General features: G+C 40.2%; 53 protein-coding genes and 1 riboswitch (2 of these 54 running past the window's edge). Of the genes, 15 read left to right on the forward strand and 38 right to left on the reverse strand.

What is annotated here, in order from left to right; all coding sequences use genetic code 11:
* From acbD to ybaK, 5 genes are all read right to left on the reverse strand, one after another.
* On the reverse strand, window positions 1-493 hold the 5' portion of the coding sequence (acbD, locus tag NDN11_RS09730) for an acinetoferrin biosynthesis acetyltransferase AcbD (protein ID WP_167247383.1). It extends 146 nt beyond the left edge of the window; only the first 493 of its 639 coding nucleotides appear in the window; it begins with the start codon at window positions 491-493; its stop codon lies beyond the left edge, outside the window.
* A gap of 29 nt (window positions 494-522) precedes the next feature.
* Window positions 523-2,340 carry an IucA/IucC family protein gene (locus NDN11_RS09735; RefSeq protein ID WP_251109491.1) on the reverse strand — a complete coding sequence of 606 codons (1,818 nt, stop codon included), beginning with the start codon at window positions 2,338-2,340 and terminating at the stop codon, window positions 523-525.
* Window positions 2,337-3,818 (reverse strand): lysine N(6)-hydroxylase/L-ornithine N(5)-oxygenase family protein, encoded by a 1,482-nt coding sequence (locus tag NDN11_RS09740; RefSeq protein ID WP_251109492.1) that lies wholly within the window; start codon window positions 3,816-3,818, stop codon window positions 2,337-2,339. The genes NDN11_RS09735 and NDN11_RS09740 overlap by 4 nt, the downstream gene beginning before the upstream one ends.
* On the reverse strand, window positions 3,811-5,595 hold the full coding sequence (locus NDN11_RS09745; RefSeq protein ID WP_251109493.1) for an IucA/IucC family protein: 1,785 nt from the start codon (window positions 5,593-5,595) through the stop codon (window positions 3,811-3,813). The genes NDN11_RS09740 and NDN11_RS09745 overlap by 8 nt, the downstream gene beginning before the upstream one ends.
* Window positions 5,596-5,932: 337 nt before the next feature.
* Complete coding sequence (ybaK, locus tag NDN11_RS09750; RefSeq protein WP_167247391.1) at window positions 5,933-6,397, reverse strand: Cys-tRNA(Pro) deacylase; 465 nt, start codon at window positions 6,395-6,397, stop codon at window positions 5,933-5,935.
* A 164-nt stretch (window positions 6,398-6,561) separates the two neighbouring features.
* Here ybaK and NDN11_RS09755 point away from each other — a divergent pair, with 164 nt between their 5' ends.
* Both NDN11_RS09755 and NDN11_RS09760 read left to right on the forward strand, forming a co-directional pair.
* Window positions 6,562-6,867: a hypothetical protein gene (locus tag NDN11_RS09755; RefSeq protein ID WP_167247393.1), complete on the forward strand. Its 306-nt coding sequence runs from the start codon at window positions 6,562-6,564 to the stop codon at window positions 6,865-6,867.
* Window positions 6,868-7,051: 184 nt separating this feature from the next.
* On the forward strand, window positions 7,052-8,428 hold the full coding sequence (locus NDN11_RS09760) for an ABC1 kinase family protein (protein WP_251109494.1): 1,377 nt from the start codon (window positions 7,052-7,054) through the stop codon (window positions 8,426-8,428).
* A gap of 71 nt (window positions 8,429-8,499) precedes the next feature.
* Here the strand turns inward: NDN11_RS09760 and pobA are convergent, their stop codons facing one another.
* A complete protein-coding gene (pobA, locus tag NDN11_RS09765; protein ID WP_251111529.1) occupies window positions 8,500-9,711 on the reverse strand; it encodes a 4-hydroxybenzoate 3-monooxygenase in 1,212 nt (403 codons plus the stop codon).
* A gap of 139 nt (window positions 9,712-9,850) precedes the next feature.
* On the opposite strand from pobA, the gene pobR reads away from it, so the two are divergent.
* Complete coding sequence (pobR, locus tag NDN11_RS09770) at window positions 9,851-10,666, forward strand: IclR family transcriptional regulator PobR (protein ID WP_251109495.1); 816 nt, start codon at window positions 9,851-9,853, stop codon at window positions 10,664-10,666.
* Between the two features lie 54 nt (window positions 10,667-10,720).
* On the opposite strand, the gene NDN11_RS09775 is transcribed toward pobR, so the two are convergent.
* The 13 genes from NDN11_RS09775 to paaA all read right to left on the reverse strand — a co-directional run bounded on the left by NDN11_RS09775 (window position 10,721) and on the right by paaA (window position 23,299).
* The gene (locus NDN11_RS09775; protein ID WP_251109496.1) at window positions 10,721-12,175 is read right to left on the reverse strand and encodes a benzaldehyde dehydrogenase; all 1,455 of its coding nucleotides are present in this window, start codon (window positions 12,173-12,175) and stop codon (window positions 10,721-10,723) included.
* Window positions 12,176-12,388: 213 nt separating this feature from the next.
* A complete protein-coding gene (locus NDN11_RS09780; RefSeq protein WP_251109497.1) occupies window positions 12,389-12,991 on the reverse strand; it encodes a gamma carbonic anhydrase family protein in 603 nt (200 codons plus the stop codon).
* Window positions 12,978-13,937, reverse strand: coding sequence for a PaaX family transcriptional regulator (locus NDN11_RS09785; RefSeq protein ID WP_167247401.1), 960 nt, complete (start codon window positions 13,935-13,937; stop codon window positions 12,978-12,980). Before NDN11_RS09785 ends, NDN11_RS09780 begins: the two co-directional genes overlap by 14 nt.
* Window positions 13,938-13,999: 62 nt before the next feature.
* Entirely contained in the window at window positions 14,000-15,289 is a 1,290-nt protein-coding gene (gene paaK, locus NDN11_RS09790) for a phenylacetate--CoA ligase PaaK (RefSeq protein ID WP_251109498.1), read from the reverse strand.
* 42 nt (window positions 15,290-15,331) lie between these two features.
* Window positions 15,332-16,543 carry a 3-oxoadipyl-CoA thiolase gene (pcaF, locus tag NDN11_RS09795; protein WP_251109499.1) on the reverse strand — a complete coding sequence of 404 codons (1,212 nt, stop codon included), beginning with the start codon at window positions 16,541-16,543 and terminating at the stop codon, window positions 15,332-15,334.
* 12 nt (window positions 16,544-16,555) lie between these two features.
* Entirely contained in the window at window positions 16,556-18,094 is a 1,539-nt protein-coding gene (locus tag NDN11_RS09800; RefSeq protein WP_251109500.1) for a 3-hydroxyacyl-CoA dehydrogenase, read from the reverse strand.
* A 2-nt stretch (window positions 18,095-18,096) separates the two neighbouring features.
* Window positions 18,097-18,888 (reverse strand): 2-(1,2-epoxy-1,2-dihydrophenyl)acetyl-CoA isomerase PaaG, encoded by a 792-nt coding sequence (gene paaG, locus NDN11_RS09805; RefSeq protein WP_251109501.1) that lies wholly within the window; start codon window positions 18,886-18,888, stop codon window positions 18,097-18,099.
* Window positions 18,888-19,661 carry an enoyl-CoA hydratase-related protein gene (locus NDN11_RS09810; protein WP_251109502.1) on the reverse strand — a complete coding sequence of 258 codons (774 nt, stop codon included), beginning with the start codon at window positions 19,659-19,661 and terminating at the stop codon, window positions 18,888-18,890. The genes paaG and NDN11_RS09810 overlap by 1 nt, the downstream gene beginning before the upstream one ends.
* Window positions 19,662-19,669: 8 nt before the next feature.
* Window positions 19,670-20,731, reverse strand: a complete 1,062-nt coding sequence (locus tag NDN11_RS09815) for a 2Fe-2S iron-sulfur cluster-binding protein (RefSeq protein WP_251109503.1) — start codon at window positions 20,729-20,731, stop codon at window positions 19,670-19,672.
* A 23-nt stretch (window positions 20,732-20,754) separates the two neighbouring features.
* Window positions 20,755-21,255 carry a 1,2-phenylacetyl-CoA epoxidase subunit PaaD gene (gene paaD / locus NDN11_RS09820; protein ID WP_167247414.1) on the reverse strand — a complete coding sequence of 167 codons (501 nt, stop codon included), beginning with the start codon at window positions 21,253-21,255 and terminating at the stop codon, window positions 20,755-20,757.
* A gap of 16 nt (window positions 21,256-21,271) precedes the next feature.
* Window positions 21,272-22,027 carry a 1,2-phenylacetyl-CoA epoxidase subunit PaaC gene (gene paaC / locus NDN11_RS09825; protein ID WP_251109504.1) on the reverse strand — a complete coding sequence of 252 codons (756 nt, stop codon included), beginning with the start codon at window positions 22,025-22,027 and terminating at the stop codon, window positions 21,272-21,274.
* 12 nt (window positions 22,028-22,039) lie between these two features.
* Window positions 22,040-22,330 (reverse strand): 1,2-phenylacetyl-CoA epoxidase subunit PaaB, encoded by a 291-nt coding sequence (gene paaB, locus NDN11_RS09830; RefSeq protein ID WP_005188892.1) that lies wholly within the window; start codon window positions 22,328-22,330, stop codon window positions 22,040-22,042.
* Between the two features lie 33 nt (window positions 22,331-22,363).
* On the reverse strand, window positions 22,364-23,299 hold the full coding sequence (paaA, locus tag NDN11_RS09835) for a 1,2-phenylacetyl-CoA epoxidase subunit PaaA (protein ID WP_251109505.1): 936 nt from the start codon (window positions 23,297-23,299) through the stop codon (window positions 22,364-22,366).
* Between the two features lie 265 nt (window positions 23,300-23,564).
* Here paaA and paaZ point away from each other — a divergent pair, with 265 nt between their 5' ends.
* The 4 genes from paaZ to NDN11_RS09855 all read left to right on the forward strand — a co-directional run bounded on the left by paaZ (window position 23,565) and on the right by NDN11_RS09855 (window position 28,812).
* Window positions 23,565-25,667, forward strand: a complete 2,103-nt coding sequence (gene paaZ, locus NDN11_RS09840) for a phenylacetic acid degradation bifunctional protein PaaZ (RefSeq protein WP_251109506.1) — start codon at window positions 23,565-23,567, stop codon at window positions 25,665-25,667.
* 75 nt (window positions 25,668-25,742) lie between these two features.
* Window positions 25,743-26,033 (forward strand): DUF1330 domain-containing protein, encoded by a 291-nt coding sequence (locus tag NDN11_RS09845; protein WP_167247423.1) that lies wholly within the window; start codon window positions 25,743-25,745, stop codon window positions 26,031-26,033.
* Window positions 26,034-26,303: 270 nt separating this feature from the next.
* Window positions 26,304-27,590 carry an acyl-CoA dehydrogenase family protein gene (locus tag NDN11_RS09850; RefSeq protein ID WP_251111530.1) on the forward strand — a complete coding sequence of 429 codons (1,287 nt, stop codon included), beginning with the start codon at window positions 26,304-26,306 and terminating at the stop codon, window positions 27,588-27,590.
* A 22-nt stretch (window positions 27,591-27,612) separates the two neighbouring features.
* Window positions 27,613-28,812 (forward strand): acyl-CoA dehydrogenase family protein, encoded by a 1,200-nt coding sequence (locus NDN11_RS09855; RefSeq protein ID WP_005212154.1) that lies wholly within the window; start codon window positions 27,613-27,615, stop codon window positions 28,810-28,812.
* Between the two features lie 63 nt (window positions 28,813-28,875).
* Here NDN11_RS09855 and gorA read toward each other — a convergent pair whose 3' ends face one another.
* Window positions 28,876-30,228 (reverse strand): glutathione-disulfide reductase, encoded by a 1,353-nt coding sequence (gene gorA, locus NDN11_RS09860; RefSeq protein ID WP_251109507.1) that lies wholly within the window; start codon window positions 30,226-30,228, stop codon window positions 28,876-28,878.
* Window positions 30,229-30,386: 158 nt separating this feature from the next.
* Window positions 30,387-31,631, reverse strand: a complete 1,245-nt coding sequence (locus NDN11_RS09865; RefSeq protein ID WP_251109508.1) for an alkane 1-monooxygenase — start codon at window positions 31,629-31,631, stop codon at window positions 30,387-30,389.
* 189 nt (window positions 31,632-31,820) lie between these two features.
* Between NDN11_RS09865 and NDN11_RS09870 the strand changes: the two genes are divergently transcribed.
* Window positions 31,821-32,753, forward strand: a complete 933-nt coding sequence (locus NDN11_RS09870; RefSeq protein WP_167247855.1) for an AraC family transcriptional regulator — start codon at window positions 31,821-31,823, stop codon at window positions 32,751-32,753.
* 45 nt (window positions 32,754-32,798) lie between these two features.
* On the opposite strand, the gene lpxA is transcribed toward NDN11_RS09870, so the two are convergent.
* The 12 genes from lpxA to rimO form a co-directional block, all read right to left on the reverse strand.
* The gene (gene lpxA, locus NDN11_RS09875) at window positions 32,799-33,587 is read right to left on the reverse strand and encodes an acyl-ACP--UDP-N-acetylglucosamine O-acyltransferase (protein WP_167247445.1); all 789 of its coding nucleotides are present in this window, start codon (window positions 33,585-33,587) and stop codon (window positions 32,799-32,801) included.
* Window positions 33,584-34,069, reverse strand: coding sequence for a 3-hydroxyacyl-ACP dehydratase FabZ (fabZ, locus tag NDN11_RS09880; RefSeq protein ID WP_004807401.1), 486 nt, complete (start codon window positions 34,067-34,069; stop codon window positions 33,584-33,586). The genes lpxA and fabZ overlap by 4 nt, the downstream gene beginning before the upstream one ends.
* A 6-nt stretch (window positions 34,070-34,075) precedes the next feature.
* Window positions 34,076-35,146, reverse strand: a complete 1,071-nt coding sequence (gene lpxD / locus NDN11_RS09885; protein ID WP_251109509.1) for a UDP-3-O-(3-hydroxymyristoyl)glucosamine N-acyltransferase — start codon at window positions 35,144-35,146, stop codon at window positions 34,076-34,078.
* A gap of 3 nt (window positions 35,147-35,149) precedes the next feature.
* Complete coding sequence (locus NDN11_RS09890; RefSeq protein WP_167247449.1) at window positions 35,150-35,650, reverse strand: OmpH/Skp family outer membrane protein; 501 nt, start codon at window positions 35,648-35,650, stop codon at window positions 35,150-35,152.
* A gap of 44 nt (window positions 35,651-35,694) precedes the next feature.
* Window positions 35,695-38,226 (reverse strand): outer membrane protein assembly factor BamA, encoded by a 2,532-nt coding sequence (gene bamA, locus NDN11_RS09895; protein ID WP_216076261.1) that lies wholly within the window; start codon window positions 38,224-38,226, stop codon window positions 35,695-35,697.
* Between the two features lie 34 nt (window positions 38,227-38,260).
* Window positions 38,261-39,616 carry an RIP metalloprotease RseP gene (gene rseP, locus NDN11_RS09900; protein WP_251109510.1) on the reverse strand — a complete coding sequence of 452 codons (1,356 nt, stop codon included), beginning with the start codon at window positions 39,614-39,616 and terminating at the stop codon, window positions 38,261-38,263.
* A gap of 5 nt (window positions 39,617-39,621) precedes the next feature.
* Entirely contained in the window at window positions 39,622-40,818 is a 1,197-nt protein-coding gene (ispC, locus tag NDN11_RS09905) for a 1-deoxy-D-xylulose-5-phosphate reductoisomerase (protein WP_251109511.1), read from the reverse strand.
* On the reverse strand, window positions 40,819-41,643 hold the full coding sequence (locus NDN11_RS09910; RefSeq protein ID WP_167247455.1) for a phosphatidate cytidylyltransferase: 825 nt from the start codon (window positions 41,641-41,643) through the stop codon (window positions 40,819-40,821).
* Between the two features lie 2 nt (window positions 41,644-41,645).
* Window positions 41,646-42,395, reverse strand: coding sequence for a polyprenyl diphosphate synthase (gene uppS, locus NDN11_RS09915; protein ID WP_251109512.1), 750 nt, complete (start codon window positions 42,393-42,395; stop codon window positions 41,646-41,648).
* A 7-nt stretch (window positions 42,396-42,402) separates the two neighbouring features.
* Window positions 42,403-42,957, reverse strand: a complete 555-nt coding sequence (gene frr, locus NDN11_RS09920; protein ID WP_167247459.1) for a ribosome recycling factor — start codon at window positions 42,955-42,957, stop codon at window positions 42,403-42,405.
* Window positions 42,958-43,297: 340 nt separating this feature from the next.
* A complete protein-coding gene (pyrH, locus tag NDN11_RS09925) occupies window positions 43,298-44,026 on the reverse strand; it encodes a UMP kinase (RefSeq protein WP_251109513.1) in 729 nt (242 codons plus the stop codon).
* A 52-nt stretch (window positions 44,027-44,078) separates the two neighbouring features.
* Entirely contained in the window at window positions 44,079-45,422 is a 1,344-nt protein-coding gene (rimO, locus tag NDN11_RS09930; RefSeq protein ID WP_167247462.1) for a 30S ribosomal protein S12 methylthiotransferase RimO, read from the reverse strand.
* 328 nt (window positions 45,423-45,750) lie between these two features.
* Here rimO and glnL point away from each other — a divergent pair, with 328 nt between their 5' ends.
* From glnL to NDN11_RS09955, 5 genes are all read left to right on the forward strand, one after another.
* A complete protein-coding gene (gene glnL, locus NDN11_RS09935; protein WP_167247464.1) occupies window positions 45,751-46,860 on the forward strand; it encodes a nitrogen regulation protein NR(II) in 1,110 nt (369 codons plus the stop codon).
* Window positions 46,847-48,340, forward strand: coding sequence for a nitrogen regulation protein NR(I) (gene glnG, locus NDN11_RS09940; RefSeq protein WP_167247466.1), 1,494 nt, complete (start codon window positions 46,847-46,849; stop codon window positions 48,338-48,340). Before glnL ends, glnG begins: the two co-directional genes overlap by 14 nt.
* Before the next feature lie 144 nt (window positions 48,341-48,484).
* Window positions 48,485-49,126: a TetR/AcrR family transcriptional regulator gene (locus NDN11_RS09945; RefSeq protein ID WP_167247468.1), complete on the forward strand. Its 642-nt coding sequence runs from the start codon at window positions 48,485-48,487 to the stop codon at window positions 49,124-49,126.
* Window positions 49,127-49,238: 112 nt separating this feature from the next.
* Entirely contained in the window at window positions 49,239-50,159 is a 921-nt protein-coding gene (argF, locus tag NDN11_RS09950) for an ornithine carbamoyltransferase (RefSeq protein ID WP_167247470.1), read from the forward strand.
* A gap of 144 nt (window positions 50,160-50,303) precedes the next feature.
* The gene (locus tag NDN11_RS09955) at window positions 50,304-50,828 is read left to right on the forward strand and encodes a protein tyrosine phosphatase family protein (protein ID WP_167247472.1); all 525 of its coding nucleotides are present in this window, start codon (window positions 50,304-50,306) and stop codon (window positions 50,826-50,828) included.
* On the opposite strand, the gene ispF is transcribed toward NDN11_RS09955, so the two are convergent.
* The gene (gene ispF / locus NDN11_RS09960) at window positions 50,816-51,307 is read right to left on the reverse strand and encodes a 2-C-methyl-D-erythritol 2,4-cyclodiphosphate synthase (protein ID WP_251109514.1); all 492 of its coding nucleotides are present in this window, start codon (window positions 51,305-51,307) and stop codon (window positions 50,816-50,818) included. The two genes, NDN11_RS09955 and ispF, sit on opposite strands and share 13 nt — an antisense overlap.
* Window positions 51,308-51,405: 98 nt before the next feature.
* On the opposite strand from ispF, the gene NDN11_RS09965 reads away from it, so the two are divergent.
* Entirely contained in the window at window positions 51,406-52,053 is a 648-nt protein-coding gene (locus NDN11_RS09965) for an A1S_1983 family putative colistin resistance protein (protein WP_251109515.1), read from the forward strand.
* A gap of 47 nt (window positions 52,054-52,100) precedes the next feature.
* Here NDN11_RS09965 and NDN11_RS09970 read toward each other — a convergent pair whose 3' ends face one another.
* Window positions 52,101-53,345: a D-amino acid dehydrogenase gene (locus tag NDN11_RS09970; protein WP_167247477.1), complete on the reverse strand. Its 1,245-nt coding sequence runs from the start codon at window positions 53,343-53,345 to the stop codon at window positions 52,101-52,103.
* A gap of 179 nt (window positions 53,346-53,524) precedes the next feature.
* Window positions 53,525-53,614: riboswitch (glycine riboswitch) on the reverse strand.
* 135 nt (window positions 53,615-53,749) lie between these two features.
* Window positions 53,750-54,241 (reverse strand): hypothetical protein, encoded by a 492-nt coding sequence (locus NDN11_RS09975; protein WP_251109516.1) that lies wholly within the window; start codon window positions 54,239-54,241, stop codon window positions 53,750-53,752.
* A 513-nt stretch (window positions 54,242-54,754) separates the two neighbouring features.
* Between NDN11_RS09975 and NDN11_RS09980 the strand changes: the two genes are divergently transcribed.
* Window positions 54,755-55,408, forward strand: a complete 654-nt coding sequence (locus NDN11_RS09980) for a hypothetical protein (protein ID WP_251109517.1) — start codon at window positions 54,755-54,757, stop codon at window positions 55,406-55,408.
* A gap of 78 nt (window positions 55,409-55,486) precedes the next feature.
* Here NDN11_RS09980 and fumC read toward each other — a convergent pair whose 3' ends face one another.
* Both fumC and NDN11_RS09990 read right to left on the reverse strand, forming a co-directional pair.
* Window positions 55,487-56,881, reverse strand: a complete 1,395-nt coding sequence (gene fumC / locus NDN11_RS09985; RefSeq protein ID WP_167247479.1) for a class II fumarate hydratase — start codon at window positions 56,879-56,881, stop codon at window positions 55,487-55,489.
* A gap of 115 nt (window positions 56,882-56,996) precedes the next feature.
* On the reverse strand, window positions 56,997-57,671 hold the 3' portion of the coding sequence (locus tag NDN11_RS09990) for an NAD-dependent epimerase/dehydratase family protein (protein WP_251109518.1). It continues 333 nt past the right edge of the window; the window shows 675 of its 1,008 coding nt (coding positions 334-1,008); its start codon lies beyond the right edge, outside the window — the gene reads right to left on this strand; the stop codon is at window positions 56,997-56,999.

A 57,671-nucleotide genomic window follows, 5' to 3' on the forward strand; every position in this document is an offset into this window, starting at 1 on the left:
TCTCATAGCAAAGTTCTGCGACCACAGCGGCATAAGGTTTAACAGTATGGTCAGGCTCACCCACAATTTTTTTCGCTTGTGAATGTTCAAAAATATAGAAGCTGAGCAAACGAATGGTTGGGCGTAAAAAGCCTTTACCAAACACCGACTTATCACCAAACAATAAATGCCAACCTAGATCATTGTCATCACCATCGTAATAACGACCTAAACGATCACGTTTACCTTCATAGATCTCGGTATAGCCCACATCTTTACCATCTACCCCCACAATCAATAGACGTTGATGGTCATCTGCTAGCATCTTGTCGAAATAAACCTGCAGATCCAGCTCAGATTTATTCAGCTGCCATTGCGGAATCACGTGCGGCTCATGCATCCACTGATGTAGCAAAGGAATATCTTGTGGATATTGCACTTGGCGTAAGTAGTATTGTGTGCCATCTTCGTGGTATTCAAAGTAATCTGGTAATTGCTGAGAGATTGTTTTCATATCGAACCTTTATAAATTTAGTAAAAGACTTAACCCGCTTTAGATTCAGCTTGCTGAGCTGACCATATCGCCAATGTTTCGGGACTGACTGGATTTGCAATTGGATCAAGGAAAACAGGAACTGGACGCTCTGCTTCATCGTTATAACTGGTGGTAAATAAACGAACACGGTTCAAACAAATTTTGGTGTACGTTGGGCGTAACATGGCAAATTTTTCAGCACGTTCAGCCAGCTCTGGATGTTGTTGATTAAATGCAACAATGGTGTTGGAAATGGTCTGCCAGAAATCAAGTTCTGAATATTCAGGATAGTCTTGTAAAAATACATTACAGATATAACGGTAATGCACCATGAACAGTCCTGTAAAAATGAAATGACTTAAATCAGTAGCATCATGGCGTAATAACAAATCACCTTCAGACGGCAATTGAGCTAACTCTGGGAAATCCTCATCAACCAAATTGATGTCATCAATGAAGTCTTTTAATACCAATGCTTTTGGCACACCATTTTCATGCACTAACATGGTGTTTTCGCCATGTGGTGAAAAAGCTAAACCATAGCGATACAGACAAAGCAATAACGGACTCAAACAGACTTGTGCAAATTGTGCTAACCAAGCCAAAGGACTTAAACCAGATGCTTGAATCAGTACACTTAGGATCGATTGACCTGAAATGTCTCGATGCAAAAGTGCTGCCTGAGAAAGCACTTGTTGAGATTGATCAACATAGCGATCAACACTTTCACGCCATAAGCAGCCAAACAATTCTTTAAATTGGTAAGGTGCGCCTTCGATTTGGTCAAAACATGGTTGATGAATCGTCAATGTCGCAATTTCACCTAAGAAAATCACACCGGTATTCTGTAAGTCTTGATCTTGCTGATGAATTTGCTTTAACCATGCAGTCACTGCTGGAGCTGCAAGATTACGCTTAGACGGCAATCCACGATAGACAGCGGTATTAAAGATACTTACTGGCAGTTTAATGTAATGACGTTGTAGGTTGGATGTATTGCATAATGTCCGGATAGATTGCATTGGCACATAGCTATCTTGGCTAATGTTTAACTCAATAATTTTTTGGTCTACAATTTCATTGGCATACGTTGGAACCAACCACTGATGCCATTGCCAAGCATGAACAGGAATTAAAAAGTAATTTTGCGGATCTAGGTTTTTTTCTTTCAAAATATTGATGAATTGTTGCAGCTCATTTGCATCAAACTCATGTTGGTATAAACCACATGCATCCCACTGCTGTGTGCTGCGGAACTCAGCCAAATCACGATGTACTGCCAACCATAAGACTTTAACTTCAGGTGATAATTCTGGTGCAGCGCTTAAATAGTCATCATAACCAAAGCCCATGCGCCCTTTACTCATGATCAACCAAGGATGACCACGTAACATACCTTCAACTTTATAATGTGGTTCAGTCAAAACTGCGCGGCTTGGTAAGCGTGCTTCATTAAACAAATGTGCCTCTGCCAACCAAGTATTATTCATTTCCTTGATCAAATACGCTTTGGTAAATGGCTTTACATCTGAGCTATCAGACATTGCAACAATAAACTCATGCAAATTCCAAGCAGGCTGATCACTCTGCTGGCCATTGCTTACATCACGTACTGAGCCTTCCTGAATATTCCAGTGACCAAGTAAATATTGGTGTCCTTGGAATTCATAATGACGATTGCCTAGATCTAACTGATAACGTCCTGCTGATAAGGCTTTAACTTCAATAATTTCTTCATATAGAAACTCTGCAATCGCCATCTCTATGAGACGCTGCCCAGCGGCACGCCATTGCTGCTGATTAATTTTTAAAGTTGCAAAGTTCATATCAATTTCTCATAAGTTGAATGTACAGACACAGTTTGTGTACGTGTATTTGCACAACGACTACCTGTATGTGCTGTAATCGTGCTTTGTTCTGTTTTCTTTAAAATAGAGTGGTTTTGGCTTACAGCTTTTTCGGAAGTACCATCTGCTGAAAGTACTTGTTCATCTGCCATTTGAATTTTGGGATTTTGGGTAAGTCCAAAATGCTGGAAAGTCTGTGCTTGTTGACCAAGTTCATAAAGCGACTCGCCAAGCAACTGGTTAATAATCGTGGCTGCACGATAAGCACCAAGCCCTAGGTCTGGTGTGCCTACGCCATGGCTATGCATTTCCTGATTTTGAACAAAAATATGGCCATTCAGATGATGCACAACTCGATAATCCTCAGTGATTTGCCAACGTTGTTTATGGTCAAATTCAATATAAGGTTTAATTAACTGCATAAAACCAAAGTCAGGTGTAAAGTAACCTGTTGCGGCAACGATGAAATCACAATCTAAGTGGAAAGCCTGTGTCGTAGCACGATGTTGGAAATGTAGTCGAATTTTTTGTGTGTCTAATACTTCTGCATCTTTCAAATCACATTGGCTATGTAAATGTGTCTGCAAACTTTGACCCGCAATGCTACGGTGATAAAGTTTCTGATAGATTTCACGAATAGTTTTTGCACTAATTCCCTTATACAACAATGCCTGCTGCTGCAATTGCTGTTCTTTCTTCTCGACCGGTAAATCATAAAAGTGCTGTGCATAGTCTGGGCTAAAATGCTCCAGTCCTAATGGTGCATACTCCATTGGGAAAAAACCTTGAGAACGCGTAAACCAGTGCAGGTCGAACTGATGGTTAACCACATCCTGCTGCTCATCAAACAGATCAATAAAGACTTCAGCAGCGGATTGTCCTGAGCCAAGTACGACCACGTCGCCGTGTAAATCTGTATCGACATGTGTCATATACTGCGCAGAATGCAGACATTTTTGTGGTTGCAATTGCTGAACTTTGCTCAAACATTCAGGCAGGTAAGGTACATTCCCACTACCGATGACCAGATGACGGCATAAATAACTTTGCTGAACACCCTCCGATTCCACAAGAACTTTGAAACCGACTGTTTGAGGCTCAATCTTCAAGACACGAGATTGGTATTCGATACAATCAAGCTGTTCTGCAACCCATTGGCAGTAATGGTTATACTCGCAACGTGGAATATGCGGTTGTTCTAAAAAATAAAACTTATATAAACGTTGCTGATGTCGCAGATAATTCAAGAAACTAAATGGGCTGGTTGGGTCAACCATCGAGACCAGATCTGCCATAAATGGAACTTGCAATACCGTATTGGGTAACTGCATTCCCGCATGCCAGTCAAACTGAGCCTTTTGCTCAAAGAATGCATAGTTAAGTGAGCTTTTGTTCTGTAAAAGACTCGCCAGACTTAAGTTAAAAGGTCCTAAACCAATACCAATGAAATCAAGCATAACTGACATCCTTCTGTGAAATACGCAGTGGATTTGGCAGTTCTACATAGACAGATTGGTTTTCGACAGGTGCGATGAGCTCATCTAATTCATGTAAACGTGTTAGCAAGTTACCTTTATAAGGTAATGTTGCATTAAACAATAATCCTTGTAATAAGGTACTTTCAGGATATTGCTGCAACTGCTCTTGTAAGAAAGTTGTTAGGTGCTCCAGTAATTCATCTTCAGTGATATAACCTGTTGCGCCAATCGCATTGATAACGCCAAACAAGGTATTGCCAAAGAAATAATAACTAAAACGTTCATCCACAAAATCTTTAGGGCCTACAGCAAATGCCTTTTCTTTCAGCTCAGGCAGTGCTTTTAGAATTTCAGTCGCAAACTCTTCAATATAATAGAAACCTTGATTGTCACGTAGCCATAAGGTTTTTGGGAAATGGTTCTCTAGTTCCAACAACACATTCTGCTGATGTGATTCGAAAGCCATACCGTAACGATGATATACATACATCAAAGGTTGCAAACTAACTTCAAGGAAGCGATTAAACCAATCTAAAGCGATTTCTGAGAAATCGGTTTCGTGATGTGTTTTTGCAATTTTTGCGAATAAAGCATTGAAACGATTGAGTGGTTTACTCGGATGATCCTGACATAAAGATGCAATACAGGTTACTTGTTGTTGAGGAAGGAATGGCTGATCTCGGAAAATACAAATACTTTCGTTCACCACCTCATCATCAATTTTTAAAGCAATCCATGCTGGATCATTCACCGCTTTTAAACTTGGGCATTGCTTTAAAATATTCTGACCAAATTCGCTATGCCATAAACGATGGGTTAATTCACCACGATGGCATTCTTTGGCTAAATTGACACGAATTGAATTGGTAATCATCACCGAAAGCGACGGCTTAACCATCCACGGTGCATTAAAACTTGCAAGTGTTCGAATCGAAGTCGTCGGAGAAAATTGCCAGCCACGCAAACCTAAATCAACCAATTGACCTGTTTGCTTTAAACGCTCAAACCAAGGTTTGCTTTGTAAATAGCGTGCCTGCCATGGATGCAAAGGCAGTAGTTTATATTCCGCATGCGTTTTTAATAAATTAAGATCGCTTTCTGACAAATACCATTGCAACGCAGTTTTGAGCTGACTTGAAATAGCTTCATCTGTTGCACTGCCCTCGGAAATATAATCTTGATGCACTAACCAATAATGAAGTTGCGTCTTACCTTTATGCTCAGGTGAAAACTTTAACCAATCTTCATGTACAAAACCTGTTCTACTTTTCGGTGCTGGATGCATACTGTGACCGAGGATTAGTGCTTGCTCTGTTTCAATAAAGTTTTGCCCAGCTTTGACCAAGTCATCAAAATCATCTTCACGTTGTACTAAAAACTGTTGCAGTGCATCACGACTCTGAATCCATTTTTCTAACAAAGATGCTGCATCTAAGGAAATAGGAGACTCAAAAACCAGTTCTTCAAGCAAGAGCCCGACGATTGCAACAGGACTGAATGTCTTGATTTGACCCTGAATAATGATTTGTGGAAGATTTTCTAAACGATGTCGCCCAACTCGACTGACATAAGATAAAGGAAAATTACATTGTGCTTGAATAGAATGGATAGGGATTGATAACAGCGTCAAACCTTGGCTAAACGCTTGTTGTTGTGGACTTTGCTGACTTTTATCTAGCAAGTGACCTTTGCCAGTTTCTTGCGTATATGCATTGACGAAATGTTGCATCGCCAACCGATTGGCAAGTGATTGCATCTGACGGTATCCTCTTTCAAGAGAGTTAATTTGTTTTTCGAAATGTTTTAGGCCTGAAACACATCTTAAGCATAAGGGAGGCTATGATTAAGATGCGATTAATGATAATTATTATCATTTATAATTTCAATTCCATTACGAAACTTGAAAAATAGTATTTAAACACTTGAATTAAATAATGTTAACTAGAAGAAAAGAATGAAAAAGATACAAAAAGATAATAATAATTCTCATTAAATAAAATGATAATTTTTCAATTGCTAATTGTTTTTGTAGATTTTAAAAAATCAAAAATAACAATAATTTATAAAAAACATTGTCTTTAAAATATATTTAATTAGTCTAAAACATCAAAGAAACCCGCTCCAAGCAATTTTGCAAGTTCCTGTGGATTAAGTCCAATATCTAACCCCCTTTTTCCACCACTCACATAAATTTTGTCAAATGTTGTCGCCGTTGAATCGATCACTGTCTTCAAACGTTTCTTCTGCCCCAATGGACTAATTCCCCCAACCAAATATCCAGTTAAGCGTTCGGCATCTTTCGGATTCGCCATTTGTAGTTTTTTACATCCAACAGCCATTGCCACTTTTTTTAGATTAAGTTGATGGTTTACAGGTAAAATTGCGATGAAATAATTTTTTTCGTCAGTCACCATCAAAGTTTTAAACACCTCTTCGACGTTTAAGTTCAATTTTTCTGCAGCTTCGAGTCCAAAGCTTTTTGCATTAACATCATGTTCATATTCATGAATAGAGAATGGTATTTTATTTTTTTCCAATAGTTTACAAGCAGGCGTCATAACAATTCAGTATTTTTGTTGAATGGTGGTCGTGTGATAAGTGTAGCATTTTTAGATAAAAGTTTAAATTTACTTAGGCTATTTTAGATATAAATCTATTCTTGATAAATGCTATCTCAACCTCATATATTTGCTAAAGGTTAGATCACAGGCTCAATTTCATTATGAGTTATAAGCATAATAATTTAATGGCAATGCGCCAAAATTATTGGGATGATGAATCATCTTCAACTGTACTGGCTGAAAAGCAATTACTCAGGATGTTGCTCGTTCAAGAAGGTATCTTTAAGGATGCGACTTTAGACGATACCAAGTATTTTTTCTTTACACTCCCCAGTATTATTATTGTTAAGGCATATGCTGTTGGTTTTCATCATAGCCAAGTAAAACAGATGTTAATGAAACATATACATAGCAATCGAGCCGCACTGATGCGGAAATCTTCGCTTAAGATTCAATTTAAAATTTAGGACAAATGTATAGTAAGTATTAAAATTTTACTTAGGCTATTTTTATGAAGATCCCCCTATTGCATAAATTTAGACTGATAATTCAAGAGATTGAACTATTTTAATACGTTCAAAAGCTGTAATATCCGCTACAATCCAAGTTTCGGCTTTTAACCCTCCGATTTCAGCATAGGACTTTTCTTTCATGTCAGATCAGAACGATAAGCTTAAGAATCTAAAAACCTCATCGGTGGATCGTCGCTTATCTATTGCAAAAGCTTCTTTACTTGCTGGAACACGTTGGGCGACTGCAAGTGCTACTTCGCTATTCTCTAGCGAAGAAGAAAAAGAGAAAAAACGTAAAAAAGCCATGGCTGAACAGGCACACTATTTAGTTTCTGAAATTGGTAAGTTAAAAGGGTCAATTGTTAAGATTGGGCAAATGATGGCTTTATACGGTGAACATTTTTTACCTGAAGAAATCACACAAGCCTTAAACACCTTAAATAATCAAACGGTTGCATTGGCTTGGCCAGCAATCAAAACACATTTGCAAGAGCAACTGGGTGCCAAATTAAATGACCTCACGATTGATCATGAGCCAATTGGAACAGCCTCACTTGCCCAAGTACATCGTGCAACACGCAAATCAGATGGTTTAGAGTTAGTACTTAAAATCCAATATCCAGGTGTTGCAGAAGCAATTGATTCAGACATGAATCTTTTCAAGAATATGTTAAAACTGACTCGCATGGTGCCACAAACCCGCGAATTTGATCAGTGGTTTGATGAAGTTCGTGAAATGATGCACCGTGAAGTCGATTATGGCATTGAAGCCGCGACGACGCGCCGTTTTGCCGAACGTTTGAAAGATGACCCTCGTTATGTTGTACCGCAAATTGTTGATGAGTTCTGTGCTGACAAAGTACTTTGCATGACTTTTGAGCGTGGCGTACCTGTCAATAGTCCAGTGATGCTGTCTCTGCCGCAAGAACGTCGAAACCAACTCGGTGAAGCATCTTTAGAAATTGCTGTGCGAGAATTGTTTGAATGGGGCGAAATGCAGACCGATCCGAACTTTGGTAATTACCTCGTTCGATTAGGTAATGGTGACGATGTTCAAGATAAAATTGTGCTACTCGACTTTGGTGCGATTCGCCAATTCGATAACAATTTGCTAACTGTCGCTCGTAATTTGATTCATGCAGGTTATGACCATGACAAAAATGCAATGGTTAAAGCCATGACTGGCTATGAATTTTTTGATGGTATGCCTGAAAGCATTAAACCTGGTATGGCTGATGTATTCCTGATTGCGACGGAAGCATTTAGCTGTCCGAGCAACAATCCAGATATGCCAGTTGGGATTATGGATGATCAAGATCGTTATGATTGGAAAAAAAGCCAATTACATAGCCGTGTAATGCAACAAGCAGGACAATCTATGGCTTCCCGCTATTTCTCGGTTCCACCCAAAGAGTTTATGTTTATCAGCCGTAAATTCATTGGCGCATATACCTTTATGACTGTGATTGAAGCGAAAACCAATGTACGGAAAATGATTCCACAGTTTGCTGAATAAGCTAGCAATACCATAAAAAGGCTTGCCTAAGAAATTAGACAGGCCTTTTTCATTTGCCTTACACAACCAATTTAGACATGCACCTCTTCAGACATGTTTTTAATTTCATAAGGTAAACCTACATAATTCTCTGCCAAGGTCGTCTGACCTGCATGCGAGCCAAGAATATAACTCAGCTCAGCCTGCTTAATTTTATGGTCAAACTCACTTTCTGTTTCAAAGCGATGCAATAAGTGTGTCATCCACCAAGAAAAACGTTCAGCCTTCCAGACCCGTTGTAAACATTTTTCTGAATATTCCTGAATGCCCTGATCTGAGCCTTCAACATAATATTCAATCAATGCACTGGATAAATATGCAATATCAGAAGCTGCAAGATTCAAACCCTTTGCCCCTGTAGGCGGAACAATATGCGCTGCATCCCCCGCTAAGAATAGCTTTCCAAATCGCATGGGTTCTGTCACAAAACTGCGTAGCGGAGCAATGCTTTTTTCGATTGAAGAACCTGTTACCAACTTTTCTCGGCTTTCGGTGTCTAAGCGCAATTTGAGCTCTTCCCAAAACTTTTCATCAGACCAGTCTTCAACTCGGTCTGTCACAGGAACTTGTAAATAATATCGACTACGTGTTTCTGAACGCATACTGCATAGGGCAAAACCGCGTTCTGACTGAACGTAAATCAACTCATCGGCAACAGGTGGTACATCAGCTAAAACACCCAACCAACCAAATGGATAGACTTTTTCAAAGGTTTTAATCTTATCTTCTGGGATACTTGCACGACAAATACCATGATAGCCGTCACAACCTGCAATAAAGTCACATTCGATCTGGATGGTTTTACCTTGATGTTCAAATTGCACTTTAGGTGTTTGATAAAAATCACTGACCTGTACATTTCGTGCTTCATAAAATGATTTAAGTTGCGCGGCCTCCCGTGCCATCATCAAATCTTTAGTTACTTCTGTTTGACCATAGACCGTTACCTGCTTTCCACCAGTCAATGCAGATAAATCGACGCGATGCTTGTGACCATTGCTGAGTATCTCAATGCCTGAATGCGGCAATCCTTTCTCGTTTAGATGTTGATCTACACCAGCCTGTTTAAGTAAATCAACCGAGACTTGTTCCAAGATGCCAGCTCGTATCCTCGAAGCGACATAATCTCCACTACGTTGTTCAATAATAATATGCTCAACACCTGCTTTGTATAAAAGTTGCCCAAGTAGTAATCCAGCTGGACCTGCACCAATAATTGCGACCTGTGTTGTTAAAATTTCCATCACTTCATCCTTGTTATCTCCTGTCATTTAACTTACTGCTTTTAAGTTTTGTACACGATATAGCCAAGTTAAAAACAACCGTTTATCATCTCATTTGTCCGAATAGCGGACAAAACATCACAATAACAGGAATGGAAGCATGGTTAAGGTTGAAGCTGTGTTAGATCATCCCAATTCGCAAGAACAGATTCGTCAGGAAGACTATATTGCGGGTTTGGCAAAGGGCCTCGCTTTACTGGAGGCTTTTGGTGTTGATCGACAACGTTTAAATGTCACTCAAGTGGCTGAACGGACTGGGATCAGCCGAACAGCAGCACGGCGCTATCTTAAAACTCTAAAATACTTAGGCTATTTAGACACAGACGAACATTATTATTGGTTAACCTATCGTGTGTTACGTTTCTCGAGTTCTTATTTAAGTTCAGCACATCTGCCTAAAGTTGCCCAATCCTTCCTTAATCTTTTGTCTGCACAAACGTCATTAACCTTTTCATTGGTGGTCTTAGATGATAACGAGGTCGTGCCAATCGCTCGTAGTTATCTGCCTCAACAAGATAATCTAAGGGTGAGCCCTTATGGCATGCATTTAGGCAATCGCCTACCTGCACACGCAACGTCAACAGGTAAAGTCTTATTGGCTGCCCAATCTGAAGCTGCTCAACACGACTGGGTAAAAACCTTCGGTTTAAGACGTTTAACCCCTTTTACCATAACGGATGAAAGCAATTTTTTTGAAGTGCTAAAAGGTATTTCACAAGCAGATTATTGCCTCTCCAAAGAAGAACATGAACTCGGTGTCATCGCAATTGCCGTGCCTGTGATCAATGCTCAAGGAAAAGCGATTGCCGCTCTAAACTGCATGTCACAGACCAATCGTGTACAAGAGGATTATTTAGTGCAACAGATTTTACCGCTACTACGCAACACCGCCAACGAACTGCGTAATGTGATTTAGAAGTATATGTCCCTAAAGTTTTAGGGACATATCGGAAAGAATTTTCAACCTTGCTTAGAATGGATAATGTGGTGCTTGCGCCTGAATGGTCATCCATTGCCATTGGGTAAACTCATCCGCATTTGCAGGACCACCAATCCGTGTAGCATTACCTGATGCACCAAAGCCACCAAAAGGATTCACTGTTTCATCATTCACAGTTTGATCATTGATATGTAATAAACCAACGTTTAATTGTTGTCCAAGTTGCATACCACGACCAACATTAGCAGTAATAATACCCGCTGAAAGCCCATAATCGCCTTCATTTGCAAGTTCAATTGCCTGTTCATCCGTGCTAAAAGGAATCAGGACTGCCACTGGACCAAAGATTTCTTCTGTAAAAATCGGATTGTCTTGCTTTACATCAGCTAAGACCGTTGGTTCAAAGAAAACACCGTTGGCTTGTCCACCAACTTCAAGTTTTGCACCGTGCGCAATTGCATCCTTAACCAGTTGTTCAACCCGTTGCGATTGCTTGGCATTAATCAGTGGGCCAATCGTGACATCATTTTGCAAAGGATTACCCACCACAAAATTTTTGACCTTCTCAAGCACACGTTGTTTGACTTGAGGATAAATCTTCTCCTGAATCAGGATTTTTCCAGAAGTCATACAAATTTGACCCGAATGCAAAAAAGCCCCCCACGCGATATTCTCTGCTGCAAGCTCAATATCAGCATCGTCCAGAATAATCAGCGAATTTTTACCACCAAGCTCCAAAGAAACCTTTTTCAGTGTCTTGGCTGCATTGGCACCGACAATACGACCTACTTGGGTTGAACCGGTAAATTGAATACTCGCAATATTCTTATCCAAGGTCAGGGCTTCACCCACTTCAGCACCACCTGGCAGTACATGTAGCAGTCCTTGTGGTAAACCAGCCAATTCAAAAATACGGGCGATTGCATAACCGCTACAGACTGCAGTGCGTTCATCAGGTTTTAGTACCACTGCATTTCCAAGGGCTAAGGCAGGTGCAACCGCACGCAACGCAAGATACAATGGAAAATTAAACGGTGAAATCACACCAACTACACCTAAAGGCACTCGCTTGGCTAAACTCAGTTTACCTGCCGTAGTTGGCAATAATGTGCCCTGATCAGCCGCTGGCAAACCGATACAATGTTTCAATACCTGTATCGAGATATTAACCTCAAACCCTGCTTTTAATTGTAGCGAACCACTTTCTTTTACCAGCCATTCAATGATTTCAGCCTGATGCTCCGTTAGGATATGAACTGCGCGCTCAAAAACTACCTGACGTTCTTGATAACTCAGTGCCCACCATTGCTTTTGTGCAATCTTGGCTTGCTGAGCTGCATCGAGCACATCAGATGCATCTGCATATCCAATCTGCCCTAAGGACTCACCAGTCGCAACTTCAACCACTTGATAACCGTTTTTGGCAGATTGCCATGTACCACGAAATAATTTTTGATCCCAGATTTCTTTTGTTAAAATAGACATCATTAACCTCGTTGTATTTCCTTAAATAAAGCATTCATTTTTAGAAGGGTTTATATTCAAAAATGTACTGGCAAGTGCTTGCCTGTATTTTTCTGACCAAGAAGTAGAAAAATTTACACTCCATCATCAACTAATATTTAAAAACAAACTGTTGCTTTTTGATGTCTTGTTATCGCGGAAGTTCAAAAAAATTGATCGGCTCAAATGTTCTATTTATGCTGTTGTTGGCTTGATTTGGTGATCTGACTGAAAATCCTGATAGGTCTTACGATCATGTGAATCTTCAATCAAAGGCAGGACTTCTATCATGCTGTTTAAACAACGCTGCGCCAAGTGGATATATTCTTGAGTGCCCTTTATTTTCCATTCGCTTTCTTGTTCTGTTAAATCTCGCACAACTTTTGCAGGGCTTCCCATTGCCAGTACATTGGTAGGAATTTGATCTTTGCTTTTGACCAAACTATTTGCGCCAATAATGGTGTTCTCACCAATTTCAGCATAATCCAGAATGACGCTATTCATACCAATCAACACATTTTTACCGATACGGCAACCATGTAAAGTCGCAGCATGGCCAATATGTCCCATTTCTTCAACAAGGGTGACACTTTGCGGAAAGCCATGAATGATGCAACTGTCCTGTACATTGGCATTTGCTTTGATATGAATACGGCCAAAATCCGCTCGCAATGAAGCAAAAGGACCAATATAAACTCCAGCGTCAATAATCACATCACCAATTAAAACTGCCGTGGGATGAACAAATGCACTGGGGTGAACCACAGGAACTACCCCATCAATGCTATAGCAAGGCATGACTTAATCTCTCATTACTTTGGGTTAAGCCACCAAAACGACGCCAGAAAGGCGCAGTTGCATTCGGCATTGGTCCTTCCGATGTTGCCGCAACCGATAAGAAATAGTCATCTGCCGCTTCAAAAACTTTTTTGTAGATGTTCATGGATAATGTACGGGCATTGACCGCAGGCCAGTCCGCGGATAATAGCTCTAAGGGCAAAGCAGGATCTTTCAGTAAAATACGACGATAATAATGAATCAGTAAGGTTCGAATTTGGAAGGCTTGAATCGGTTCAATGCTTTCGTCGCCCTGCATCAAAATCACGCCAATTTCTCTAAACATATCCAAAAACTGCAGGTAGCGTTGACGTAACTCATCAATCGGCCAATTGGTTTCTAACATACGACCAATCGTTTCGGTAGAGTTATTAAACAGTTGTAAAGTTTCAGCCTTAAACACCACCACCTGCTCACTCATATTTAAGTCAACCAGTAGCTTTTGCAGTTGTAAACGATTTGAACCTGGATAAGCCATGAGATTGGTAGAAATATTGGCAAAACCCAACCATTCCAGTTCTTTCTTTAAAAACGCCTTATTGTCTGTATCCAGACTCGACATCAAAATCAGATCCCAAGAATGATCCCACTCTTTCATCTGATCATTATAAATCCGTTGCTCAGCTTGCAAGTATTTGGAACGACTAGCATCAGTAATGCGATAGAAACTGGTTCTGCCAATTTTATCTGAACCAAGCCAGTCATTTTTGACCAAACGAAAAACAGAAGTTCGTACAGCACGATCATTAAAATCAAACAACTCCATTAACTGAATCAAGCTGGCAAGACTGATATTTCCACCTCGATGCAATACTGAATCGCCAAAAATAGTCGAAATCAATGAGGTACCACTTAAGGGTTCATTCTGAATAATTGAATCAATAATTTGCTGTAACTTTACACTCATACTTTTATCTTGGCATTTAGATTCAGGATATAGGGAATACTATACCCTGAATGATTATAATGTTAAGCAATCTGACGCATATCAATGACGCGTTTTGCTTTACCCTCAGAACGTGGCAAGGTCAATTCATTCACCACTTCCACCGTAACTGAAATCCCAATCATGGTTTTAATCCGCTGCATCAACTGCTGAGCCAATTGCTGTGCCTGCTTGTCACAGTTATGGCACATTTCGGTACGGATATGCAAAGTATCCATATGTCCTTTCTTTGCGACCAGAATTTCATAATTCGGCACCAAACTAGGTACTTGCAAAATCTGTTCTTCGATCTGGGTCGGAAATACATTGACGCCGCGAATAATCAACATGTCGTCACTACGCCCTACAATCTTGTCCATACGACGCATCGCCATGTTCTGACCTGCCAATAAACGGGTCAAATCGCGAGTACGGTAACGAATAATCGGTAAACCTTCTTTGGTAATCGTGGTGAATACCAGTTCGCCTAATTCACCATCCTTACACACCTCACCTGTTTCAGGATTAATGATTTCAGGATAAAAATGGTCTTCCCAAATGGTCAGTCCTTCACCTTCGCCCAGACACTGCATCGCAACCCCTGGCCCCATGATTTCCGATAAGCCATAGATATCCAGTGCTTTGATATTTAAACGGTCTTCAATCTCACGGCGTAACTCTTTTGACCAAGGTTCAGCACCAAAAATACCAACTTTTAAAGAGGTATTTCGTGCACTCCCCAACTGTTGCTCTAGTTTTTCAATAATACTGACACAATACGATGGTGTGACCATAATCGCAGTCGGTTTAAAGTCCTGAATCAGTTGCACCTGTTTTTCAGTCTGCCCACCAGACATCGGAATTACGGTAGCACCCAAACGCTCAGCACCATAATGTGCGCCTAAACCACCAGTAAACAGACCATAACCATAGGCGACCTGAATCATATCTTTGGCACTCAAACCTGCCATACGTAGGCAACGCGCAACGATATCCGACCAAGTATGAATATCTTTTTGGGTATAACCAACGACAGTGGGTTTCCCAGTTGTGCCAGATGAGGCGTGTAAACGGACAATCTGTTCCTGCGGTACGGCAAACATACCAAATGGATAGTTATCTCGTAGATCCTGTTTGGTGGTAAATGGAAACTTTGCGAGGTCATCCAGCGTTACAAAGTCATCAGGATGTACACCAGCATCATCGAACTTTTTCTTATACACAGGGCTATTGGCATAGACATAGGTCAATGTTTCTTTTAACCGTTTGGTTTGAAGTGCTCGCAACTCCGCTAGCGTGATTTTTTCTACATTTTCTATAATTTGGCTATCCACTGCCATCTCTCCTATATCGTTATTTCACGAGAACCGTCTAAATTAATTTAAATTTTCTAAAATAAGGGCCACACCTTGACCAACACCAACACACATGGTGCACAGTGCATATTGCCCACCACGTCTTTTTAATTCTCTAGTCGCAGTAATTACCAAACGAGTCCCACTCATACCTAAGGGATGTCCAAGTGCAATCGCACCACCATTCGGATTGACACGCGCATCATCATCCTTGAGACCTAACTCACGCATACATGCTAAAGATTGGGCTGCAAATGCCTCATTTAGCTCAATCACATCCATTTGATCTAAGCGAAGACCTGTTTGTTTTAAAAGTTTCTGAACAGCTGGAACAGGTCCAATGCCCATATATTTTGGCTCAACACCTGCACTTGCAATCGCGAGCACACGTGCCAAAGGCTTTAATCCGTGCGTGTCTGCAAACTGGCGATTGGTCAATAAAACACAGGCCGAACCATCATTGACACCAGATGCATTTCCCGCAGTGACTGAACCACCCTCTTTACGGAATGGCGCTTTGAGTTTTGCCAAGCCGTCTAGACTCGTCTCTGCTCTTGGATGCTCATCCTGACTAAAAATGGTGATGTTCTTTTTACGATCGACCAGTTCAACGGGCAAAATTTCATCTCTAAAAAAACCATTTTGTTGCGCCGCTGCCACTTTCTGTTGACTACGAATCGCAAACGCATCCTGATCTTGTCGGCTAATCTTGAATTTTTCAGCCACATTCTCAGCCGTTTCGGGCATGCTGTCTGTGCCATAGTCAGCTTTCATCTTTTTATTAACGAAACGCCAACCAATGGTGGTATCGAATATTTCAGGACTGCGTCCAAATGCTTCGGTGGGCTTTGCTTGAACAAAAGGTGCCCGACTCATTGACTCCACGCCACCTGCAAGTACAAATTGAGACTCGCCCGATTTAATTGAACGTGCAGCCAAGCCGACTGCATCTAAACCCGATGCACATAAACGATTTACCGTCATTGCAGGAACTGCCTCAGGTAAACCCGCCAATAAGGTGGCCATGCGTGCCACATTACGGTTATCTTCACCAGCCTGATTAGCACAACCCAAAAATACTTCATCCAGTTCTTGCCAAGGTAAATCAGCATGTTTTTCTTTTAAGTACTTAATGGGTAATGCAGCAAGATCATCAGTACGCACCGAACTTAAAGCACCTGCATAGCGTCCAATTGGGGTACGAATAAAATCGCAAATTAAAACGTCTTCCATGTTGACTCCTAGTTATGCAAAGGCTTTTAAATCTTTTGAATATTCAACGCGAATACGCTGCTGCTTCGCCACATATTGTTTGAGATAAAGACTTGCACGATATTTTTCTTCGCCATAGATGGCATATAAATTGTTTAGTGTTGCCAAGACGTATTCAGCACCCAATTGCATCATCCATTGATACGGCCCTTTAGGATAGTTCACTCCATATTTCATGGCATTATCAATATCTTCCATACTCGCAACACCATGCAGACTTGCTTCACAGGCTTCATTAATCAGCAGAACAATAGTACGTAAGGTTAACAGTGCTGGATGATCGCTGATCCAAAGTATCTTGATCTGGGATTGGGCAAAGAAATCCTCAACAGTTGCAAGATCATCCGCTTGGCAAAGATGGTTATGGCTAAGAACCACCGCCTGAGCATGTTCAAAATGATGATGCCAATCCATCAATACCGTTTTACGATTTGGATAATCGATATTGGCAGATTCTCCCTGACTTAGACGTAAATCAACATCATCAATTTGGATGATATTTTCACTACTTGCTAAAGCATGGCTTAAGCCCATACGTTCTAATAAATACGGACATTGAGCCCATGTACCTTTGACTTGAACATCAGCATGAAAAGAAGACGCAGTAATAAGCTGAGGCTGAAAAATCGCATACTGATTTTTTTCATCGTAGCGATAAAAGCCTTGCTTTGATTTGCGTCCCCATGTACCAGCATCAACCAATTCTTTCTGAATCAGACTTGGACGATAACGCGGTTCATAAAAGAAGGCTTCATAAACACTCTGTGTGACTGAGAAATTAACATCATGCCCAATTAAATCGGTTAACTCGCACGGTCCCATCGCAAAACCACCGCACTGCTTTAAGGCATAGTCGAGTAGATCATAGGTTGTGACCTGTTCTTGCAAGGCACGAAATGCTTCAGCATAAAACGGACGGGCAATACGATTGACAATAAATCCTGGCGTTGACTTGGTTAACACAGGAATTTTGTTCCAAGCCAGCATTAGATTTCTTAAGGACTGACATAAAACTTCCGTTGTTTTTAAACCCTGTACAATTTCGACCAGCTTCATCACAGGTGCAGGATTAAAAAAATGCAGTCCAACCACACGTTCAGGGTGTGGAACAGCAGACGCAATTGCTGTCACTGAAATAGATGAGGTATTGGTGGCTAAAATAGTTTGGTCATTACAAATCGTCGCCAACTGCTTAAACAAAGCTTGTTTCACTTCCAGCTTTTCAACCACCGCCTCTATCACCAAATCAACACCTGCCAATGCTTCAATTTGATCCGCAATAGTCAAACGTGAGAGTGCTTGCTGAGCCTGCTCAGGTGTTAGCTTGCCTTTTTCTGTCAACTTGGCGAAGGTCTGATGCAATCCATCAATCGCCTGTTTGGTCTTTTCACGATCGAGATCGTAGAGAACAGTTGAATGACCATTGACCATCGCCAACTGAGCAATACCGATTCCCATTGTTCCGGAGCCAATCACGGCAATTTTGGCATGAGACAAATCTAGATTCATCATGCTTAACGTCCCTGAAAATCAGGCTCACGCTTATTCATGAAAGCTTGCACCCCTTCACGATAATCTTCTGAGCGTCCTGCGATACGTTGTAAATCTCGCTCCAAGAACATCTGTTCATCAAAGCTGTTATTACTGGATTGGTGGATGGCTTTTTTAATCAGTGACAGGCCAAAGGTCGGCTGTTTGGCTAAACGTTCTGCCAGTTCAGTGACTTTTGATTTCAGCTCTGCATCTTCGGCAACATCCCAAATCATGCCCCATTCTTTTGCAGTTTCCGCAGGAAGTTTATCTCCTAACAAAGCCAACCCCATTGCACGGGCTTGCCCTACCGCACGCGGCAGAAACCATGTTCCGCCTGAATCTGGAACCAAACCTAAACGACAAAATGCCTGTACAAAATTGGCAGATTTCGCTGCGACAACCAAATCACAAGCCAAAGCGATATTTGCACCTGCACCTGCCGCAACACCATTTACCGCACAGATCACAGGCTTGGGCATATTGACAATCATTTTAATCAGCGGGTTATAGTAGGTTTCAATCGAGTAACCTAAATCAGGGGCAGCGGCATTTGGATCAACCACGCGATCACCTAGATCTTGTCCTGCACAGAAACCACGGCCTTCACCACTAATCACCACACAACGAATATCTTGGTTTTTACTCCAAAAGCTCAAGACCTCAGCGACTTCACGGTGCATATCCACGTTAAAACTATTCAGTGCTTTTGGTCGATTAAAGGTTAAATAACCAACAGCATTTTTTTCTTCCACGATAATATTGTTATAGTCCATCACTCACCTCTAAACACTGGTTTTCTTTTTTCAAAAAATGCATTAATGCCTTCATTCCGATCTTTAGTTGCCGCCAACCAGACAAAGTTTTGCCGTTCGGATTTCAATCCCTGACTTAATGTAATTTCGTGAATACTTTTAATCGATTGTTTAATTACCCGAATCGCCAAGGGCGCTTGCTTGGCAATTTTGCTTGCCAGTTGCATGGCATATTCCACCGTGAGTGCTGTTGGTACCACTTCGCTACAGATACCATGCTGCTGTGCTTGTTTGGCGGAGATCATTTCCCCTGTCATCGCCCAACGCATAGTCAATTGTTGCCCAACCAAACGCGCCAAACGCTGTGTGCCACCAGCGCCCGGTAACATACCCAAACCAATTTCAGGCAATGCAAATTTTGCATTTTCACCACACAGTACAATATCTGTATGTAAAACCAGTTCAAATCCCGCGCCCAAGGCATAGCCATTCACAGCTGCAATAATTGGTTTACTGAACGCATCGATCTTCTGCCATAGCTTTGGACGGATATCGAGTTGTAAAGCTACAGTATCCATTTCTGCTAACTCAGCAAGATCTGCACCTGCTGCGAAACAATATTGATTGCCTGTTAGAACAATGGCTTTGACTCGGGCATTGTGTTCTGCCTGTTCAAGCAATTCGCATAAATATTGCAAAGTTGCATTATTTAAAGCATTCCGTTTTTCAGCACGATTGAGGGTTAATAACATCACACCATCAATTGTTATTTCGGCTTTGATTAGCTCTTGCATAGCCACCTCTATTCATCAAAGCTCAAACGGACATTTGAGCTTTTAGGTAAGGTTTGACAGCTCAGCACATAACCTTTTTCGACTTCATCATCTTCAAGACTGTAGTTCAAGAACATATCAACATCACCAGAGAGCACCTTGCAGCGACAGGTCGCACACACGCCGCCTTTACATGCATAAGGTAAATCTGCACCTGCACGTAATGCAGCATCTAAAATGCTTTCATCGTCTTGAGACACTGACACGATCAGTTCACGACCATCCAGTACAATATTGACTTGTTCTTCCTTACGATTTACATCGGCATCGACTGCCCGTTTACGGACATGACCGGTATTAAAACGTTCAGTATGAATCTTGTCTTTGCTTAAACCATAGGTCGGTAACAGGCTTTCGACTGTGTCCATCATTTCATCTGGACCACATGCAAAAACATGGTCAAAATTACTTTCTAACACCTCATGCTCAAATAATTGCTTGAGCTTGTTTTCATCGATACGGCCATTCAGCAGCTCGCTGTCATTGAATTCACGGGAAAAAATATTGATCAACTGAAACCGTTCTTTAAATTGATCTTTCAAATCCATAATTTGCTCAGCAAACATGGTTTGTTTCCATGAACGATTACCATAGAGCAAGGTAAAATTCGATGTCGATTGCTCAAACAAAATCTGTTTAATAATCGACAAAATTGGAGTAATCCCGCTGCCCGCAGCAATACCTAAATAAGCTTGCCCACCTGTTCTGGCAGCCTTCTGAAAAAACACGCCTTGTGGTGGCATCACATCAAGAACATCGCCAACTTTTAAAAAATCATTGGCCCAATTTGAGAATTGACCTTGATCCATCTTTTTCACCGCGATACTGATATCTTCTTTCGGTGCATAACTACAGATTGAGTAGCAACGACGAATCTCACCAGCCTCAGTTAAATGACGAATCGTTAAATGCTGACCTGGCTGAAATTTAAATTGTTGTTGTTGCTCAGATACAAGATCAAAGGAAATACAAATGGCCTGATCTGTCTGAGGCGTAATACTTTTTACTTTTAAGGGAATAAATTGGCTCATGGCTGATTTCCTTATCTAACACTTTAAATACATTTAAAATAATCAAAGGGCTCAAGACAGTCCTGACATTTGTACAAGGCCTTACACGCGGTCGAACTAAACTCCGTGAGCAGCTTGGTATTTAGACTTTTACACCGCGGACACACCACACCATCTTTTAAATGAACGTGTGTCCCACATTGATGAGCTAAACCCTCTGGTGGCGCGATACCATAGTCTTGTAACTTCTTCTTGCCTATTTCAGACATCCAGTCAGTTGTCCATGCTTCAGATAAATCAACGATCACCTTCGCAGGGATAAGGTCTTCTGTGGCCAACGCCTCGACAATCTGCACTTTTAATAAATCCGTTGCAGGACAGCCGCTATAGGTTGGTGTTAATCGAACAATAATTTCTTGCTGATCATTCAGTTCCACCCCACGAATCATGCCCAAATCCACTACAGATAAAGCAGGAATCTCAGGATCACTCACCGTTTGCAGAACATCCCAACACTGATCGATACAATGACGAATCATTTGCATGGTTCAACTCCTTGTCTTACCAAGTCATTTCAGGATAAGTGCGTTGAATGGCTTGCATTTCAGCCAGCAAATATCCTAAATGTTCCGTATGTAGACCTTGTTTGGCACCACGGCGATAAGCACCATTTGCAGGAACTGTCAGCTCAAATCGTTCTAATTCTTCAGCAATTGTCTTGTCCCATTGTGCTTTTTCATTGGATAAGTCACTGATTAAACCCTGCTCAACCAGTACATATTCTTCAGCCGTCAATTCAAACAACTCTGCACTAAAACGCCACAAGCTATCTAATGCGACCTGTACACGTTGATGTGCTTCTGCTGTACTTAAACTCAGACGCTCCATCCAACTGGTTGAAAAGCGAATATGGTATTTCACTTCTTTCAATGATTTCATTGCCAACGCGGCAATCTCAGCTACGGCGCTTTTGCTTAAAGACGTCATTAATAACAAGTGATAATGATCCATTAGCCATTGGCGTACGATGGTTTGAGCAAAATCACCGTTTGGCTGTTCACATAACAATAAATTGAGAAATTCACGTTCTGAACGGAAGTAAGCCAACTGATCTTCATCTCGCTGTGCTGCTTCATATTGCCCAGCTAAAGTTAAAAAGTTTCTGGATTGCCCAAGTAGATCCAGACCAATATTCGCCAAGGCAATATCAATCTCAAGCTCTGGGGCATGACCACACCATTCCGCTAAACGTTGTGCCAATACCAACTGGCTATCGCCAATATGTAATAAGAACTTAGATAAAATAGGATTATTCATTTCCATACTCCCTTACATATGCTCGATGCCATCAGGAATATGATAGAACGTAGGATGACGATAAACTTTGTCTAGCGCTGGTTCGAAAAACTCAGCTTTTTCATCTGGCTGTGATGACTTAATCAATTCAGAACGAACCACCCAAATACTGATTCCCTCATTACGACGGGTGTACACATCGCGTGCATGTTGCAAAGCAATTTCATCATCAGATGCTCTTAAACTACCGACATGACGATGACTAAGACCTTGTTTGCTACGGATAAATACTTCGTAAAGCGACCAGTTATTTTTATCTTCCATTTTGATGTCCTCAATTTTGTCCATAAATTTTGCTTAGGCGACTTGCGTTAGGGCTTGTTGCTTTTTAGCGTAGATAACAGCTGCATCTCGAACCCATTTACCGTTTTCCCAAGCTTTGCGTCGTGCTTCTATACGCTCGTGGTTACATGGCCCTCGACCAGCAATCACTTCATTAAATTCGTGCCAGTTGATTTCACCGTGGATATAACGTCCCGCTTCTTCATCCCACTTCAAATCAGGATCTGGAACTTCTAAACCAAGCTGCAAAATTTGAGGAACCGTGTTGTCGACAAACTTTTGACGTAAATCATCGTTACTGAATCGCTTAACTTTCCAAGCCATACTTTGCGCACTGTTTGGAGAATGTTCATCACTCGGCCCAAACATCATCAGTGCTGGCCACCAAAAACGATTTACAGCGTCTTGTGCCATTTGTTTTTGTTCAGGTGTTCCAGCGGCTAGTACCATCATGGCTTCAAAACCTTGACGTTGATGAAAGCTTTCTTCTTTACAGATACGCACCATGGCACGTGCATATGGGCCATAAGAGGTACGGCACAACGCCACCTGATTCACAATCGCTGCACCATCGACCAACCAGCCAATCGCAGCAACATCGGCCCACGTCACCGTCGGATAATTGAAAATTGATGAATATTTCATTTTTCCATCAATCAGTTTTTCCATCATCTCATCACGGTCAGCACCTAATGTCTCTGCAGCACTGTAAAGGTAAAGACCATGCCCTGCTTCATCTTGAACTTTTGCGAGTAGAACCGCTTTACGCTTTAAAGTCGGTGCACGCGTAATCCAATTTCCCTCAGGTAACATGCCAACAATTTCAGAATGACCGTGTTGCCCAATTTGGCGAATCAACGTTTTACGGTAAGCATCTGGCATTTCATCTTTTGCTTCTATCGTGATGTCATTGGCAATATTGTGTTCAAATTTCTGATACTTATTTTCCATGTGTCAATTTCCGTTAGGTCTTAGCCTTAAATCTATTTTTCGATACATTAAAAATAAAGTCAACAATATTTTATGTATCATATAATAACAAGATTGAAATTTAGCATTAAGAAATTGTTTTAATTAAATATATTTAACAAATAAAAATTAAAATGATCTCTTTCTTATAAATTTAAGTTGACATTTTTCTTAATCAGCGTGAAATTATGAATCATATTTTTAGTATTTCAAAAATTGATGTATCAGATAAAAATGGAGTTTACTCATGCTTGATCAAGCACTATTAGAAGGAACATCTAAATCAGCAGCAGAACAACAGCCTGTATCAAAAGTGGTTCAGCTTGGATCTTTTGTATATGGAACGTGGCATTCAAGCCATGAAGATGCACGTACTGTTGTTCACGCCATTAGCAATGAGCCGATCTATACTGTCAGCAGTCATGGCATAGACATGCAACAGGTTGTTGAATATGCCAAACAGAATGGTACAGCACTGGCAAACTGGACCTTCCATCAACGTGCCAATGCTTTAAAGCAAATTGCACAGCATTTACTTGAGCATAAAGAAGATTTTTATCAGCTTGCCTATGCGACAGGCGCAACGCGTAAAGATGCCTGGATTGATATTGAAGGTGGAATTCAGACCTTATTTGCCTACTCAAGTCTGGTACGCAGAGAGCTGAATGATGAAAAAATTATTACGGAAGACAGTTGGATTCAACTCTCAAAAAATGGCACTTTTGGTGCCAAACATATTTTAAGCCCGAAAGCGGGTGTGGCAGTTCATATCAATGCATTTAACTTCCCCATTTGGGGGATGTTAGAAAAAATTGCCCCGACGCTATTGGCTGGCGTGCCGTGTATTGTTAAACCTGCAACTGACGGTGCTCAACTCACCCAAGCAGTTGTTAAAGCGATTGAAAATACGCAACTTCTACCGAAAGGATCACTACAATTAATCTGCGGACAAATTGATGATCTTTTTGATTATCTTGGCCCGCAAGATTGTGTAACCTTCACAGGGTCAGCTTATACAGGCCAAAAGCTACGCAACCACCCACACCTCAACAAATATTCAATTCCTTTTAGTATGGAAGCTGATTCTGTCAATAGTGCCATCCTAAGCCCTGAAGCGGATGAAACCACGGTTGATCTGTTTGTACGTGAAGTTTTCCGAGAAATGACCACCAAAGCAGGACAAAAATGTACTGCCATCCGCCGAGCTTTTGTGCCACAAGCACAACTTGAGCAAGTACAGCAAAAGCTGATTGCCAAACTGGAAAAAGTGATTGTAGGCGATCCACAGAAACAAGACACCACCATGGGAGCACTAGCCAGCCCTAAACAAAAGCTGGATGTTGCAAACAAAGTTACAGAACTAGCTAAAGATGCAAAAATTGTTTTTGGTGGTACAACAAATCTTAAATTTAATGCAGATACCCCTGAAAAAGGCGCATTCTTTCCACCAACACTTCTTCTCTGTGAACAACCCTTGCAAGCCACACATGTACACACCACCGAAGCCTTTGGTCCAGTGTGTACGCTTATGCCATATCAATCCATTGATGAACTTGCCGATCTAGTGGCACGTGGTGAAGGTAGTCTGGTTGCCTCCGTAGTTAAAAATACTCATGAAAACATTGAGCAGATTATTCAGAAAATAGCACCTTGGCATGGTCGAGTTCATATTCTGGATGAAGAGTCTGCTAAAGAAAGTACAGGTCATGGCTCGCCACTGCCTCATTTGGTGCACGGCGGTCCTGGTCGTGCTGGTGGTGGTGAAGAGCTTGGAGGAATTAGAGCGGTAAAACACTATATGCAACGGACTGCGATCCAAGGTTCACCAAATAGTTTGACTCAAATTACCCACTCATGGACAGCAGGCTCTGACATCCAGCAAGACCGCGTACATCCTTTTAAAAAGGATTTTGATGAATTGGTCATTGGTGAGCGTTTACTGACAGCGCGTCGTACAGTTACCGAAGCAGATATTGTCAATTTTGCCTGCTTAAGTGGTGATTATTTCTATGCACATACTGACAAAATTGCAGCAGCAGATTCATTCTTTGGTGAACGTGTCGCGCATGGCTATTTTATCGTATCAGCGGCAGCAGGATTATTTGTCGATGCCGCACAAGGCCCCGTGGTTGCCAACTATGGCATGGACAATTTACGTTTTGTTGAGCCCGTAAAAATTGGTGATTCGATCCGTGTTGAACTGACCTGCAAGCAAAAAACACCAAAACCACAAAAAGACTTATCACAACCTGCACATGGCGTGGTGGTATGGGATATCAAAGTCAAAAACCAGCGTGACGAATTGGTTGCCACCTATGATATTTTAACACTGGTTGCTCGTGCAATTTAATAGATCAGCGTTGATGGATACGTGATCGTCTCCATCAACCAATCAAAATCTAGTACCTATCAATCAGGAAATCCAATGAGCGCATATATTATTTTGATTCGTAAAGAACTAAAAAATAAAGATGAGATGAAAACCTATACATCCTTAGCACGCAAAGCCAGCCAAGGTTTTTCAGCTGAGCCGATTGTGTTTTATGGTCAGTCGATTGCTTTGGAAAATATTGAAAGCGACGGCGTTGCCATCATTAAATTTAGCAGCATGCAGGAAGCTCAAAATTGGTATCACAGTGATGCCTACCAAGAAGCAAAAAAACACCGAGATCTTGCAGGCGAATATATGGTGATTTTGACGGAAGGTTTAGATTAATCGTGTTGGTAAATAAATTACAGATTCAGAAGACTGAATGACAAAGCGATTCTAACGAAGCTAAGCCTCTGTCATTTTGGTCAATTTTTTTTTATTCTATTTTTTATTGTTTTTTTTAAAATATTAAAAAACAGATAGATAAAACAATAAAATTACTAAAACTACCCTTTATCTTTATCAATTATCGACGTCAAAGAAGACATAGTTTTTTTCATTGGAGCATGTCAGCATAATTTTACAACCATCCTCCAGGATAAAACCATGTCGAATATGATGAATAAAGCTCAAGGATTTGGGCTATCTTTGATCACAAAAATCGCGGGAAGCGAAGTACTTGATCAACTCAAATTAAGAAAATTTGTAGAGAAATCATTATATCAAGGTTCAAAAACGGGCTTTAAGGTACTTACAAAAACACAAAAAGCATTTAAGCCTCAAGCGATAGATAAACAACGCCTCCCAAATCAGGTCAATAAAAATCTGTTTGATCTCAGTCTGACTGAAGAACAGCAAATGACCGTTGACGCGATGTCACAATTTGCGGAAGAAGTTTTATATGCTTTGGCGCATGATGCAGATCATCATGCTCAGTTTCCAGACCAATTATGGCAGCACCTAGTCGATTTAGGCTTGAATTACTATGCTTTACCAGAAGCTTTAGGTGGTGTTGCGGCTGAACAAAATATTGTTAGTAATATTCTGATTGCTGAAAGTCTGGCCAAGGGAGATTTTAGTTTAACCGCCGGCCTACTCAGCAGTTTCAGTGTCATCAACGCGATTACGCGTTGGGGTTCAACCCAAGTCCAATCTATGTATTTACCTGTGTTTGCAGAAGATACCGATGTCACTGCAAGCTTTGCCTTTCAAGAAGCTACCCCTGCCTTCAATCCATTCCAGTTAAAAACCACAGCAACCGAAACTAATGGACAATTCTATATCACAGGTGAAAAAACCTTGGTGGTTCTAGGTGATACTGCGGATGTATTCCTTGTGAGTGCAGAGTTTAATGGTCAGCCTGATATATTCGTGGTGCAATCCAATGAAAGCATCTCCATTAAAGCCAACCCTGCAATGGGATTAAAAGCAGCAGAAACAGCAACACTGCAGTTCAATCAGACTCCTGCCTTACGTTTAGGTGACTCAGACTTCGATTACACTGCATTTGTTGATCTTGGCAATCTGATGTGGTGTGCCATGGCTGTTGGGACCTGTGAGGCAATTAAAACGTACTGTATCAAATATGCCAATGAACGTACTGCCTTTGGTGAACCGATCTCTCATCGTCAAAGTGTTGCCTTTATGATTGCCGATATGGCGATTGAAATCGATGCTATGCGTATGTTGGTACTCAATGCAGCAAGCTTGGCAGAAGTCGGCAAACCGTTCCACCGTGAAGCTTATTTAGCCCGCTTACTCTGTGCAGAAAAATCAATGAAAATCGGTACAGATGGTGTACAGATCTTAGGTGGCCATGGCTTTACCAAAGAACATCCTGTTGAGCGCTGGTACCGTGATGTACGTGCAACTGCCGTTTTACACTCAGGCTTACATGCTTAATTGACGATCCTTGGAGAATACAATGAACTTACAAAGTCCTAAAAAATTCAAAATGATGGTCGATCAAGCACATGAAGTTGCATTGAATGTGCTCCGCCCAATCTCACGCAAATATGATAAAGCTGAACACGCCTACCCTAAAGAACTCGACATGCTTGCATCATTAATTGATGGTATGAATGAAGGTGGTGAAGGTATTAATGCTGGTGCAGCAGTGGGCAAACGAGGCGAAACGGAATCTGGCAATAAGAATGGCAACAATATGTCAACCGCACTGGGTGTGATTGAAATGTGCTATGGCGATACAGGCCTATTATTGAGTATGCCCCGCCAAGGTCTTGGAAATTCTGCTATTGCCGCTGTCGCCAACGATGAGCAGTTAGAACGCTTCAAGGGTACTTGGGCAGCCATGGCAATTACTGAGCCTGGTTGTGGTTCTGACTCTGCGGCAATTCGTACCACTGCGACCAAAGATGGCGACGAATACATCCTCAACGGTGAGAAAATCTTTGTCACTTCAGGTGAGCGTGCAGACTCTGTGGTGGTTTGGGCAACTCTGGATAAAAAACTAGGCCGTGCTGCGATCAAATCTTTTGTTGTGCCAAAAGGCACAGCAGGAATGAAAGTTGAACGACTTGAGCATAAACTGGGGATTAAAGCCTCAGATACTGCCGTGATTAGCTTTATCGACTGTCGCGTTCCTGCTGCTAATTTATTGGGTAATGCAGAAATCGATGTTGCCAAAGGCTTTGCTGGCGTGATGGAAACTTTTGATAATACCCGCCCACTGGTTGCAGCAATGGCGATCGGTTGTGCCAAAGCCTCTTTGGAGCGTATCAAAGAAATCTTTAAAGATCAGCTTGATGCAGACTACAAAACACCATATTTACAGACATCAAACCTTGCTGCACAGATTTACCGCATGGAAGCTGAATGGGAAGCGGCCCGCTTGTTAACAATCAAAGCCACGTGGATGGCGGACAATAAAAAGCCAAACTCTAAAGAAGCATCAATTGCTAAGGCAAAAGCGGGTCGAGTATGCAATGAGATCACACTGAAATGTGTCGAACTTGCTGCAAGTGTTGGTTATGCTGAGGATGAGTTATTAGAAAAATGGGCACGTGATTCAAAAATCTTGGATATTTTTGAAGGGACACAGCAAATTCAGCAATTGATTATTGCGCGTCGTGAACTCGGTAAATCATCAAGCGAATTGAAGTAAAAAATTAATTCGAAAAATAAAAAGGACGTTGCAATAACGTCCTTTTTACTACCAAACCAGCACTTATCGCATAGTCACAAATTCTTCCGCAGAAGTTGGATGGATTGCAACAGTATTATCAAAGTCTTTCTTGGTTGCTCCCATTTTTAAAGCAACGGCAAAGCCTTGTAAAATCTCATCCATACCGAAGCCGATGCCGTGAATACCAACAATTTTTTCATTATCGCCTACACAGACCAATTTCATTTTGGTCGGTTGACGATGTTGAGTAATCGCACTGTACATCGCGGTAAATGATGAGTTATACACTTTTACCGCCTCCTGACCATATTGCTCAATGGCTTCCTGCTCAGTAATCCCCACCGTTCCGATTGGAGGATGGCTAAACACCACGGTTGGAATATTGTCATAATCCAAATGCTCTTCTGGTTTATGATTAAATAATCGTTCGGACAATCTGCGCCCAGCAGCCACCGCGACAGGTGTAAGTTCCATTTTTCCAGTAATATCACCTACCGCATAAACGCCCATTTGGGATGTATTCTGAAATTTATCGACTTGAATATAGCCTCGTTCGTCGAGCTGGACATTGGCTTTCTCCAGATTTAAATTCGCAGTATTTGGCTCTCGACCCGTTGCCCAAATCAAACAATCAACCGTGTGGCTTTCACCATTCTCCAAATGCAGTACAACACTACCATCAGCATTTTTTGTAACTTTTTGAGGCACAGCTTGCGTATGCACAGCAATCCCATCTGTCTGCATCACTTCAACTAAGGTTTCACTTAAAAAAGAATCAAAACGCCTTACAGGTAAATCCTTACGAATAAATAATCCAACCTGAGAACCTAAAGCATTCAACACACCCGCTAACTCAACCGCAATATAACCTGAACCAATCACTGCGGCGGTTTTTGGTAAAGCACTTAATTCAAAGAAACCATTCGAATCTACTCCATATTCCACCCCATCTATCTTAGGTAGTGAAGGCTGTGTACCTGTTGCAATCAGGATATGATCTGCTGTGAAGCGATCACCATTAACTTCAATGGTATTTTTATCAATAAAATAAGCTGCCCCCTGAATAAGATCAACTTGATTTTTACTTAGGCTATTTTGATAAGATTGATGAATTCTATCAATATAGGCCTGCCGATTTTTGATTAAAACCTGCCAATCAAATGACTCGACTTTAGTATTAAAACCATAATCAGGACCATATTTCTGAAGCGATTCAGCGACATGGGCGGCATACCACATCACTTTTTTAGGGACACAACCGACATTAACGCAAGTCCCACCTATTTCGGATTTTTCAATTAAGGCACATTTTTTTCCATACATCGCAGCACGATTCACTGATGCAATGCCACCACTACCACCACCAATCGCAATATAATCATAATGTTTTGTCATCTTTGCCTCATAAACCAATTAAAAGATTATTTTTAAGTTATACATAGATATACAGTAAGAATATTCAAAATCTGTACTTGGTTAAGCTTTTTATACAAGAAAATAAAAAGGCACTGACGATTGCTCATCAGTGCCCTGCTTTGGGAAAGCAGTTTAGATTATGCTGTAGTTGCTGTCTCTGTAGAAACTTCAATGAGAGACTGATCAACCACACCAAATTTCTTAAACAGTTTTGCACGACGTTTTGGGAAAATATTGGCTTTATTCAAATCACCTTTGTAGTGATCAAATACACGCTTATCCATCATTTTTGACCATAGTGGGGGAATTAAAGCAGGCAATAACATACTTGCATAACCACTTGGTAATTCAGGTGCTTCATCAAAATGACGTAATGCTTGGAACGGACGTGTTGGATAAGCATGATGATCTGAGTGACGTTGCAATTGATACAAGAATAAGTTGGTCACAATATTATTATTGTTCCAGCTATGTTCTGGCATGGTACGTTCATACTTACCATTCTTATCTTTTTGGCGTTTTAAACCGTAGTGCTCGATATAGTTAATAATTTCAAACAAACTAATGCCATAGAACGCTTGAGTCGCTAAATAAGGAATAACACCCTTACCAAACAAACCCACCATTGACCCATGAAAAGCTGCACTCATTCCCCAGCCTTGTAATAGTTCATTCTCAGTTGACCAAAATTCTTTACCTTTACGTTTTAGACGATTGGTTTCAATCTCAATTGCAGATTTAAAAGAACCAATCACTGTACGTGGCCAAAACTCATAGAATGTTTCACCCATTTGTGAAGATGCAGGATCTTCAGGTGTAGCAGCACGTTTATGGTGGCCATAAGGATGTTCAATTCGGAAATGGTTATAGCCTGTTGGCACAAGCGCTAAATGCGACAGAATATGATCAATACGATCATGTTTATGACTGAGTTCATGTGCTGTATTAATCGCAATTCCGTTGATTGCACCCATTGATATCCCTAAAAAAATCTTATCAATGAACGATGTTTCTTTACGGCTAGTTAAATAACATGCATATACATTAGCTGCATACTGCAAGGGAATAAAGCTTTTCACCAAGCGAGAGTAATAAGGGTCTTTTTCTAACAGTTTAATATCTTCATCTGTTGGATTATTGGCGTCTTTTCCAATAATAGTATCAATCGTCGGAATGACGATATGTAAAACAATTGGTCCGCCTAAAGCAAAGATTTTCTTCAATGGACGTGGTGCAAATTGATAACCTGCTAAAATACCTATCCCGATTGCAGGTAAAGCCGGGCTAATGGCCCATAAATAACGTTTACGATCCAACTGAGTTTTTGACTTTGGAATGCTTACTGGCGTAAGTTCTTGCTCAACATTTACTGGCGCATTCATCATCGAATCCATGTCTTTGTATATATAAGTATATTTTGAGGAATTATCGAATTCATGACAGTTGCAAGCGTCCAAAAAAGCTATGTCAAAGTCTTTGGCATCATCCTCCCTGTTTTTGTCCTATAAACACATATTGAGTTATTAGCGGAGCTCTCTATAATTTAAATGAATACGTCATTAAAAAATCATATGGATGCTTTAAGTAAAATATTTGCTGATATTCATTTAAATCACACTGAATATATCTATTTGAAAACTCAAGGAGAATGGAGTTTTATCTGCCAGGATCAAACCGCTTTAATCGTTCATATTGTTTTGGTGGGTTCTGTTTTTATTCAAATTGACGCGCAGAATAGTTTAACTGCACATGCGGGTGAAATTATAGTAATTCCATCAGGAAAGGCGCATACAGGTGCAGATAATGCCATTACTAAGCTAGTCGATGCCGTTGATATTTCAAAACTGTTCGATGGTCACAAAGAAGATGCCATCGAATTCGGTACTCATTCATCAGAAAAAAATCTCATTCTGACCGTACGCTGCCAGATTGATACAATCATGGCTCGTCCTTTTATTCAGGCTTTACCGTCAATCATCCATCTCCAACATGGCGATACCAATGCACCTGAATGGTTACAAATCGGATTACATTTTCTGGCTCTTGAAACCCAGAATATTCAAGCAGGACGCGATATTATTATCGATCATTTGGTCAATATCTTATTGATCAAATGCATTCGAGACCATATTCAGCAAATTTCTAGCCAACATGGCTGGCTTAGTGCTTTAAACCATCCAGAACTCAGCAACAGTTTGGCCGCAATTCACAATCATCCTGAAGATGCTTGGACGGTTGAATCATTGGCAGAACAATGCTGCATGTCACGCTCAAAATTCGCAAGTTTATTCCACGAAGTAATCGGAGAATCCCCGCTTGCCTATTTACAACAACACCGTATGCGTTTAGCAAGCCAATATTTACGTAAAAGTAATTATTCTGTACAGCAAATTGCCAATAAAGTGGGTTACTCATCAGAAACTGCATTTAGTCAGGCTTTTAAGCGTACTTTTGAGCATTCGCCGAAACAGTATCGACAACAATTTGTGGAACAGGAAAATTAGGCATAAAAAAAGACACATGAGTGTCTTTTTTTTTCAATCAAGCAATTAACGCACAATCCCGCGAGTTGATTGTTCTAAAGAATCAATAAACAATTGCGCTTCTGGCGTTTTCACTAAAATTTCACTACGAATCTGTTCAATTGCCTGTTCGGTAGTAAGACCAGATTTATAGATCAGCTTATAGGCTTCTCTTAGACCCTGAATAGTATCTCTAGACCAGCCCTTACGACGCATGCCTTCAATATTCATACCGTATGCACGCGCTGGATTTCCAGACGCCATCACATAAGCGGGAACATCTTTAAGAATTAAAGCGGCCCCACCAATCATACTGTAAGAATCAATCTTACAGAATTGATGAATGCCTGCATTACCACCGACAATCACATGATCACCAACATGCACATGCCCAGCGACACCCACATTATTAGCAAAAATATTATGGTTCCCAATTACACAGTCATGTGCAATATGTGTATTCACCATTAATAGGTTGTGACTACCAATCTTAGTGACACCATGATCCTGAGCTGTTCCTCGATGTAGAGTACAGTGTTCACGAATCTTATTATCATCACCAATTTCTAACCAAGTTTCTTCACCTTGATATTTTAAATCTTGGCAAATTTCCCCAATACTTGAGAACTGGAAAATATCATTATTTTTGCCAATTCGGGTAAAACCACCAATAACAACATGTGAATGTAATTTTGTACCAGAGTCAATACTTACATTTGGACCTACAATACAATACGGACCAATTTGTACATCAGATGCGATTTCTGCAGACGGGTCAATAATTGCTGTAGGATGTATTAAATTTTGACTACTCATGTCTGCTCAATTTTCTGGTGGGAAATAATAATCTCTGCTGTCGCGGCAACCTTACCATCGACACTAGCGGTACAATTGTACTTGTAAATGCCACGTTTTTGCATCACAAGTTCAGATTTTAAGATAAGCTGGTCACCTGCAACAACTTGTTTTTTAAACCTGATTTTTTCAGCACCCGCAAACAGGAACAATGAACCTGCTTTTGGCTTTTGATTTGTAAGTACAAAACCTAATATACCAGAGACTTGTGCCAAAGCTTCAATAATCAATACGCCCGGCATAATTGGGTAAGTTGGGAAATGCCCTTGCAAAAACTCTTCGTTAATCGAGACGTTTTTATAACCGACAATGCTATTCTCAGTTACTTCAGTAACACGATCAACGAGTAAAAAAGGATAACGATGTGGTAAATATTCACGAATGGTAAGAATATCCATAGGTAATTCAGGCATTGTGAATGCTGGTAATGTAGACTCAGTCATAATAAATTATTTACGTAACTTAAGGGTTGATTCAAGGGACTCTAATTGAGCTTGCATATGATCAAGCCTTTTGGCGATTTGGGTCAATGGCACATCTGCTAATTGTCTTAAGCGCACAATCGTCTTTTTCCAGTGACTATTTTCAAAAAGTCCCATGCCAGAAGAATACGTGCCAGCTTCAGAAATATTTTTTGTGACCATTGACATTGCTGTAAGTGTCACGTTATCTGTGATTTCAAGGTGTCCAACCACGCCTGATGCACCACCCATGATACAGTTTTTGCCAATTTTCGCGCTTCCTGCAATTCCACAATTGGCAGCAATAGCGGTGTTCTCGCCAATCTGAACATTGTGAGCAATTTGCACAAGATTATCAATAATGACACCATCTTCTAAAATTGTGTCATCAAGTGCACCGCGATCAATACTACAATTTGAACCGATACGGACATCATTGCCAATACGAACTGAACCAAGTTGAGCGATACGATGCCACTTGCCTTGATAAGGTGCAAAACCAAAACCTTCAGTACCAATCACCGTATTGGCGTGAATACGAACACGATCTTTTAATTTTGCTGCACCTGTTATGGTGACATGCGCATCAATAAAGCAATCTTTACCGATTTCGACATCATCATCAAGAAATGCATGTGCTTGGATAATCGTGTTGTTGCCCACGACGCAGTTTTCACCGATGACAACATAATGGCCTACATAAGCATCATCAGCAATAATTGCAGAAGGATGGATTCGTGCAGTACTCTCGATACCGCATAGGGTTATCTTTTTTTCAAATAAATGTGTAAGTGTGGCAAATGCCAAATAAGGATTATCAACAACGATAAAATTTTTTTTGCTTGCAAGCTGTTGTTTAAGTGATGCTGTCACAATATATACGCCAGCCCGACTCGCTTCTGCTTGTGCTAAATATTTTTCACCATTTACAAAGCAAATATGCTGTTTTTCTGCGTGTTCTAAGCTAGCCAAATAAGAAATTTGGAAATCTTTGTCACCGAAATGCTCACCTTTGACAAGGTGAGCAATTTCTTCTAAACGATAAGTACGTCTATTCATTGATTATTTAATTGCGTTAACCTTTTGAATCATTTTATCAGTTAAATCATATTGAGCGTCAGAGGCAATCGTAGAATTTTTATTCAAAATAAAGTCTAAGTTACTTTCTTTACGCAATTGTTCAGCAGCTTGCTTCACACGTGACTCAAAAGTTGTATTCATCGCCTGTAAACTTGACTGAACTTTAGTTTGTAAACCTTGTTGAGTTGAGTTGAATTCACTTAACTTTGACTGATATTGAGCAGTCAGTTTTTGAATATCAGCTTGATTCATTTTTTGACCATCAGTCTGTGCTTTCTGTTGTAAAGATTCTAACTCTTTACCCAATTGCTCCAGTCGAGTCGAAGTTGGTTTAACAGACTGAGTTAGGCTCGCATTTTGTTGTTTTAGATAAGTGCTACTTTCAACAACTTTCGCTAAATCAACTACGCCAAGTCCTGCAGCATTTACAGATGCAGAAACCGTGAATCCCAAACCTAACACGAGCATTGTTAATGTTTTCATTATGACATCCTTTATATATTTTACAGCACTAAACAAGGTCGTACTTAGAAAGTACGACCGATTTCGAATTGGATAGATTTAGTATCATCGCCTTTTTTATCATTCAGCGGGAATGCATAACTGAGTGATAATGGACCAATCATGGTAATCCATGTGAAGCCGACACCAACACTATAGCGCATATTGCCAAAATCTAACTTATTGTTATCTTTACAATATTGCTTAATATCAACTTCCTTACCATCAATTGTGACATTACCTTTTGGCACATCACACTGGGTATCAAACACTTGAGCACCCTCAGCAAACAGCACTGGACGTACTTGACGAGTCCAATCACCCTTAAATGGTAAAGGAAGTGCTAATTCTGTACCGAATTGAACTAAAGCATTACCGCCCACTTCTTCTGGATCAAGGTCATTTTGTTTAGTTTCTTGGAAAATTACACTTGGATATTTTGGACCTAAAGAACTGTTGTCATAACCACGGACTGAACCATAACCACCCGCATAGAAGTTCTTATAGAATGGTAAATCATTACCATAACCCAACTTACCATAACCACGAAGTACAAAGCCGCCCCAGAGTGACTTGAATGCTTGCGCATCATAAGTCATTTTTTGATAATCAACATCACTACCTGGTAAGCCGATTTCAAGCCCAACACGATGTGACATACCTGAAGTTGGGAAGATTGGTCGGTTTAACGTGTTATATGACCAACCCAAGTTCAAGTTATAGGTCAAGAAAGTGCCTTCGAATGCACTGCCATATGGTCGGAATCCACCATCACAAGTTCCAGGTACTTCAATCGTTTTAGTAGGATCTTTAGGATCTGGCTGAGTTTCTGGCTTGCCTGATGGACACCAAGTTGATTCTGCTGTCTGCTTACCGCCATTCGCCAATAAATAGTCACGGATATAAGTCGAAACACTTGGACCCGTTCTTACTTTGGTTTGATCAATACCTAAAGAGGCACTTAAGCTTTGGTTTTCATCAATTGGATAACCAAAACTTACACTACCACCAATACTATCGGTGACGTAGTTGTTTACGTTATAGTCTTCATTGAGCTTAGTTTTACGATAATAAACATTATAACCACGACTAACGCCATCAATGGTGAAGTACGGGTCAGTAACACTTAAGTTATAGTAATCTTGTGTTTCAGAACGTGACAAGTCGATCGCAACACGATTACCCGTACCCATAAAGTTGGTTTGGCTTAAACCTGCTTGGAAGGTTACACCACCATTTTGCGAGTAACCTACTGCAAGCGTAGTAGTACCAGAATGTTGTTCTTCAACATTGACATTTAAATCAACTTCATCAGGTGAGTTTGGAACACGAACAGGTTTCACATCAACCGTTTTAAAGAAGCCCGTACGCTCTAAACGAACTTTCGATAAGTCAATTTTCTCATTGCTTGCCAATGCGCCTTCCATTTGACGCATTTCACGACGTAACACTTCATCAGCAGTTTTGCTGTTACCTGTGAAGTTAATACGACGCACTGTTACTTGTTGACCAGGATTGATGTAATAATTTAAACCGACAATACCTGTTTGATTATTAATATCTGGTACTACATTCACTTCAGCGTAGTAGTAACCTGCATTACCATATTTGCGTAGTAATAATTGCTTAACGGCATTTACTTTTTCTTGAGAATAGGTTTCGCCATCTTTATACAGTTTAAGCGCTTGTAACTCTTCAGGTTTATACAGTGCATCACCCAAGAATTTCGTTTCGCCAAACTTAAATTGACTACCTTCATCTACAGACACTTCAATAAAGATATGCTTCTTATCTTCACTGATATTCAGTTGAGAGTTGATGATATTAAAGTTGATATAGCCTTTGTTTAAATAAAGGGCACGTAAAGCTTCTAAACTTGCAGCCATCTTTTCACGTGCATAGCGGTCATTACGGGTCACAATAGAGGCCCAACCACTTTCCTTCACTGCAAAGGCTTGTTTGATATCACTGTCACTGAAAACAGTATTACCAATAATATTGATATCAAATACTTTCGCTGCTGTACCTTCGTTAAAGTTTAGCTTTAACTCAACACGGTTATTTGGACGTGCAACGGTTTCAACCGTCACATCAGCGTCATAACGACCTTGTTGGGTATATTGTTGTTCTAGCTCAGTTTCAATAGTCTGTAGCGCAGACTTCTTAAACACTTCACCTTCAGCAATACCCATCTTCTTTAAACCTTGTTCTAAGGCTTCTTTCGGAATGAGTTTATTACCTTTAAATTCCAATTTTGAAATCACTGGACGTTCAACGACTCTAAACACCAGGACATCTTTTTCTTTATAGGTTTTAATATCGTCAAATAAACCTGAGGCATATAAAGTACGGATGGCCTCAGCAATCATAGGATCACTGACTCTATCGCCACTATTTATTGGTAACATAGAATAGATACTTGCAGGTGTTAAACGCACTAAGCCATCAATTCGTATATCTCGTGCAAGAAACTCATCTGCTGCGTATGCTTGTTGTACCACTGCCATCGCACTAACCAGTGCCAAAGGCATTAATAAATGTGTGTGACGCATGCCCATATATTTTCCAGTAAGTTAAATTCCGTTTGCGTTGTTATAAACGCATGAAGTCGTTAAATAAAGCCAAAAGCATCATGCTACCGAGCAGTACCATACCAACTTTTAGACCAAACATCTGTATTTGTTCAGAAACAGGTTTACCACGAATTGCTTCGATAAAGTAATAAACTAAATGACCACCATCCAACATAGGAATCGGCAATAAATTTAGAATCCCCAAACTTACACTCATCAAAGCCATGAATGAAATAAAGGTTTGCCACCCCATTTCCGCACTTTGACCAGCAACTTTGGCAATTGTGATTGGGCCAGATAAATTATCCAGACCTATCAGTCCACGCACCATTTTAATGATGGAGTTGAAAATCATACCCGAAAGCTGTGTGGTCTTTTCAAATGCAACAACAAGTGCTTCAACTGGTGAATATTGAATGGTTTGCTTGTAATCATTCGGAATCGTGATTTTACCTGCATCACTTTTCACACCAAGCATACCTGTGGTATTGCCCATATTATCGCGCTGTCCTTGAGGCATCACTTGTAAATGCACAATTTGACCTTGACGTAACACATCAATATTCAAGAGCTTTTCGGGTGACTTTTGAACAACATCCACTACATCAAACCAATCTTTCATTGCAACATTATCAATTGCAACAATTTGATCGCCCACCTTCATGCCTTGACGCACTGCCGCGCCATCCGCACTTAGCTCTTTCACAATTGCAGGAATAACGGGACGATATGCTAGGAAACCAAGTACATCTAATGGAGATTGGCTTTGATCTTTTAAAAATTCTTTGATTGGTAAGCTAAATTGTTTTTCAGTCCCGGCACGATCAACAATGATTGAAACCTGTCCAGTCTCACCTACTCGATTGACCAAAGCATAATTCAACTTTTCCCATGTTGATGTTGTTTGACCATCAACCATCAATACTTTATCGCCAACATGCAAATCGACTTGTGCTGCTGGCGTATTCGGCATCACTTTACCAATACGGGTATTCAGTTGCTCTTGTGCAGGTAAGAATAAAATCCAAAACAGAAATACAGCAAAAATTAGATTAATCAATGGGCCAGCAGCGACAATCGCAATCCGTTTCCATGGAGATTGACGGTTAAATGCATAAGGTAAATCTTGCTCAGCAACATTCCCTTCGCGCTCATCCAACATTTTGACATAACCACCAAGCGGCAATGCAGAAAGTTGATACTGAATGCCTGATTTTTTAGATTTCCATTTCAGCAAAGTTGGTCCAAAACCAATGGAATAGACTAAAACCTTAACACCTAATTTGCGGGCAACCCAATAATGACCAAATTCATGGATTGCAATCAGAGGGCCAAGCAATAAAATCGCTGCAACAATCATAAACAGTGCATTCATACGATTTAGCCTCCTATACCCACAATATACTTTTCTGCAATTCGTCTTGCGATCATATCAGTCTGCAAAATGATGTCTATATTTTCTGCTTTAGCATTTTGTACAGTTTGCAAAGTATTTTCGACAACTTGAGAAATCTGAGTAAATCGAATTCTTTGTTGCAAAAATGCCGCAACTGCAATTTCATTGGCCGCATTTAAAATGGTTGGTGCTAAACCACCTGCGCGCATCGCCTGACGAGCTAAGTCCAATGCTGGAAATTTAACAAGGTCGGGCGATTGGAAATTTAATTGAGCCGTCTCAAATAAATTTAATGCAGGAACATGTGTTGCCAAACGTTCTGGCCACGCCAATGCATGTGCAATCGGTGTGCACATATCAGGATTACCCATTTGTGCCAAAGTTGACCCATCCACATATTGCACCATGGAGTGAATAATACTTTGTGGATGAACAACAACTGTAACAAAATGTTCTGATATTGAAAACAAATGACAAGCTTCGATCAATTCTAAGCCTTTATTCATTAAAGTTGCAGAATCTACCGAGATTTTTTGCCCCATAGACCAATTTGGATGCTTACATGCCTGTTGTGGTGTTACATCATTTAATTGTTCTAAGCTGTGATTCAGGAAAGGACCACCAGATGCTGTCAACAGAATTTGCGAGACACCCAATTGTGGTTGTCCCGTTCTTTCAGCGTTTAGATAATTATGTGGTAATGACTGGAAGATTGCATTGTGCTCAGAGTCTACCGGCAATAACAGTGCATTATTATCTTTTGCAGCCTGCATCATGATGTCGCCAGACATCACTAATGATTCTTTATTTGCTAATAAAACACGCTTACCTGCTTTGACAGCAGCGAGCGTTGGCAACAGCCCAGCCGCACCCACAATCGCTGCCATCACAATATCGACATCTACATGTTCAGCAATTGTGATCAAGCCTGCTTCATCAGTTAAAATTTCAATTTGTTTTAAATTTTCTTGATTAAAGCGTTGTTGCAACTCAAATGCTTTTTCATTCGGTACAACAACAATTTTCGGATGATATTTTTTACAAATTTCTAAAAGTTCATCTAAACGACTATATGCAGAGACTGCAAATACAGTGTATTGGTCTGGGTGTTGTTCCAATACTTTTAAAGTACTTTGTCCAATTGAACCCGTAACACCCAATATACAAACAGCTTGAGTCATTTAAAGATCTACACCAATAAGTTTTAATATATACATACCTGTTGCAAAAATTGGTGCCGCTGCCAATAAAGAATCAATACGATCTAATACACCACCATGCCCTGGAAGGACACGACCAGAATCTTTAATTCCAGCACGGCGTTTAATCATTGACTCAAACAAATCACCCAACACCGAAGCAAACACGGTAATAATTGAAAGAATTAAGAATAAAATAAGTTGTATAACACTTAGATTAAGATAGAAATACTGTACAACCAACATAATAATAATGGTTGTCGCGATACCACCATACAAACCCTCGACAGATTTATTTGGGCTTACAAAAGGTGCAAGTTTTTTCTTACCAAATTTACGCCCAACAAAATAAGCACCACTATCAGCCCCCCATACCAACAGGAACAAATACATCAGCCACCATGGTGAACTATGCCATACACCATAAAGTGCTGTCACTGCAGCAGAAATCAGAATAAATCCAACGACATGTAATGAGACGTTGTACCAGCTATCAGATTCTGGGAAATTCTTAACCCAATAGATACTGCCCAACCAAGTGAGAATGGATGCCGCCCAAAGCAAAAGAGCTACATCATCAAAAAATAATGCCAGTGTTGATACTGCTGCCACACATCCACCATATACCCAAGCTTTAGGTTTTGACACAGGCGATGTAATTCGAGGCATAAGCTTAAACCACTCATAACCTGCAACCCCCGCGGCTAAAATCATAAGCACAAACATTGGATAATGTGATTGCGTTGCAAACATGCAACTTAAAACAACAGCAACTAACACCAATGCGGTAATAATCCGCTCTAACATTATTAATTCTCTATTTTCGCTTGTTGAATCTGTTCTGAAGTTTTACCAAAGCGTCTTTCACGTCCTGAAAAAACACGAAATGCGTGATCCAACTCTTCTATAGTAAATTCTGGCCACAAGGTATCAGTAAAATACAACTCTGCATACGCAGCTTGCCATAATAAGAAGTTGGATAATCGGTAATCTCCGCCTGTACGAATTAATAAATCCACAGCAGGTAGATCATTTAGACTGACATATTTATCAAATAAATCAACATTTATCTGATCTGCTTGAAGTTTTCCGGCGAGCACTTCTTGCGCAATTACTTTTGCTGCATGCGCCATATCCCACATACCACCATAACTAATGGCAATGGTGAGCGTCATTGAATCAAAAGCTGCTGTTTTCTGCTCTGCGTATTGCATTAAATCACGCAACTCATTTGACAACCGAGAACGATCTCCAATGAAGCGAAGCGCGATATTGAATTTTTCCATACGAGGCAACTGCTCATGAATTGTTTCTTCTAACAATCTCATTAACAGGTCGACTTCGTACTGTGGTCGATTCCAGTTTTCGCTTGAAAATGCAAAAACTGTTAATGCACGGATACCTTCTTTTTTGCAGTGCTCAACAATAGGATCCAAGACATTTTTGCCTTCTCGATGCCCATCGCCTTTTTGCATTTGCTTTTTTTTGGCAAAACGATTGTTGCCATCCATGATGATGGCAACATGTTGAGGAAGAAGCGGTTCTTCTTGCAAGGTCATAGTAATATCAGACCTTCATCAACTCTGCTTCTTTCGCTGCAAGACGCTTATCAACCTCTGCAACATATTTATCTGTAATTTTCTGGATTTCATCTGACGCACGGCGATCATCATCTTCAGAAATTTCTTTTTCTTTCAATAATGCTTTGATATCACCCAACACATCACGACGAATGTTACGAATCGCAACTTTGGCATTTTCAGCTTCAGCACGTGCAACTTTTTGCATATCACGACGAGTTTCTTCAGTTAACGCAGCCATTGGTACACGGATTGCGTCAGCAGTAATTGGATTCAATCCTAAACCTGCTTCACGGATCGCTTTATCAATCGCAGCAACCATAGAACGCTCGAATGGTTGTACCAATAGTGTACGCGAATCTTCAAGTCCAACGTTTGCCACTTGATTCAATGGAACATCAGAACCATAGTAAGAAACCATCACACCATTTAAAATAGATGGGTGCGCACGACCTGTACGAACTTTGGCAAAGCCCAACTCTAACGAGTCAAGCGATTTCTGCATACGCTGTTCGCTATCTTTTTTGAGATCGTTAATCATATGATCTTCCTTACTTATTCATAGGTATTACAAAATATTTAGACAGTAGTATAAAGAGCTTTATGGCTCACGTACATGACGGTTTATTAACATTTCACAGATGATTGTGACAGAGAATATTTTTTAGACAATACAAGGCATGTTTTATGAAATTTAGCCATTCTAAATAAATTAAACATAACGCAGTAGCGCCAAAAATCTTTTACCCTCAGACTTCTGACTAAAACATCCACAAACACCGCAATGAAACTCAACAAGGTTATCGCCATTATTTACGCTTCATGCCTAGTTTGTGTTGTTTTAGTCTATAACACAGTGCATGATGAAATCTTAACGAACTCTAATTAGTAACGTGAGTACCCTCTTTTTCGCCCATTACTACAGAAAGTAATGCACCAGATTTGTTCATGTCAAAAACTTGCAATGGAACATTATGGTCACGACATAAGCAAATTGCCGTAAGATCCATTACACCAAGTTTCTCATCAAGCACCTGATCGAAAGTTAAATGGTCATATTTAACGGCATCATCATATTTGCTCGGGTCTTTGTTATAAACACCATCAACCTTTGTTGCTTTCAAGATTAAGTTTGCTTCAATCTCGATACCACGCAAGCAAGCAGCTGTGTCCGTGGTAAAGAATGGATTACCTGTACCTGCAACAAATACGCATACTTCGCCTTGGCTTAAATGACGAATGGCATCACGACTTGAATAAGATTCAACCACCGTACCAATCGATAAAGCTGACATTAAACGTGTTTTAATATTGCGACGTACCAATGCATCACGCAGTGCCAAACCGTTCATCACAGTCGCCAACATGCCCATTTGGTCGCCAGTAACACGACCAACAAGACCGTCTTTCTGCAATTGGCTACCGCGATATAAGTTACCGCCACCAACAACAATACCTACCTGTACACCCAAACCAACCAAATGTGCAATCGAAAGTGACATCTGATCTAATACTTGGGCATCGATACCCATATCTTTATTTCCTGCTAAAGCTTCACCAGAAAGCTTTAGCAAAATTCGTGCATAACGTGGATTTTTAGAAGCTGACATACCTATACTCCAAACCGACCAATCTCAAAATTTTCTTAAATTTAATTCAATATCAAGCAGATTTAATCCGAATTAACTTTGCATACAAATCATATTCATCTGCATCGGTAATTTCGACTTCCAGCAAATCGCCAGCTTTAATCAGACTCTTATCAATATCTTCAACAAAAACATTACCATCAATTTCAGGCGCATCTGCATATGAACGTGCAACTGCTACTGGGAATTCATCCTCTAGACCATCCACCAACACAGTCATGGTTTGACCAATACGTTTTTGCAATTTTGCAGCAGAAATCTCTTGCTGAACTTCCATAAAACGTTCATAGCGATTTTGCTTAATTTCTTCTGGCACATGATCAGGCAGATCATTTGCTGTAGCGCCTTCGACTGGTGAATAAGTGAAACAACCAACTCGATCAAGTTGAGCTTCTTTCAACCATTCCAATAACATTTGGAAATCTTCTTCTGTTTCACCAGGGAAACCAACCACGAAGGTTGAGCGAATCACCAATTCAGGGCATTTTTCACGCCATAATTTAAGGCGTTCTAAGGTATTTTCACTATGAGCTGGTCGCTTCATCAATTTTAAGATGCGCGGACTGGCGTGCTGAAAAGGGATATCTAAATAAGGTAGGATTTTGCCCTGAGCCATCAGGTCAATCGCAGCATCCACATGCGGATACGGATAAACGTAATGTAAACGAACCCAAATTCCAAGCTGACCAAGTGCTTCACACATGTCATAGAATTTGGTTTTTACTGGTTGACCATTCCAAAAGTCCAGCTTGTATTTAGTATCTACACCATATGCAGAGGTATCTTGAGAAATCACGAGGACTTCTTTTACACCAGCACGTTTGAGTGCTGCAGCTTCATCTAACACCTTACCTACAGGGCGAGACACTAAGTCCCCACGCATGCTTGGGATAATGCAGAATGTACAGCGGTGATTACAACCTTCTGATATTTTTAAATAGGCATAATGCTTTGGTGTTAAACGAACACCTTGCTCAGGAACCAAATCAATAAATGGATTGTGCTTTGGCGGTGCAGGTACGTACTCATGCACTGCTTCCATTACATCTTGATACGCTGCCGCACCTGTTACTTTAAGAACATTTGGGTGCATTTGGCGAATTTTATCTTCGTCTTTACCTAAACAACCAGTAACGATCACTCGACCGTTTTCGCTCATGGCTTCGCCAATGGCATCTAAAGACTCTTGCACTGCAGATTCAATAAAACCACAGGTGTTAACAACAACCAAATCTGCACCGTCATAATCTGATGCAACTTGATAACCTTCAGTCTTTAACTGAGTTAAAATTCGTTCAGAATCTACCAATGCCTTAGGACAACCTAAAGATACAAAACCGACTTTGGGGGTCTTCATGAATCTGCGCTCCACTTGAATCGGCGTATTGTATGACTTTTCTTTGCCTACGCATAGCTGCAATGCCATCTCTTTGTGTAATGCACCAAAATACAACCAAAATTTTAAACAAAATCCAACAACGCACCAATTTGGGACATAATAAAATATTGAAATAAGCAGATGTATGTGAAAAATACCGTATAAATCGTTTATTTCAGAATTAAGTGTTTGAAATTTAGTTAATACAAAGTTGGCTTGTATTTTGCATAAAGTACATTTTAGAAGTTAATGGCTATTCATTAAAATTTATATTTATTGCGCCATTTTAAAACAGGACGATTCACAAATGGATCAACAGAACACTATCGACTATCGACTCTTAGTAGATAATCTGAGCACTGCCATTTTATTGGTCGATAGTAAGCTTAATATTTTTTATTTAAATTCTGCTTGTGAAGCATTATTTGATATCAGCTTGCTCCGTGCTTCCGGTCAGCCTGTATTAAATTTGCTGCATGCGCATGATGATACTTTCAATACACATGAAGCCCTATTAAATACATTAGAAAGTGGTCAACACTACACGCGTCGTGAAGCAGTAATCAATGTAAATTTTAAACCGATCCATGTCGATTACACAGCCTCTCAATTGAATGCAGGCAAAAGCTATCACCCATTGCTGTTAATTGAACTCAATCCTATCGATCGTATGTTGAAAATTTCCAAGGAAGAAAACCTAGTTCAACAACATCAAGTCGCTCGACAATTGGTCCGCGGTGTGGCACACGAAATTAAAAATCCACTCGCAGGTATTCGTGGCGCAACTCAATTACTTGCGCGTAGTTTAAATGATGAAAGCTATCGTGAATTTACTGACATCATTATTAGCGAAGTCGATCGTCTTACCAACTTGGCTGACACCATGCTCGGCTCACGTCAGTTACCAAGCTATGAACATGTCAATGTGCATGAACCTTTGGAACGTGTTCGTTCTCTCATTGCAAATCAAACCAAGAAGAAAATTAAGATCACACGGGACTATGACTTGTCCTTACCTGATGTCATGGCGGATCGAGACCAACTGATTCAAGTCATGCTCAACATCAGTGTCAATGCGGTACAAGCCATGACCGAGAATAAAGACTTTTTTATCGACTCAGAACCAGAACTGGTTTTAAGAACCCGAATCCAGCGTCTTGTCACCATTAATGGTGTTCTGAATCGCTCAACAGTTCGCATTGACATTGAAGACAATGGCCCTGGTGTTCCAGAAAGCATTCTAGAGTCAGTTTTTTATCCACTGGTTACAGGCCGTGCCAAAGGTACAGGACTGGGTCTCAGTATCGCTCAAAATATTATGCATCAACATAACGGAATGATTGAGTGTCAATCAGTTCCAGGAAAAACCGTATTTAGCCTATATCTACCTTGGGAGTTAAACCATGTCACGAAATAAAATTTGGGTAATAGATGACGATCGTGCCATGCGCTGGGTACTTGAAAAAACCTTTAAAGAAGAAGGTTTTGACGTCACCAACTTTGAAGAAGCACAAACTGCACTTGAGCGCTTACATGATGATGCGCCCGATGTGATTTTAACGGATATCCGTATGCCGGGCATTGATGGTTTGACCTTTTTATCCAAGGTGAAGAACACGCATCCCGACCTACCCGTGATCATTATGACGGCACATTCAGATTTAGAGTCTGCCGTATCAAGCTATCAAACTGGTGCATTTGAATATTTACCAAAACCTTTTGATATTGATGAAGCACTGGCCTTGGTTAATCGTGCAATTTTGCATATCAATAAATTACAACAACAAGAAGCAACCAAAACCGCTTCACCCTTACAATCGACCGAAATTATTGGTGAATCACCTGCAATGCAGGAAGTATTCCGTGCAATTGGTCGCTTATCACAATCACACATTACCGTATTGATTAATGGTGAATCTGGTACAGGTAAAGAGTTGGTTGCCCATGCACTGCATAAACACTCACCCCGTCGTGCCAAACCGTTCATTGCACTGAATATGGCAGCTATTCCAAAAGACTTGATTGAAACTGAGTTATTTGGACATGAAAAAGGCGCATTTACCGGCGCAAATACACAGCATCAAGGCCGTTTTGAACAAGCCAATGGCGGTACTTTATTTCTTGATGAAATCGGTGACATGCCATTTGAAACGCAAACACGTTTGCTTCGTGTTTTAGCAGATGGTGAGTTCTACCGCGTCGGTGGACATATCCCAGTTAAAGTGGATGTACGTATCGTTGCGGCAACCCACCAAGATTTGGAAAAACTGGTGAATGAAGGACGTTTCCGTGAAGACTTATATCATCGTCTAAACGTCATTCGTATTCATATTCCAAAGCTGTCACACCGCAGTGAAGACATTCCAATGTTAGCGCAGCACTTCTTGGCACGTGCGGGCAAAGAGCTTGGAGTCAGTCCAAAAATCTTGCGCACTGAAACCACAGACTATATGCAACAACTGCCTTGGCCGGGTAACGTACGTCAGCTGGAAAATACTTGTCGCTGGTTGACGGTGATGATCACGGGTCGTGAAGTCTATCCAGAAGATTTGCCTGCTGAGCTTAAGCAAGCCTCTGTACATAAGAACAGTGATGCTCAGGCAGCTTCAAACACCAGCCCAGCTTTGGTTGAGCGCATTGCTGTTCATCATTGGGATGAGTTATTGGCGCAATGGGCGATCCAAAAGCTTAAAAATGGTGAAATGAAACTTCTAGACATCGCAACACCGATGTTTGAACGCACGTTGATTAATGCTGCACTACAACAAACTCGCGGACGTAAACGCCATGCTGCTGAACTTTTGGGTTGGGGACGCAATACCTTGACCCGCAAGCTCAAAGAGCTTGGCATGGATTCCAGCGATGACGAAGAAGACGACGAAATCCGTTCTGCATAGTGAAAAGCAATAAAAAAAGCGAGTACTAGAGACTCGCTTTTTTATTTAAATTGAGATGTTTTGAAACACTCATCAATTTCATAGCCATACAATAGATATGGTTTTTGCTATACTAGAAGCAACCCAACGATCCTCAAGTAGATAATGACTGATATTTGCTATCCAAGCTGTGCTAAACCTCAAACTCGCCGCGGAGAAGAACGTCGCCTTGCCCTATTATTGTGCGCAACCGATTTATTCCTAGAGAAAGGTTATGAAGCCGTGTCTTTGGATGATATCGTCAATCATGCGGGGGGCTCAAAAACATCCATTTATAAGTATTTTGGCAATAAAGAAGGCTTATTTACTGCGATTTGCGATTATCGTAGAGAAGTTTTCTTTAAAGGCGTTTGTTTCCCTTATACACCTGAAAAACCTGATTTAAGAAGCTACCTCACACAAACCCTTCAACGTTTTTACCACCACATTATTCAACCTGAAAATATCGCTTTTATGCGGATGTTTACCGAGCAAACCCAAAAAGACATACAACTGGCACATTATTTCTACGATCAATGCGCACTTAATATTCAAAATACCATTGCTTTTGCCCTTGAGCATGCACATAACAGTGGTGAGATTTATTGCACGAAACCAAAATTTTCTTCGACCATGTATTTTGGCATTTTACGCGATGTCGAGTGGCGCAATTTAATGGGTTTAGACGTACCAGCTGATGATGCTGAAATTATTGATTATATTAATTATTCTATAGATTTATTCTTAAAGGCTCATCAAAAAGTCTAATTCTTTTGCATTTTCTTGAACGTATAGTATAGTATTCAATTCTTTTTTATCCACCACTCGTCAAACAGCAATTAATTATTGTTTTTATTCAATAATTATTGTGGGAGTAGCTATGGCGCTTCGGCATTTTCTAACTTTACGTGACCTATCTTCATTAGAACTGCAACGCATTTTAGATCGCGCACAAGAACTTAAACGCATGCAACATAGCAATACGCTATACCAACCTTTTGCGGGTAAAGTTTTGGGAATGATTTTTGAGAAATCGAGTACACGTACACGTATTTCTTTTGAAGCTGGCATTTGTCAATTTGGTGGTAGCGCTATTTTCCTTTCACCTCGCGACACTCAATTAGGTCGTGGTGAACCGATTGAAGATTCTGCTCGTGTAATATCAAGTATGCTGGATATTGTGATGATCCGTACTTTCGGTCACGATATTGTGGAACGCTTTGCATCTTATTCAACTGTTCCTGTGATCAATGGTCTGACTGATGATCACCACCCTTGCCAGCTCCTTGCAGATTTGCAAACCTTCCAAGAACACCGTGGTAGCATCGAAGGCAAAACTGTGGCTTGGATTGGCGATGGTAACAATATGTGTAATTCATATATTGAAGCAGCACATATGATGGGCTTTAAGCTTAAAATCGCATCGCCAGAAGGTTATGAACCACAAGCAAGATTCCTCGCTGAGTTTGCCGACTGTGTAGAAGTGTTTAATAAAGCCGAAGATGCTGCTGTAAATGCGGACCTCATCGTGACTGATGTATGGGCAAGCATGGGGCAGGAAGAAGAACAGAAGTTACGCGAAAAAGCATTCTCAGATTTCCAAGTCAATGAAAAACTCATGGACTTAGCGCACCCTGATTGCTTATTCATGCACTGTTTGCCTGCACACCGTGGTGAAGAAATTTCAGAAAATATGCTAGACCACAAAAATGCTGTAGTTTGGGATGAAGCAGAAAACCGTTTGCATGCTCAAAAAGCGTTGATGGAATTCTTACTGAATGAGAATCTAAAAAAAGACTAAGTTAAAAAAAACAGCATCATTCGATGCTGTTTTTATTTGTGCGTTCTAAATTGAACACTGAAATAAAAACACTTATAGTAAGACAAGCCCATTAGATTAAGTTTCTCAAGATATGAGAACTTCACTCAATACGCAGCGTACGTTATGACCTCACTAGAACAAGCCTTATCTCAAATACCAAGTTTCTCATTGGTGCATGAGCATCTGTTTAGCTCTGCTCAACCAACTGCTGAGCAATTACAACAGATTAAAGAATATGGTTGCAGTACTGTCATTAATCTTGCGACCAGCAAATCAGATAACCATCTATCTGAGCAGGATCAGATCTGTCTAGACTTGGGATTAAACTACATTCATATTCCAATCGGATGGGATATACCTTGCTCTGAACAATGTCTCTTTGTTTTGGATCTCATAGATCATTTGGTTCAAAATGAAATTATTTGGCTACACTGTGATGACAATATGCGTGTCAGCAGTTTGATGTATCTCTACCGCCAGTTCTATATGAATATTGACCTACCAACTGCCCAAGAACTTTTACACCAAATTTGGGAACCGAACGAAACTTGGACAGGCTTAATTCATAGCATTACTTTACAACTGCAAGGCCGTAAAGCAACACAAGAACTTGAACAATCATTAATTAATAGCAATCATTTTGCTTGATGCGAAATTAACACTGTTGCGGTCGCCAATATACCTTCTTGACGACCAGTAAATCCCAATTTTTCAGTTGTTGTGGCTTTAATACTGATTTGAGTCACATCAACCTCTAAAGCATCTGCAATACTTTGACGCATCTCTAAATTATGCTTTGCTAATTTAGGGCGTTCGCAAGCAACCGTAATGTCTGCATTGTTGAGCTGATAACCACGATCTAAAATCAATTGATAGACATGTTTGAGTAATAAACGACTATCTGCACCTTTGTATTCAGGGTCCGTATCTGGAAAATGCTGTCCAATATCTCCAAGTGCCAATGCTCCCAATAAAGCATCACTCAGCGCATGTAAGACCACATCTCCATCCGAATGTGCCTTTAAACCATGCGTATGTGGAATTTGAACACCCGCCAAAGTAACAAAATTACCTTCTTCGAACGCATGCACATCCATCCCTTGTCCAATCCGAATTTGAGCAACCATATGATTTTCCTTTTACAATATACCGAACAAATCTTGTATTCAGGCTTTCTATTTCGCTATAGTACGTTGAGCAAATTAGACTGAAAGTATAAGTGATTATGCTGTTTAACACTGTAAGAAATCAATTAAAGAAATCTGGCTACATCATCACATTGAGTTGTTTTTGCTCAACATTTGCCTATGCAGAATCCATTGACTGCAGCAGCAAGGATTTGGCAGCTCAAAAAATCTGCTCCAAGCAATATAAAGAGCAGCGCCTGAAGCTCAATGCCAAATTTTTAACTGCTTATTTGGTGACCGATGCCCCGTTACAGTTATTACATGACACCCAGACACTCTGGCTGAATCAAGTACAGCAATGTAAAACTAAAAACTGCTATCAGCAGCAATTCGATGCACGTTTGGATGATTTGAATTTTTATACCTCAATGAACCAAACCTTAACACAGCATTATCTGAAGTATGAACACGGTAAACTGGCAGCTCAACCTGTGCATTTACAGATCCACCAGCTGGATAAGGATAAACTCAAAATAGAAGGCACAGCATACCGCAACCCTAACAATCGTCTAGAAACTCAAACATTGTCTTTATTGGCATATAGCACGCCTGAACAAAAAGGCCGAATCATCGATAATGAAAAAAAATGCCAGTATCAGTTTGATTTTCAAAAAGCCTTATTGATTATTAAATCGGAACAGAAAGATTGCGGCAGATTTACTGGAATCTATCGTTTGTACGATTAATAGTTTTAACATTTAAAAGCCGATGTTTTCACATCGGCTTTTTTGATTCAACTTGGGAATTTTTCTGCAATTTCTTGGCTAATCAATACCGCTGTTGCCGCAGACAAAGTCCAGCCCAAATGTCCATGACCAGTATTATAAAACACTCGTGGTTGCTTACCTTGTTTTACCACAGGCAACATATTCGGCATCATTGGGCGTAAGCCCGCCCAAGGCACAACATGCTCTGTGGAGATATCAAAGTTTTGATTGACCCAGTTAATCAACGGTTGAATACGATCAGCACGAATATCTCGGTTATATCCATTAAACTCAGCCGTACCCGCAATACGTAAACGATCAGCACCGAGGCGAGACGTCACAATCTTGGCACTTTCATCCAGTAAACTTACCCACGGCGCATTTTTTACACTACGTTCATCTTTCAGTTGCACTGTAATTGAATAGCCTTTGACGGGATACACATTCACACTATCACCAAGCATATCGGCTAATTGGTAACTTCCTACACCACCACAAACCAAAACTAAATCGGCAATAATTTCAGTAATTCCATCCGCGCTTGGATTGACATTTTCGGAACTGTTTTTACAGTGAACAACCGCTTTGTCTTGAGTAAATTTGACATCAACAACATCTAAGCCAAAACGATATTTCACACCATTTTGCTGAGTTTTTTCAGCCAAGCCAACAGAGAATTTATGAATATCTCCTGTTGCATCCCCAGCCGTGTAATATCCCCCAAAATAGTCACCTGTTAGCGTAGGCTCAATGGCTTTCATTTCATCAGGTGTAATCGCATTTCGCTCCAGCTTGCCTTCAACCAGCACATCATTGACCTTTTTGGCAATCTCATAGTCTTCCTTGGTGTGATACATATGTAAAATGCCACGCTTTTCCAAGTCAAACGAAATACTTTCTTTTTCTGCAATCTCAAACAAGCGTTGTCTCGCCAGAAGTGCTAAACGAACAGTCTCAATGGTATTGGCTTTATAGTTTTTAATATGTGTTAAAAATTCAATCAACCAGCGATATTTGTGTGCACTAAAAGATGGATTGAGCAATAAAGGTGCATCCTTTTTACTCATCCACTTAATGCCTTTAAGTACCGTTGCCTTTTGATTCCAGACTTCGGCATTACAGGCAGACAACTGACCACCATTGGCAAAAGAAGTTTCCATGGCTGGAAAGAGATGACGATCAATTACCGTCACCTCATAGCCTAATTTATTTAATTCATAAGCAGACGTTACACCCGTAATCCCCGCACCAATGACAACAACATGTGGCATAGCAAACTCCTAGAAATGCATAACATTTCTTAATGCATAGCCCCATCTGTCATGGTACCTGAGAGTTTTGGCAGATGATTACCAATTAATCATTGAGCCTTCCCCTTCGGTGAGTGTTTATCATAGAAGAAAAAAATTGTTAATTTCTACAAGTTGAGCACTGCTCTCCAGATTGTATTTCTATTATTACAGTCCTTCTGCCTGAGAGTTTCCGGGGTCGTTGCTCCTTCGGCGAGTTCATTGAAGAACTTCTCTCCCGCAATAATATTTATATCCTTATAAGCAATATATATGCCGCCTAAAAATACCGACACTAAATTCTTGTAATTGTTTGTAGATGAAGAATTGTTCTATTTCAAATAACTTAAGCAATAAAAAAGCAGACTGGAGTCTGCTTTCAAATATTAAAATTTACATTGCAAAATTTGCTCAGGAAACTGTCCTTTCCAAAGTTCACGCAATGTTGGTAAATAGAATTTTTCCCCGATCATCACCAACTCCGCATCAATCAGCGCATGAATTTCATGCATCAACACATAATCCAAAGCAATCAATGAAAGTTGTGGCTGCGCTTGAGCAATTTGCTTACGTCGAACTTGGGCTTTTTTTACCAACTCATTGGCAAAGTTTTTATCTTTATAAGTTGTAATCGCGCTTAAACGTAGCTCAATAATCCCCCAACCTTCTAATAACTTCTTAAAAACCTCGAAGTCTTTTGATGTTGCCTCCCATGTTACATTTTCTAAATTATTATCTTCAGGCAGAACGGGCAATAATAAATCGGCAGTACTTGGGAAAATTTTCTTTAAATTCAACAGAAACTTAACAGGATTTTCATTTGGAAGATCAGAAAATTGGATGTTGGTTTGGGTATCTGTTAAATAGATAGAGAGCATTAAAAAAATCCTAAGGTAAAATGCTGTTTTATATAAACTTAATTTTAGTTCTGCACAGTATTGGCAAAACAAAAAAGATAAAAACAGAAGAAGATGATCATTCTAACAATTATGACAATTTATTCAATGTTAGTTTGGCTCTAAAGACTTTCCTCTACCTATTAAGTAGCTTCTACAAAATCAGAACCTCAAGCGTAAAACATAGTCGAAGAGAGATCTTTGACCTTAATCAACTGCTTACCACATCATGGAAAATAATTATTTACATCATCATCGTGTAGCAGCTACATAAAAGTTTGCTATCCATTCGCTACCTTTGGAATAATAGAACTGACCATGCAGGTCAGTTCAAAATTACTCATTTCACCGCTTTTTAAAGATTAAAAAACATGTGAAACATCTATTAATTCAATAGGCTTTAAAACAACGGACATCATTTATTTATTATCTTATGTCTGTTCTGGATAAGCTTTATAGGAGTTAATCAAAGTGATTAAGATCAAAGAATTGATAATGTCTGAACGTATAGTTTTAGATAAATCAAAACTATTAGATACATTAGACAGCACATCCATTTTATTAAAAAATAAACTAGTATTTCTACCCTTTATCACCCATTTCGTTATGAACTTTGGTGACTTTAATAAATATGTATTGCCATTTAAAGTGCCAACAAATGAATTGGAAAATCTCGTAAACATACATGCAGCAGAAGATGCCGAACATTGGATTTGGTATGTGCATGATTTAGAAAAACTAAGCTATGATCTTCCTGAAAAATTTACGACAACTTTAAAAAAATTGTGGTCAAAAGAAAATGAAGAAAACCAAATCCTTTTTTTCGAGTTAGTCCATCTAGTTCACAACCAACCAGCTAATATTCGACTTGCAATTATCGAAGCAATCGAGATTACAGGTCATATCATCTTTTCAAAATTGAGAGATATCACCCAACATTCTAATTACCAGTTAAGTTATTGTGGAGATATCCATTATCATAAAGAAACAGGTCATACCATTGGAGCTGAAGAAAAAATCATTGATCAGCTAACCTTCTCAACATATGAAAGTGAAATTGCAACTCAATCCATAAAACAAGTCTTTAAAGCATTTAGTCGCTGGTATCAGTATTTGGATTTCCTTATTTGTACACATCATAGATCATGACCAACTATAGTACTTGATATATCTATTTTATAAAGAAATCCCTCTAGTAAAGAAGGATTTCTTATTCAGGAATCAAGCTTACTTGCTATTCGGTGACACCATATTTTCAGGTTTCACTACTTCATCAAATTGTTCAGCAGTCACCAAACCAAGTTCAACTGCAACTTGCTTTAAGGTTTTATTTTCCTTATAAGCCGTTTTCGCAACTTTGGCAGAGTTCTCATAACCAATCACTGGATTCAATGCAGTCACCAACATCAATGAATTATGCAAGAAATAATCAATTTTCTCGCGATTTGGTTCAATTCCTACTGCACAATGATCATTAAAGCTATTACATGCATCACCCAACAACTGAATCGATTGCAATAAGTTATAAGCTATCACAGGCATAAATACATTTAATTCGAAATTACCAGATGCACCTGCAACGTTAATCGTTGTGTCATTGCCCAAGACTTGAGCAACGACCATGGTCATCGCTTCACTCTGGGTTGGATTGACTTTACCTGGCATGATACTTGAACCAGGTTCATTTTCCGGAATACGAATTTCTCCGAATCCACAACGTGGGCCACTTGCCAACCAACGAATATCATTGGCAATTTTATTTAAGCTTGCCGCAAGTGTTTTTAATGCACCTGATGCAAACACAGCAGCATCACGTCCAGCTAAAGCTTCAAATTTATTCGGTGCAGTAACAAAAGGTAATCCTGTAAGCTCGGCCAATTGTTCAGCTGCTTTAACCGCATAGTCTGGATGTGCATTCAATCCAGTACCGACAGCTGTACCACCTAAAGGCAGCTCATATAAACCTGCAAGCGCTTGCTGTAAACGTTTTAAGCCATGTTCCAATTGGGACACATAACCACTAAACTCTTGCCCTAAAGTCAAAGGCGTCGCATCTTGTAAATGAGTACGACCAATTTTGACGATATCATCAAATTCTTCTGATTTACGCTGTAAAGTAGCTTTTAGCTGCTCTACCGCAGGAATCAGTAATTCATTGATTTGAATACTTGCAGCAACATGAATTGCGGTTGGAAATGAATCGTTGGTCGATTGCGCACGATTGACATGATCATTTGGATGTACTGGTTTTTGCGCACCCAAGACTTGCCCTAACTTTTGATTGGCAATATTGGCAATCACTTCATTACAGTTCATGTTGCTTTGCGTACCTGAACCTGTTTGCCAGACCACTAATGGAAATTGAGCATCCCATTGACCCGCAATAACTTCCTCAGCAGCACCAACAATATATTGGCTTAAGTCTTCAGGCAATTGCTTCAACTCAGCATTGGTGATTGCAGCGGCTTTTTTTACCAGACCCATCGCACGAATCATGGCACGCGGTAATCGCTCCTGACCAATTTTAAAGTTCTGTAAACTCCGTTGCGTTTGCGCACCCCATAAGGCTTCATTAGGTACTTCAATTTCGCCCATTGTGTCGTGTTCAATTCGCATTTGCATAAACAACCTCTGCTCTATTTAGTTAAAGTTCTTACGGGCTGAAGCAAAGTGATGCTTTGGCTAGTTGCCGTTATCCTAATCAAAGCAGATATAATTGTAAATAAGAATCATTATCTTAATTACCTTTTAAGGTATTTAAATAAAACCGCCATTCATCTTCGATCATTTGGGTTAAAGATCGCTTTGGCGACCAATTTAGTATCTTGCTAGCTTTATCTATTGATGCACCTAACTGCGCAAGCTCTTGATGCTGAAATACCGCAGGTTGAGTATGCACACGCGTTTGCGTCACTTTTGCAATTTCAGTTAATAAGCTTTGAATCGAGGTCAATTTTGAATGCGCAATATTGAAAGACTCTAGACAGTTATTCTGCGACCTTAACCAACTCAATGTCATTAAAATAGCATCACACGCATCTAAGACATGTAAAAAACTACGCTCAACCGTCCCATCAGCCGTTGGGGCTTGATTCTGCAACTCAATATATTCTCTCTGCATTGCTGCAACTTGTAAGGCCAAAGGAACAATATTCTTTGGGAGCTGAGTGACAAACTCACCCAAGACACCATGCTCAAACGCCCCGACTATATTTGATAAGCGCAGATTCACTATGCGCCATTCAGGATCTACTTTGTAGGTATCGGCAATAATGTCCTCAACCATTTGCTGTGATCGAATATAAGGATTCGGATATTTGTAATTAAATTCAGTATCTTCAGAAAGTACTGCATCAGATTGACCATAAACAGCTAAACTTGAAAGATTGATTAGCTGTCTAACTCCCATGCG

The organism is Acinetobacter sp. C26M (genome assembly GCF_023702675.1).
Classification (GTDB): Bacteria; Pseudomonadota; Gammaproteobacteria; order Pseudomonadales; family Moraxellaceae; genus Acinetobacter.

What these genes read in the sequence shown, in the direction of transcription:
- NDN11_RS09735 (WP_251109491.1), bottom strand. Translation starts at nt 2,340, where the DNA reads ATGAACTTTGCAACTTTAAAAATTAATCAGCAGCAATGGCGTGCCGCT.
- NDN11_RS09740 (WP_251109492.1), bottom strand. Translation starts at nt 3,818, where the DNA reads ATGCTTGATTTCATTGGTATTGGTTTAGGACCTTTTAACTTAAGTCTG.
- NDN11_RS09745 (WP_251109493.1), bottom strand. Translation starts at nt 5,595, where the DNA reads ATGCAATCACTTGCCAATCGGTTGGCGATGCAACATTTCGTCAATGCA.
- ybaK (WP_167247391.1), bottom strand. Translation starts at nt 6,397, where the DNA reads ATGACGCCTGCTTGTAAACTATTGGAAAAAAATAAAATACCATTCTCT.
- NDN11_RS09755 (WP_167247393.1), top strand. Translation starts at nt 6,562, where the DNA reads ATGAGTTATAAGCATAATAATTTAATGGCAATGCGCCAAAATTATTGG.
- NDN11_RS09760 (WP_251109494.1), top strand. Translation starts at nt 7,052, where the DNA reads ATGTCAGATCAGAACGATAAGCTTAAGAATCTAAAAACCTCATCGGTG.
- pobA (WP_251111529.1), bottom strand. Translation starts at nt 9,711, where the DNA reads ATGGAAATTTTAACAACACAGGTCGCAATTATTGGTGCAGGTCCAGCT.
- pobR (WP_251109495.1), top strand. Translation starts at nt 9,851, where the DNA reads ATGGTTAAGGTTGAAGCTGTGTTAGATCATCCCAATTCGCAAGAACAG.
- NDN11_RS09775 (WP_251109496.1), bottom strand. Translation starts at nt 12,175, where the DNA reads ATGTCTATTTTAACAAAAGAAATCTGGGATCAAAAATTATTTCGTGGT.
- NDN11_RS09780 (WP_251109497.1), bottom strand. Translation starts at nt 12,991, where the DNA reads ATGCCTTGCTATAGCATTGATGGGGTAGTTCCTGTGGTTCACCCCAGT.
- NDN11_RS09785 (WP_167247401.1), bottom strand. Translation starts at nt 13,937, where the DNA reads ATGAGTGTAAAGTTACAGCAAATTATTGATTCAATTATTCAGAATGAA.
- pcaF (WP_251109499.1), bottom strand. Translation starts at nt 16,543, where the DNA reads ATGGAAGACGTTTTAATTTGCGATTTTATTCGTACCCCAATTGGACGC.
- NDN11_RS09800 (WP_251109500.1), bottom strand. Translation starts at nt 18,094, where the DNA reads ATGATGAATCTAGATTTGTCTCATGCCAAAATTGCCGTGATTGGCTCC.
- paaG (WP_251109501.1), bottom strand. Translation starts at nt 18,888, where the DNA reads ATGGACTATAACAATATTATCGTGGAAGAAAAAAATGCTGTTGGTTAT.
- NDN11_RS09810 (WP_251109502.1), bottom strand. Translation starts at nt 19,661, where the DNA reads ATGCAAGAGCTAATCAAAGCCGAAATAACAATTGATGGTGTGATGTTA.
- NDN11_RS09815 (WP_251109503.1), bottom strand. Translation starts at nt 20,731, where the DNA reads ATGAGCCAATTTATTCCCTTAAAAGTAAAAAGTATTACGCCTCAGACA.
- paaD (WP_167247414.1), bottom strand. Translation starts at nt 21,255, where the DNA reads ATGCAAATGATTCGTCATTGTATCGATCAGTGTTGGGATGTTCTGCAA.
- paaC (WP_251109504.1), bottom strand. Translation starts at nt 22,027, where the DNA reads ATGAATAATCCTATTTTATCTAAGTTCTTATTACATATTGGCGATAGC.
- paaB (WP_005188892.1), bottom strand. Translation starts at nt 22,330, where the DNA reads ATGGAAGATAAAAATAACTGGTCGCTTTACGAAGTATTTATCCGTAGC.
- paaA (WP_251109505.1), bottom strand. Translation starts at nt 23,299, where the DNA reads ATGGAAAATAAGTATCAGAAATTTGAACACAATATTGCCAATGACATC.
- paaZ (WP_251109506.1), top strand. Translation starts at nt 23,565, where the DNA reads ATGCTTGATCAAGCACTATTAGAAGGAACATCTAAATCAGCAGCAGAA.
- NDN11_RS09845 (WP_167247423.1), top strand. Translation starts at nt 25,743, where the DNA reads ATGAGCGCATATATTATTTTGATTCGTAAAGAACTAAAAAATAAAGAT.
- NDN11_RS09850 (WP_251111530.1), top strand. Translation starts at nt 26,304, where the DNA reads ATGATGAATAAAGCTCAAGGATTTGGGCTATCTTTGATCACAAAAATC.
- NDN11_RS09855 (WP_005212154.1), top strand. Translation starts at nt 27,613, where the DNA reads ATGAACTTACAAAGTCCTAAAAAATTCAAAATGATGGTCGATCAAGCA.
- gorA (WP_251109507.1), bottom strand. Translation starts at nt 30,228, where the DNA reads ATGACAAAACATTATGATTATATTGCGATTGGTGGTGGTAGTGGTGGC.
- NDN11_RS09865 (WP_251109508.1), bottom strand. Translation starts at nt 31,631, where the DNA reads ATGAATGCGCCAGTAAATGTTGAGCAAGAACTTACGCCAGTAAGCATT.
- NDN11_RS09870 (WP_167247855.1), top strand. Translation starts at nt 31,821, where the DNA reads ATGGATGCTTTAAGTAAAATATTTGCTGATATTCATTTAAATCACACT.
- lpxA (WP_167247445.1), bottom strand. Translation starts at nt 33,587, where the DNA reads ATGAGTAGTCAAAATTTAATACATCCTACAGCAATTATTGACCCGTCT.
- fabZ (WP_004807401.1), bottom strand. Translation starts at nt 34,069, where the DNA reads ATGACTGAGTCTACATTACCAGCATTCACAATGCCTGAATTACCTATG.
- lpxD (WP_251109509.1), bottom strand. Translation starts at nt 35,146, where the DNA reads ATGAATAGACGTACTTATCGTTTAGAAGAAATTGCTCACCTTGTCAAA.
- NDN11_RS09890 (WP_167247449.1), bottom strand. Translation starts at nt 35,650, where the DNA reads ATGAAAACATTAACAATGCTCGTGTTAGGTTTGGGATTCACGGTTTCT.
- bamA (WP_216076261.1), bottom strand. Translation starts at nt 38,226, where the DNA reads ATGGGCATGCGTCACACACATTTATTAATGCCTTTGGCACTGGTTAGT.
- rseP (WP_251109510.1), bottom strand. Translation starts at nt 39,616, where the DNA reads ATGAATGCACTGTTTATGATTGTTGCAGCGATTTTATTGCTTGGCCCT.
- ispC (WP_251109511.1), bottom strand. Translation starts at nt 40,818, where the DNA reads ATGACTCAAGCTGTTTGTATATTGGGTGTTACGGGTTCAATTGGACAA.
- NDN11_RS09910 (WP_167247455.1), bottom strand. Translation starts at nt 41,643, where the DNA reads ATGTTAGAGCGGATTATTACCGCATTGGTGTTAGTTGCTGTTGTTTTA.
- uppS (WP_251109512.1), bottom strand. Translation starts at nt 42,395, where the DNA reads ATGACCTTGCAAGAAGAACCGCTTCTTCCTCAACATGTTGCCATCATC.
- frr (WP_167247459.1), bottom strand. Translation starts at nt 42,957, where the DNA reads ATGATTAACGATCTCAAAAAAGATAGCGAACAGCGTATGCAGAAATCG.
- pyrH (WP_251109513.1), bottom strand. Translation starts at nt 44,026, where the DNA reads ATGTCAGCTTCTAAAAATCCACGTTATGCACGAATTTTGCTAAAGCTT.
- rimO (WP_167247462.1), bottom strand. Translation starts at nt 45,422, where the DNA reads ATGAAGACCCCCAAAGTCGGTTTTGTATCTTTAGGTTGTCCTAAGGCA.
- glnL (WP_167247464.1), top strand. Translation starts at nt 45,751, where the DNA reads ATGGATCAACAGAACACTATCGACTATCGACTCTTAGTAGATAATCTG.
- glnG (WP_167247466.1), top strand. Translation starts at nt 46,847, where the DNA reads ATGTCACGAAATAAAATTTGGGTAATAGATGACGATCGTGCCATGCGC.
- NDN11_RS09945 (WP_167247468.1), top strand. Translation starts at nt 48,485, where the DNA reads ATGACTGATATTTGCTATCCAAGCTGTGCTAAACCTCAAACTCGCCGC.
- argF (WP_167247470.1), top strand. Translation starts at nt 49,239, where the DNA reads ATGGCGCTTCGGCATTTTCTAACTTTACGTGACCTATCTTCATTAGAA.
- NDN11_RS09955 (WP_167247472.1), top strand. Translation starts at nt 50,304, where the DNA reads ATGACCTCACTAGAACAAGCCTTATCTCAAATACCAAGTTTCTCATTG.
- ispF (WP_251109514.1), bottom strand. Translation starts at nt 51,307, where the DNA reads ATGGTTGCTCAAATTCGGATTGGACAAGGGATGGATGTGCATGCGTTC.
- NDN11_RS09965 (WP_251109515.1), top strand. Translation starts at nt 51,406, where the DNA reads ATGCTGTTTAACACTGTAAGAAATCAATTAAAGAAATCTGGCTACATC.
- NDN11_RS09970 (WP_167247477.1), bottom strand. Translation starts at nt 53,345, where the DNA reads ATGCCACATGTTGTTGTCATTGGTGCGGGGATTACGGGTGTAACGTCT.
- NDN11_RS09975 (WP_251109516.1), bottom strand. Translation starts at nt 54,241, where the DNA reads ATGCTCTCTATCTATTTAACAGATACCCAAACCAACATCCAATTTTCT.
- NDN11_RS09980 (WP_251109517.1), top strand. Translation starts at nt 54,755, where the DNA reads ATGTCTGAACGTATAGTTTTAGATAAATCAAAACTATTAGATACATTA.
- fumC (WP_167247479.1), bottom strand. Translation starts at nt 56,881, where the DNA reads ATGCAAATGCGAATTGAACACGACACAATGGGCGAAATTGAAGTACCT.